This window comes from Nitrospirota bacterium (genome assembly GCA_035873375.1).
Taxonomy (GTDB): domain Bacteria; phylum Nitrospirota; class Thermodesulfovibrionia; order Thermodesulfovibrionales; family JdFR-85; genus BMS3Bbin07.
Genome location: JAYWMQ010000004.1, coordinates 1 through 43,805, shown reverse-complemented (window position 1 = coordinate 43,805; position 43,805 = coordinate 1). Strand labels below are relative to the sequence as shown.

Genomic DNA, 43,805 nt, shown 5'->3' with positions numbered 1-43,805 from the left:
TACATCCCTTACTCCGCTTTTGATAAGGTGCCTGACTGCCAGCTCCGCCATCTCGCCGGCCCCGAGGAGCATGAATCTCTTTTCACTCAGGTCGGTAAATATCTTTTTTGTAAGCTCTACAGCGGCATAACTTATGGATACGGCATTTTCAGCAATCCTTGTTTCCGTCCTTACCCTCTTTGCAACAGTTATGGCCTTCTTCAGAAGCCTGTTCAGGAGGATGCCTGTAGCCCCTTTTGAGAGGGCGAATTCAAAGGCGTGCTTCAGTTGTCCCAATATCTGGGGTTCGCCGACAACCATTGAATCAAGGCTTGAGGCAACCCGGAAGACGTGCCTTATTGCATCCCTGTCAGTGTAAAAGTATAGAGAGTTTTCAAGGGCCCCGGGATCAATGGAATGAAATTCCGAGAGGAAGGCCTTTACGGAATCAACGGCCCTTTCAGGGTTGCTGACGTGGGCATATATCTCAACCCTGTTGCAGGTGGAGAGTATCATTGCCCCTTTCACCTCCGGTAGCTGAAGGAAACTGTTCAGTCCCTCCTCCAGTCCGGGGCCGTCAAAGGCCAGTTTTTCCCGTACCTCTACCGGGGCGGTCTTATGATTAAGTCCGGTTACCAATACCCTCATCTTACAAAGCTGTGAACCCCCTTCAGTAGCAGATTTACTCCAAAGAATGTAAACAGCACTATGGAGAATCCAAGGATTGAAAGTATTGCCGCCTTTTTGCCCCGCCAGCCCGCGGTCAGTCTTACATGCAGGACAAGGGCATAGACGAGCCAGGTAATCAGTGACCAGACCTCTTTGGGGTCCCATCGCCAGTAACTCCCCCAGGCACTCTCTGCCCAGAGGGCGCCGGTAATGATCGCAAGTGTCAGCAGGGGAAACCCGAGTGTTATGAGTTTGTAGCTCACCTCATCAAGTATCTGGAGGCTCGGCAACCTCTGAAACAGGCTTCCCAGACGTTTTGTCTTTACAAAATGTTCCTGAACAAGATACATAACCCCTATGCCTGCGGCCATGGCAAATGCAGCATCTCCTAAAAATGCCAGTGCTGTGTGAATGCCAAGCCAGTAACTCTTGAGCATCGGGCTTACAGGTGTTATCTCCCGGGGCAGTATGGACGATGACAGCATAAGAATAAAGACAACCGGCATTATAAAAGAGCCAAGCAACCCTATTTTGTACCTGTATTCAACATAAAAAAAGAGGAGGACGATACACCATGAAAAGAAAGAGGATGCCTCGTGCATATTTGTAACCGGTATGTGTCCGGACAGGAGGCTCAGGACTATATTGACGGTATGGAGGATAAAGCCAACGGCAGCAAGGACAAGCAGTATCCTGGTCGTTGCCCTGCTTCCCCTGAAAAGCTCTACAACTCCTACAATTGTTGCTGCAAAGTAAAAAGTCAAGGCGAGTTCAAAGAGAATAACCATCAGAAACAACCGAGCTCACAGTCTGTAATCTTTATTCCAAGTTCATCCGCCAACTTGCCGATTTCATGATAGGGAAGACCCGTTTGCTCTGCTATCTTTCTTGCCAGCTTGCAAGGGATTCTCTTGTTTCTTGCATGTCTGAGGAGCTCTTCCCCCGGATTGTTTGAAGTCTTCACCAGAGGGTCTGTCTCAAGGTGAGGCCTTTCTTCCCTGCTCACATTTTCAGTCAGATTTGCTGAACTCTCTGTCGTATCCGTTTTCCCTGTCTTATTCATGATGATAGCTTTGAGTTTGTGAAAGCAAGCCCTTTCCTTTATGCCAAGATGGATAATCTCATCCCTGCATGGTTCAAACTGCTCACGGTTCGAGGGGTCTGAGCTGGGAATTTCATCCTGATAGATTACTATATCGCTTTTTTTGAGAATCCTCAAAGCAGAGGGCTTTAACCTTCCGGTGTCCTTTCCAAATACAAATATTACTATATCAGGAGATAAAAACTCAATTGGAGCGTTACCTTCAACCACTATCCCCTCACAATGTGCGAGCATGTTAACGGCCATCTCAATCGTCTCTTCAAGACCGGCTTCAGGTGACTGAACCCAGAGCACATCCCCGGCCCCTGAGAGACGGAGGCGGGAAGTATCCTTATCCTCCGGGGCTTCCGGATTTCGGGATACAGAGGTGTAAAAAGCGGTCTTTGTATGCTTGATTGCACCCCATGAACCGCCGAGCAACCTCAGTAGGTTTTCGGCCACAGTGGTTTTCCCGCATCCACTATGTGCACCGCCAATAGATATAATGGTCTGACTATTCACTTAGAATATTTTAACCCATTCATCATATTTAAATCAGACCTAAAGTTTTAGTAAATTAAGCCGATAAATAATAAGAGACTATGTTTGTAATAATTGGAATATTGGTCGTCATGGGGGCCGTTGTTGGTGGCTACCTGATGGAGCACGGCAACCTCAGTGTCCTGTTTCAGCCGGCAGAGTTGGTCATCATATTTGGTGCTTCTATCGGCTCTCTCATCATAGCTGCCCCCCCAAAGGTCCTCGCAATGATACTGAAGAGTTTGGGAAAACTCTTCTCCTCGGGGGGAATGGGCAAGTCAGGGTACATTGAACTCCTCGGTCTTCTCTATAATATATTTTTCAAGATCAGGAAGGAGGGGCTTATATCCATAGAGGCGGATATTGAAAATCCCGAGAAGAGTCCCCTGTTTTTAAAATACAAGGCTGTAATGTCCAACCATCATGCAGTAAGTTTCCTCTGCGATAACCTCAAGGTGATAATCTCTACAAATGTGCCGCCCTATGAGCTGGACAACCTGATGGAGCTCGAAACAGACACCCACCACCATGAGGCACTCATACCTGCTCATAACATAGCAATGGTCGCAGATGCATTGCCCGGACTCGGTATAGTAGCCGCTGTTCTCGGAGTGGTGCTTACAATGGGCAAGATTAACGAGCCACCGGAGGTCCTTGGTCAGAGCATAGGTGCAGCGCTGGTTGGGACGTTTCTCGGGGTACTGATGTGTTACGGCTTTGTCGGTCCTATAGCTACCAATCTCGAGGCAAAGGTGAAGGAGGATGGAGTCAGTTTTCAGATTATAAGGATAGCACTGGTCTCTTTTGTGGGTGGTGCAGCCCCGCAGATGGCTGTAGAGTTTGGCAGAAGGGCAATCCCTACATCTGACAGGCCCTCATTCAATGAACTTGAAGAGACGGTAAGAAAGAAATGAAAGATGATAAAAGAGAGAGAATCAGATGAAAGACTCAAAGATAATAATCAAGAAGGTAAAAAAGACCGCTGAAGGCGGACGTCATGGGGGAAGCTGGAAGGTAGCATATGCAGACTTTGTAACTGCGATGATGGCCTTTTTTCTCCTCCTCTGGTTGGTAACGATGGTTTCTCCGGAGAAACGGGCAAGGGTTGCTACATACTTCAAGGAATTCAGTATCTTCGAGAAGGGAGGCACATCCTTTATGGACAAGTCCAGCGAGATGTTCAATGAGCCGGGAGCAACCTCTGATAAGGTCTTCTCGGACTATTACGGGACCTTCGGAGACAAGAGTATAACACCTGAGACCCTTCAGGAAGCCATAAAAGAGGCAGTTGAAACCATGCTGGGCGATATAAAGGATCAGATACTCGTGAGGATTGTGAAAGAAGGGGTAAAAATAGAGATTATTGATAAAAACGGCAGTTCCATGTTTCCGTCCGGCAGTGCTGAACTTACCCCCAAGGCTGAAGAGATACTGAGGGTGCTTGGAGATAATATTAACAATATAAGTAACAAGCTCTTTATAGAGGGACATACCGACTCTTATTCTTATTCATCAAACAGTAATTACACCAACTGGGAACTCTCTGCCGACAGGGCAAATGCTGCAAGGCGGGATCTGGAAAGACTCGGGATATCTCCGGCAAGGATAGTCCGTGTCGTTGGTTATGCAGACAAGGATCCGCTTTTTACGGATAGCCCGCGTGACCCGAAAAACAGGAGAATAAGTATCGTTATACTCTTTCCTGACAAAAAGAAAGAAGGAAAGAAATAAACGGCTCCGGTTTCAGGAATCTTTAACGAGGGATAGAGTTATTACAGGCATATATGCCTGTTCCTGCCGACTCTGACAAGAAAAAGATAAGAAAAGGGCTAACCCGGTTATTGTTTGTTTTATGCCGTTTTTGGTTTCTGTCCCGTTACAAAAAACATTGCAAAAAAATTTTTGGATATAGTATAATGCCCACTGAGAATATTGGATTATGATATATGCTGGATGTCGGGCTTCAATTGTGAAATAGGAAGAAAGAGTAAAATATGGAAGTATTTAAATAACGATATTCAGGAATAAATGCAGACTTTAAAAAAAATTTACTTGAAAGGAGAAGATATTTGAAGGTGTTAATACAACAGAAGAAATTATATGTAATATTCATAGCCATTATTATGCTACTGACCTCTGTGCTGTTATCAATGAATGCTGTGGCCGAAGATCAGGATGGTATCCCGGAATTTTTCGTGCCGCCGCCGCCTTTCTCGGAGGGTATTTTCCCCTGCTCACAATGTCATGCAGACATGGAAGTAAATAAAAAACGCAGAAAACTGTTCTATCATACAAATATAAAGTTTACACATGCCGCAAAGCAGAGGTGGTGTCTTGACTGTCACAATCCCGATAACAGGGATGTGTTGAGACTTGCAAGTGGAAAGCTTGTTTCCTTTGAGGAGTCATACTACCTGTGCGGCCAGTGTCACGGGACAATTTTTCGTGACTGGAAGGCAGGAGTGCATGGCAAGAGAACAGGCATGTGGAACGGCAAGAAGGAGTATCGTCTCTGTGTTCAGTGTCACAATCCTCATCAGCCACGATTTAAACCTCTAAAGCCTCTTCCGCCACCGATAAAGCCCGCGGATATTAAATACAGCAAGCCAACGGATGAAATACCTGAAAATCCATTGAACACGGTTTTTCCATTAAAAACGATCTCGAGGAGTAAAAATGCCAAATAAAATTAAAGGAAACAGCATATCCAAATCAATCAGCCGCAGGGGTTTTTTAAAGGGTGCGGCTCTTGGTCTTGCATCCACTGCAATTCCTTTTGGTACCGCGGACGCCTCTATTTGGGACGCTTTTCTGCAAAAACATTTCAGGGAAATGAACGAAGATGAAATCAGGACCGTTATAAAACGGCTGGAAAAGGAATATGATAAAAAGTTTGATACCAAGTTTAACATCAAGACGACAAAGGCCATGCCCGGCACGCTTTTTGGTTATGGACTGGACCTCTCAAGGTGTATCGGCTGCAGAAGGTGTGTCTATGCCTGTGTAAGAGAAAACAATCAGTCCAGGGATCCCCAGATACACTGGATAACGGTTTTGCGCTTTAAGAAGGGGGAGAAATGGATCGACCTTGAGGAATCCGAAAAGTACTATTATCCTGGAAAAGTCCCTGAAGAGGGATATTTTTATATGCCTGTCCAATGCCAGCAATGCGAGAACCCACCCTGTGTCAAGGTATGTCCGACGCAGGCAACATGGAAAGAGCCGGATGGAATTGTAGTAATTGATTATAACTGGTGTATCGGCTGCCGTTATTGTATGGCTGCCTGTCCGTATGGTGCAAGGCACTTTAACCTGGCAAAACCAAGGATACGCAAGGAGGAACTTAATCCTGAAACGCATTATCTTGGCAACAGACCCCGTTATGCCGGAGTGGTGGAAAAATGCACCTTCTGCGTTCAGAGGACAAGGGCCGGGAGATACCCTGCATGTGTTGAGATATGTCCGGTTGGTGCCAGGAAGTTTGGCAATTTGCTTGACCCAAAAAGTGAAATAAGATATTGTATTGAGAACAAAAGGGTATTCCGGCTTAAGGAAGATCTGAATACATACCCGAAATTTTACTATTTCTTTGCGACATAATCTATCTGAGGAGGAAGGGTTACAATGTATGCATTGCTAAAAAACTTTTTTACAGTTTTAAAACATATGGCAAAAGGTGACAAGTGGTACTATAGCTGGCTCGCTTTCCTGTCGTTTTTCATCATCGTGGGAGTTGCATCCTATATAAGACAGCTTAACACCGGGCTGATCCTGACTGCCATGAGGGATCAGGTCTCCTGGGGGTTCTATATATCAAACTTCACATTCCTTGTCGGGGTTGCTGCAGCGGCAGTCCTTCTCGTTGTGCCTGCATATATATATAACTTCAAGCCAATCAAGGAGATTGTCCTCTTTGGAGAACTCCTGGCTGTTACAGCCATTACAATGTGCATACTCTTCATTCTGGTAGACATGGGGAGACCTGAGAGGGTGTGGCATCTTATGCCCATTATCGGTACGATGAACTTTCCATCTTCGCTCCTTGCATGGGATGTGTTGGTGCTGAACGGCTACCTTGCAATAAACTTCCTTATTTCATTTTATGTCTTATATAAAATGTCACACAGCAAGGAATACAGTATCCAGCTAATCAAGCCGTTGATTTTAATTTCGATTCCGTGGGCAATCAGTATCCATACGGTTACCGCCTTTCTTTACAATGGCCTGTCGGCCAGGCCTTTCTGGAATGCATCAATCCTGGCGCCGAGGTTCATTGCCTCAGCCCTGAGTTCCGGCCCTGCACTCATGATAATTATATTCCAGATTGTCAGAAAAGTTTCCAGGATAGAGATAGATAACAAGGCGATATTCAAGATTGCTGAATTGATAGCCTATGCCATAGGCTTGAACCTCTTCCTGTTCGGTGCTGAATTCTTTAAGGAGTTCTATTCCGGGAGCATCCATCTTGCACCTATGGAATACCTCTACTTTGGCCTGCATGGCAAAACAGCCCTCGTTCCCTGGATGTGGAGTGCGCTGATATTTAATATAACGGCCTTTCTCATCTTTCTGAGTCCGACGGCCAGAGAAAATTTCCTTACCCTGAACATTGCATGTGTTTTAATAATTGCAGGCGTTTATATAGAGAAGGGCATGGGCCTTGTAGTGCCGGGTTTTGTTCCTGGGGTATTGGGGGAGATTTATGAGTATTCACCTTCATGGACCGAGAAGAGTATCACCCTGGGCATATGGGCTACCGGAGCGATGCTTTATACACTGCTTCTGAAATTTGCAATGCCTATTTATACCGGAGAACTGCGGTTTTTGTCAAAAACCGGTAAGTAATACAGTCTTGCAGATTGAAAATTTTTATTGACAACCGGGATTGCATTTGTTTATACTGACAACGCGATTTAAAATATACCCGAGCATTTGGGGGTAAGTATGAAGAGACGTAAGTTTTTGAAATCATTACTGGCATTGCTTGGCTCAACAACATTGGTATCGTTTGCTTATCCCTTGGTCAGATTCATTGCCCCACCAAGCAGGAAGGCAGAAGTGAAACGACTGAGCCTTCAGAAAAATGAGATACCGGCAGGAGAAGCAAGGGAGATAGTCCTCAACAATACCCCTGCAATTATCATTAACAGACCAGGTAAGGGGTACATAGCCCTCTCAAGGGTGTGTACTCACCTTGGGTGTCTTGTAGGGTATAATAAAGCGAAAGGCAATCTCATTTGCCCCTGCCACGCTGGAATATTTAATTTAGACGGAAAAGTCCTTTCAGGTCCACCCCCAAAACCACTTACAGAATACCCCCTGCGTGTAGAGGGAGAGACTATCATAATAGGTTAAGGGTACAGATGCTGTACAGGGTACGGCAATGATTAAAAAAAATTCTAAAGCGGAGTCTTTATGTGGCAAAGGATTAAACAGGGTCTCGAAACAAGAATAGGTCTTGAGGACCTTATCAACACTAAATTAAAGAGCTATAGTGTTCCGAGAAATACAAACATATTTTACACCCTTGGGGGTGTTGCTCTTGTTGCATTTATAATTCAGGCTATTTCAGGTTTTTTTCTCCTTATTTACTATGTCCCACATTCAGATCATGCATTCAGAAGCGTTCAGTATATAATGACGACGGCACCTTTTGGATGGCTATTCAGATTAATGCATGTGGTGGGAAGCAATCTGATGGTAGCAGTAATCTTCCTCCATCTGCTTTCAGTATTTTTTATGGGAAGCTATAAAAAACCGAGAGAGCTGACCTGGATAGCCGGTTGGTTGATGTTACTTGTAACTCTCACATTCTGCCTCAGCGGATATCTTCTGCCATGGAGTCAGTTGAGTTACTGGACCACAACCGTAGTCACTGCCATGCCTACTGCTTTTCCATATGTCGGTGATTATATTGCCAATCTGCTAAGGGGTGGTGAATTTGTTTCCGGCATTACATTGAACAGATTCTTTGCACTTCATGTAGCGTTTCTGCCCCCCATTCTCGTAGGACTTATGGTAATCCATGTTTTTCTTATAAGGCGTATAGGTCTCTCTTCACCCCCATTTGATGCATCATCTGAAGAAACAAAGCCCTGGACCGAATACAGGCATGTAAGTTACCCTAACGGGAATTCATTTTATCCGTATTTTGTACTTAAGGAGCTGTACATGGTGGCGTTGTATCTTGTTGTAATGTTTTTCGTAATTACCTTCATGCCGACACTGTTTCTGCCGGAGGCCTCCAATATTCCTGCTAATCCTTTAATGACACCTGCTTATATAAAACCTCAGTGGTATTTTCTGGCACCTTATCAGATGCTGAAGCTTATTCCGAACAAATTCCTTGGAATAAGTATGCAGATAGCCCTGATAGGCACATTCCTCTTATGGCCGTTCTTTGATACAAAAACAGAGAGAAACATACTAAAGAGACCCCTTCTGCTTGCCACTTTTACTGCATCGCTGGTTCTATGGGTCGTTTTAACCATGTGGGGGAGGTCTTCATGAGATATATTCTTTCAATACTGCTGCTTTTAACTCTTTTAACTATTGCTACAACTGCTGATGCAGGATACAGGGATATTTTTGGGAAAGAGTTTCTCACCAAACCATGGGCAGGCGGCCTTGTTGAGGAGAGTGTATGTATTGAATGTCATACCTCGGATATTATAAAGCCCGAGTTTCGTGATATCCCGCAGGAGTGGAAAAAGAGCTGGCATTACCATAACGATGTTTCATGTGAAAACTGTCATGGCGGTGATCCGGAAGATGCGGAGATGGCTATGTCGCCAGAAAGGGGTTTTGTCGGTACTCCAAAATACAGCGAAGTTCCTGAAGTGTGTGGTAAATGCCATATAGGCATACTGAAGAACTATCTTGAGAGCGGACACGGAAAGGCCCTTAAGGCTTCAAAAACAGGGCCAAACTGTGTAACCTGTCACGGCTCTCACAATATTCAGAAGGCGAGTATAAAAATTATAAATGAGTCGCGGTGTTCAAAATGCCATTCCTATGAAAGGGCCAAGATTATGAAACAGGCGCTTTTCCTTACAGAAAAAAAGATAAGAGATATAGATAATGACCTGAAGAAATTAAAGAGTGAGGGAGTTTTTACCGATGAGGAGGATAAGAGTCTCTTCCGTACCCATGTAGAATATCGCACCCTGTTTCATACCGTTAATGTGGACCTCGTTAAGCAGAGCACAGACAAGTTTGTAAAGAAATTGGGTCTCATTGAGGAAAAGATAGATAAAACCTTTAAAGAACTTGAATTCAGAAAGAACTTTTCTGTCTTCCTCATGATGGTATTTGCCGGATTGGGAATTGTCATATTTCTACTTTCAAGGACATATAAGGATTGATAAAGTCGTAAAAAGTCTGAAGAAATGCCCTTTTTGTCATTGCGGCAGAACGAAGCAATCTATGTCCGTCTGATTTTTAAAACAGATTGCTTCGTCGCTTTGCTCCTCGCATTGACAATTACAGCCTAATCGTGAAGCCATTTGCTCTTCAACTCCTGAACTCCCATCCCGTTGATCCCCTCAAACTTTTCCCACCGATAAATATAATCAGCAATGGCACTGCACCTTCCAAAAGATAACCCTGATGATAATATGTTAATATGTATAGCTCTCAGGAGCATAAAATGACCATAGGCTAAACTTGAAAGGAGTGATACGGTAATGTTCAGGTTGCGTTTTCTTACAGCAGGAGAGTCTCACGGAAAGGGGCTGACAGGCATTATCGAGGGTATTCCTGCAAATCTGCAGATAACACCTGATTATATAAACCGGCAACTTGGCAGGAGACAGACCGGTTTTGGCCGTGGCGGCAGGATGAAGATAGAGTCAGACAGTGTTGAGTTTATTTCCGGAATCAGATGGGGGGTTACAATTGGATCACCGGTCGCCCTTTTTATTGAAAACCGTGACTGGGAAAACTGGCAGGAGGGGATGTCGCCTCTTGCGGAAGAGAAGGACTCTGTGCAGCCTGTTACAAGACCAAGACCAGGGCATGCCGATCTGCCTGGTGCAACCAAGTATCATCAGGATGATATAAGGAACATCCTTGAGAGGTCCTCTGCAAGGGAGACAGCCATGAGGGTTGCTGTAGGCGCAATTGCCAGAAGGTTTCTTGAGGAGTTCGGCATAACTGTTGGAGGGTTTGTTACGGCCATAGGCAATGCATCCATGAGCATTGACCCGTCTGTTTTGAAAGTGGAGGATCTGAAGGCGTTATCCCGAAGTGCTGAGTCCTCTGATGTCAGGTGTCCTGAGGATGATACGGCAACCCGGATGAAGGAGGCCATTGAGATGGCAACAGGGGAGGGCTACTCCCTTGGAGGCACATTCCTGGTACATGCCGTGGGTGTGCCGGTCGGCCTTGGCAGCCATATTCAGTGGGACAGGAGACTTGACGGCCGCCTTGCTCATGCCTTCATGGGCATTCAGGCCATAAAAGGTATTGAAATCGGTAGTGGATTTGAGCTTGCAGAGAGACCGGGTGCTGAAGTGATGGATGAGATATATCCCTCTCCTGACGCTGAGTCCCCCAGGTCTGTCCTCAGAAAAACGAATCATGCCGGCGGCATAGAAGGTGGAATTACAAACGGTATGCCTGTAGTAGTCAGGGCAGTCATGAAGCCGATCCCAACCCAGCGCAAACCCCTCAGGTCTGTTGATATTGTTACAGGTGAACCCTTTGAGGCTGCATACGAGAGGTCTGATGTCTGTGCAGTGCCGGCAGCCTCGGTAATTGGTGAGGCAGTTATGTCACTGGTAATTGCAGATGCCCTTCTGGAGAAGTTCGGTGGTGACAGCATGGAGGAGACAAAGAGAAATTATGAGAATTATCTGAAGAATATGTAGACGGATTTTTTCAGAAATCCGGTATAATCTTGCACACTTCAAAAGGGGAGATTTTTGAGGGGATTTGAAAACGCAAAGAGCATAGCGAAAGGCGTTTAAAGATAAGACGCATAGCACGTAGGACATGGGACTCCTTATAAGCTTTGTCTTTACGCTTTGCTCTATGAGCTCTGCTCCATGCGCTTTTCATCTTTAAAAGGGTAATCGTGAGGCTGAAAAAATCTTTGGGGAAAGAATGAAAAATATTGTGCTTACCGGATTTATGGGGAGCGGTAAAACTGCTGTGGGCAGGGAGCTTGCCAACCGGCTTGGAATGAAGCTTGTCGAGCTTGATGAAGAGATAGAGAAGGCCGAGGGCTTGACGATCAATGAGATATTCAGCCGTTTTGGTGAGCGCTACTTCCGTGACAGGGAGACAGAGATCGTAAGAAAGTTTGCAGGGCAGGACAATGTAGTGATTTCCACTGGCGGAGGGGTTGTCCTGAGAGAGGAAAACATGAAGGCCCTCAGGGAAAAGGGCGTGATAGTCTGTCTTAAAGCAACCCCTGAGACCATCCTGAAACGCACAAGCACTTCCGGAGAACGGCCCCTCCTGAATGTGGACGATCCCCTGAAAAAGATAAGAGACCTTCTTGACTACAGAGAGCCATTCTATGAAAAGGCGGATATCCTAATTGAGACGGATTCCCTTTCCACAGCAGAGATTGCAGATGAGATTATACGGAGAGTGAAGGAGTTATCCGAATAGATGAAGAGGGAGCAGTGGAATAGCCAGTTTGGTTTTCTGCTTGCCGCAGTGGGCTCGGCAATAGGGCTCGGCAATATCTGGCGATTCAGCTATATGGCATATAACTATGGTGGTGGAGCCTTTCTTATACCCTACTTTACCGCCCTCCTGACAGCGGGAATCCCCCTGCTGATACTGGAATTTGCCGTTGGACATGAGCGTATCGGATCAGCTCCTCTTGCCTATGCAAAGATAAGGAAGAATTGGGAATGGCTTGGCTGGTGGGCCGTAACGTTTGTGATGTTCGGCATAGTGCTTTATTATATGGTAATAGTTGCCTGGTGCCTTAATTTCTTTTTCCTCTCCTTTAACCTTGGCTGGGGTAATGATCCTAACACATTTTTCTTCAAGGATTTCCTCTCCGTAAGCAATTCACCGTCAGAGATAGGACAGATAAGGACACCGATATTTTTTGCACTCCTCGTTATCTGGTTTATAAACTGGTTTATAGTCCACAGGGGCGTGCAGCGGGGGATTGAGCTTGCAAACAGGATATTCATGCCCCTGCTCTTTGTGCTGACTGCTGTGCTCGTCTTCTGGTCTCTCACACTTGAGGGGGCGATGTCCGGAGTTCGGGCATACCTGACCCCCGATTTTTCGAGGCTCTCGGACCCAAGGGTATGGATCGATGCCTACAGCCAGATATTTTTTACCCTAAGCCTTGGTTTCGGGATCATGATAGCATATGCGAGTTATCTTCCTGAAAAGGCAAATATTACCAGGTATGCATTGCTGACAGCGTTTATCAATAGTGGGTATTCACTCTTTGCAGGGGTTGCGGTATTCTCTGTCCTTGGTTTTATGGCCACAACACAGGGTGAACCCCTCTCCGGAGTTGTCTCACAGAGTATAGGCCTTGCCTTTGTTGCATACCCAAAAGCGGTCAGCCTTATGCCGGGAGGGAATATCTTCGGTGCGATCTTTTTCCTCTGCCTTGTGGTGGCCGGCCTCTCCTCTTCCATCTCTATAATTGAGGCATTCACATCAGCAATGGTTGATAAATTCGGGATCAGGCGAAAACGTCTTATAACTATTGTCTCCATTCTGGGTTTCTGCGGATCTGTCATCTTTACCACGCAGGCAGGGCTGCTGTGGCTCGACATAGTAGACCATTTCCTTACTCACTACGGACTGATTGTTGTGGGTATATTTGAATGCATACTCGTGGGCTGGTTCTTCAGGATAAAGGTCCTGAGGCAGCATATCAACAGGATATCCACCATCAAGCTCGGTTTCTGGTGGGATATACTTATCAAATACTTTGTGCCCCTTGTGCTTGGAATAATACTCGTTGGAGACCTCTACACTGAACTCAGAAAGCCATATGGAGGATATAGCTGGGCCTCGCTCATACTGATTGGCAGGGACTGGATATTATTGACCCTTGTTGCCGCTTTTGTGATAGCATCAAGACCCTGGAAGACCGAACATAACAAGGCGGGGGGAAGAAGTAAGCATTGAACCGGGGCAAGTTTGCAAAGACCGGAATAAAGAGTTCAATTGGCCGCAGATTTTCGCAGATAAACGCGGATACTAAATAAAACTGAATTATAATTTTTTTTTAAACCCCTGACTTTCTTTTGAACAAATTCATGTCTTGTTTTTTTCTCTGAGCTCTCTGTGCCCTCTGTGGTTAATATCCTCTGTTTTGTTCAAGCTGTATCATATGATTAAAATTCTGTGTATCAATATAGAGAGCATTACGCAGAAAATCATCCCAATGCCTCCTGCAGCCTTTATAATCCTGTCTGCCATAGCACCATCCTCAACTTCAAGCTCCCGCTTACCTTCCCCGATGAATGGTTTTTCACTGACAACCCCCCTATAAGAAGAAGGCCCTCCAAGCCGAATCCCAAGGGCTCCTGCCATCGCCGCCTCCGGCAGACCTGCATTGGGGCTTGAGTGCTTCCTTCCATCTCTCAGCATCACCCTTACTGCCCTTGAAGGGCTCAACTTATCTGACGACAGCACAGCAGCAGAGAATATTATGGCCCAGGCCGTGAGCCTTGCCGGGATGTAATTGGCAATATCGTCAAGCCTTGCAGCCACATATCCAAAATTTATGTATCTCTCATTCCTGTAACCGAGCATGGAGTCCAATGTGTTTATTGCCTTGTATGCCATAGCAAGAGGAAGGCCGCCGATTGCAAAGTAAAACATTGGTGCAATCACCCCGTCTGAGACATTTTCAGAGAGGGTCTCAATGGTTGCCCTCAAAATTCCCTCCTCATTCAGTCCCTCCGTATCCCTGCCGACGATATGTCCAAGCTGCCCCCTTGCAGAATCAAGATCAGACCGTTTGAGTTCAGAGAGCACGTTTCCCGCAGATTCCCGCAGCCCCCTGAGTGCAATAGTCAGGGAACCGGCCAATGCAATGACTATATCATTTAAAGAGATAATATTTAATATCGAGACATCCCGGAATACGGAGGATACTGTTTCAGTAAAGAGATAAGTTGCAAAATAGGTTGTACCAACCACGACTGCAACAATCACTCCACCCGAGACCTTTTCAGTCACAGGGCTGTGGCAAAACCTTCTTGCCCGTCCTTCAAGCCAGGATATGAACTCTCCAATACACCTTATGGGGTGCGGAAACCATCGGGGATCACCAATAAGCGAATCCACTAAAAAGGCCAATACAAGCTGTGCAGGCACTCCACTAAAGATCATCTTCTATCTCAACCCCGTGTAATCTGTAATATGAATTTTATCCTTGTATTGTAGCCCAATACAGATGATTCTTTCCCATTCCCCCAAACCCTGTAGTTGTAAGGGTATTTTTACCATCCATATATTGTCCGGCTTCAGTATAATATTTCAAGATACCCGGATAGTTGTCGGTCAACTTTCGAGTTGAGTCTGTTGAAGAAGCGCTGGAAGTGTGTTTATAGTGCAGCCATAATGGTAATACAGATAACGTTCAGGATATAAAGGGGCAAGATACAAGGAATACGGATTATTCCAAAGCCCGCAGAGGGGGGGTGAAAGTCTCAAATGAAAGGAGGTGAGTAACGGTAACAGGTAGGTTTTCTAATCTGTCTTTAGCAGGTCTAACAAAAAATACTAAACAAAAGGAGAATCAATCATGGCTCATACAATCGGTAGTTACAGTGTTCTGTTTTACGGAAGTCCTTCCGGTTATCAAACCAACCGTGCCCAAATCCAGCTGAAGGACACAAACGGAAAGGTCGTTGCATGGATCAGATTCAATGATCCGGGGCAGTTCTTTGAGGACGATTATGTAAGTAATGGAATCATCCGGATGCATTTGCCTTCCGCTATGTTCGAAAACGTAATTGATGTACTAAGAAACGAGAAGCCGGTCTATATCTACTTTGCGGCAGGCCGTGCGTTCTTGGGAACCAGTTCCGAGCCAATCGGTGAAGGCGAATCATAGCTAAACCTTTCAGCCAGCCGCAAAACCCGTTGCTTGGCTTTGGGTTTTGCGGCGCTGATGGCAACCGTTGAGTCTGTAGCAAAAGTTCTGGCTAAGCAGAGGGGGGTACAAAGTCTTCAAAACCTGAAACCAGGGGGGGTTACAATGAGTGAATTTCAGGACAACGTAGAAACAATGAAAAACAAGGTAGAATTGGGTGATGGTGCACAGTTTTGGGCCTATATATCGCCGGAACATGAGACTTCAAAATATATTACCAGATGGGAGGTCAGGATTGAACAGGCTGATAGTAGTTGGTCGGGAATTATAAACTCTGATAATCCTGAGGAGATTCTGCAGACACCTAACCTGTCAGGGATATTCAAAGTAACGGTCAGGGCTTCAGGACGAAAATTTGAAGAAAAGACTCTTCCTCCGAAACCTGGCAGCAAACCGGATATCGGTTGCAAATCAAACTGCACTGCTATTGTAGGTATTGTTGCTACGGAAGGAGGGAAGGGGGCTAACTATTGGACAACGTGGGATGCTATATGTTGCTGAATCTCTCTGATATGTTAAGTATTTATAGGGGAACAAAGTTTTTGCCAAAGATGTTTTTTAGGAAAATTTGATGACAAATAACTATTTAAAAGACCTCCTGACAGGGGGAGAACCGGAGTCAAGAGACGGCTGGATTTATCTGAGGATTGCAGGAGAACCCTACCAGCGCGGCTTTCAGCATGGTTACTACCTTGCCTCTCAAATAAAAGAGGCCATAAGGGTAAACAGGTTTCTGGCCAAATGGGATACAGGGATGGAGTGGGATTTTTTTATTGAGAAGGCCAATGAGCTTTTCCCTCGGCATATTGATGATGAATTCACCCAGGAACTGCAGGGTATTGCCGATGGTGCCTGTGCCAATCGTTTTCTGACCAGTTTTGAGGAGATCCTGACCTGGAACAGCTACCAGGACCTGCTGGGTTACTGGTGGCCGATGTACAATGATTCACAACCGCACTGGTTTAAAAATGCACACCGCTGCAGTGCATTTATTACAACCGGGAATGCCACCAAAGACGGCAATATTGTCATGGCTCACAACTGCTGGGACAGGTATGCTGCGTCGGATCACTACAACATAATTCTGGATATCCATCCGGCCAACGGCTACCGCTTGCTTTTTCAAGCCCCTCCGGGCTATATTGCCAGTACCATAGACTGGTGGATAACCGGAGCAAAACTGGTTGTGGCAGAAACCACCATCTCCGGTTTTTCGGGGTTTGACAATAATAAGGAGCCGGAATTTTACCGGTCCCGCAAGGCGTGTCAATATGCCCAAAGCATTGAAGACTGGAAAAACAGGATGTGGAAAAATAACAATGGTGGTTATGCCGGTAGTTGGCTGTTAGGGGATATTAAAACAAAAGAGATTGCAAGAGTTGAGATAGGATTAAAATATCTTGGTTTCGAGAAAAAGGATGACGGTTTTTACAGCGGTTATAATGTGGCTGCTGACCTGAGGATACGCAACCAGGAGTGCAGTGGTAATAGTTATTCCGATATCCGCTACAACGGTGCCCGCCGCTTGCGGTTTATGGAGCTGCTGGACAAAGAGGGCATTGATGTGGATATTGATAAAGCCAAAGAGATCATATCAGACCATGGGGATGTTTATCTTCAAGAACAGGATAATCCCTCTTCCCGGACAATATGCGGACATCTGGAACTTGACGATGCAAAGTATGGCAGTCATGCCGGTCAGGGGCCTTACTATCCATGGGGAGCAGGCGATGGGAAGGTCGTTGATTCTGCCATGGTGGAAAATATGAGTTTTCAGGCCCGGTGGGGGCATGCCTGTGGCATGCCTTTTGACGTAAAAGCCTTTTTACAAAAACACCCTCAATATAACTGGTTGAGGGGGTATATGAGAGACCGTCCCGGCTGCAGCTGGCAAACTTTTGGAGGGTTGTGAAACATGGCTTGAGCTGTTTAGACCTTGAGCTTTCATATTTAATGATTTGACAGTTTGCTCATTTTGGATGAAAACGTAACAATACAAGGGGAGGGTGTAATATGAAGAGCTATCGTAAGGAACTATGGTTTGAGGTGCCCACCCGGCGGGCCTTTATAAACATTACCCCTGAGGTTGAAGCGTGTCTTGGGGAGAGCGGTATCAAGGAGGGGCTTGTGCTTGTAAATGCCATGCATATAACGGCATCTGTCTTTATTAACGATGACGACCCCGGACTTCATCACGACTATGATGTCTGGCTGGAGAAACTTGCTCCCCATGAACCGGTCTCCCAGTATCAGCACAATGTTGGAGAGGATAACGCTGATGCCCATTTGAAGCGGCAGATTATGGGCAGGGAGGTTGTGGTTGCCGTGACTGATGGAAGGCTCGATTTTGGTCCGTGGGAGCAGATATTTTACGGGGAGTTTGATGGCAGACGAAAGAAAAGGGCTTTGGTCAAGATCATCGGGGAATGATTATAGTCTGGAGGCGGCGGCCGGATTCGAACCGGCGCATAAAGGTTTTGCAGACCTCCCCCTTAGCCACTTGGGTACGCCGCCGTGAAAGCATTGTGAAGCAAAAAAACTTCGTCTTCAGCCTCTCGATAACCTTTTTAAAGATGAAAAGCGCATAGTGCAGAGCGCATGGAGTAAAGCGTAAAAACAAAGTTTAACGAAACGCGCTATGTGTCTTATCTTTGAACGCTATGCGCTATGCTCTTTGCGTCTTCAACTCCTGAACGCCATCACTATTTTCATTTGTCTCTTAATTATGGAGCGGGCGACGGGATTCGAACCCGCGACCCCAACCTTGGCAAGGTTGTGCTCTACCACTGAGCTACGCCCGCTTGAAGTTGTTGAATTTCCCCGAGAGCTTTTAATAACAGGAAAAACTTTTCTTTACTTGATATACGCTTGCGTACTGCAAGTATATATCTTCAGTTGGTTCTTTTTTCTGATTCGAGGGAGTCAAGAATCTTTAAGAGATGCTGTGTTTCCCTTCTGTATTCTTCCAGCTCACTAACACGTCTCTCAAGTTCATGAGATTTATACTGGAGTATCAGGCTCATTTCCTGGAGCTTCTCGTCATAAAAAGTCTTCACATGCTCAAGCTCGGTCTTGAGGTACCTGCACCGGGTCTTGTAACGAAACAAATTCCTGGTTTCCCTTATACGCTTTGCTAATAGTGTGAGCGCCTTCATGCATATAAAAATATCATAAACCCCTTGATTGTGTCAATTGCTAAAAAGAGCTTTATATGTTTAAAATAACCTGATGTATCCGGATTACAAGACATTTTTGAGTTTAACGGGCCGTGGTAACCTTATCCCTGTGTACAGGGAGATACTTGCAGATATGGAGACACCGGTCTCTGCGTATCTAAAACTCTTTACGTCACCATCTTTCCTGTTTGAGAGCGTTGAGGGGGGAGAAAAGTGGGGAAGGTATTCCTTCCTCGGCATATCTGCGAGAAAGATAATCCGGGCCAGAGGAAACAATGTCGAGGTTATTCAGGATGGCGAGTCAGTAAAAAAGTCAGTATATGCCGACCCCCTGGATGCCCTGGAAGAAGAGCTGGCCATTTATAAACCTGTTGTGGTTGAAGGACTGCCCGGCTTTTACGGCGGACTTGTGGGTTATATAGGCTATGAGATGGTCAGGTTTTTCGAGAGGGTTCCGGACAGGGACAAACCGTCTCTCGGGCTTTCGGATATGTATTTCATGATGCCGGATATTGTCCTGATATTTGATAACCTCAAACAGAGCCTGAAGATAGTCTGTCCTGTGCATGTTGAGGGTTCTCCGGAGCTGGCTTACAGTGAGGCTGAGAAGAAAATAGATGCAATAATTGAGAAATTAAAGACGGTTCCCCGGGTTTCAGAGACCTCCGTGAGCCCTGCCTCTGAAAGGAAGTTTGTCTCTTCCTTTGGCCCTGAGGAGGTTTTTGAGGAAGCGGTCAGGAAGGCAAAGGAGTACGTGTGGGCAGGCGATGTTGTCCAGGTGGTTGTCTCTCAGAGGTTTGAGCGGGAGTGTGCAGTAGACCCCTTTAATATATACCGTGCCCTGAGGGTGATAAACCCTTCGCCATATATGTATTTCATGGATACGGGAGAGGCCCGGATTGTGGGCTCTTCTCCCGAGATACTGGTGAGGCTTGAAGGAAGACATATAAACCTGCGGCCTATTGCCGGAACAAGAAAGCGCGGGCTTAGCGGGGATGAAGACCGGGCGCTTGAAAAAGAACTGCGTGAAGACCCAAAGGAGATTGCCGAGCACATAATGCTTGTAGACCTTGGCAGGAATGATGTGGGAAGGGTTGCCGAGACAGGCAGTGTGAAGGTCACGGAATTGATGTCGGTTGAGAGATACAGTCATGTAATGCATCTCGTCTCAAATGTGGAAGGCACCCTGAAGGACGGTCTCGATGCCTTTGATTTGTTCCGTTCCTGCTTTCCTGCCGGCACTGTTACAGGAGCTCCAAAGGTGAGGGCCATGGAGATTATCGATGAGCTTGAGCCTGTCAAGAGGGGGCCGTATGCAGGAGCAGTCGGTTATTTTGGGTATTCGGGAAACACGGATACCTGTATTACGATAAGAACTATTGTGATTAAAGGTAGGAAACTGTATGTGCAGGCAGGTGCGGGTATTGTGGCTGATTCCGTTCCTGAAAACGAATATAAAGAGACCATTAACAAGGCCCTCGGCATGATGAAGGCCGTTGATATGGCAGAGGAAGGACTTTGAATTTATGTTGCTGATGATTGATAATTATGATTCCTTTACCTATAACCTTGTTCAGTATTTCGGTGAGCTTGGTGAGGAGGTAAGGGTATATCGTAATGACAGGATAACGGTTAAGGAGATAGAGGAGCTTGATCCGGACAGGATTGTTATCTCCCCTGGTCCGTGTACTCCAAGGGAAGCCGGTATCTCCATAGATGTTATCCGTTACTTTGCCGGCAGGAAGCCGGTGCTCGGGGTCTGTCTTGGTCATCAATCCATTGGTGCAGCCTTTGGTGGAGAGATTATTAATGCACCGAAACTGATGCATGGAAAGACATCTCTCATATACCATGACGGCAAGACCATATTTGAAGGACTGCCTAATCCCTTTGAGGCTACCCGCTATCACTCCCTTATTATTAAAAGGGAGACACTGCCGGAGTCCCTTGAGGTGACTGCATGGACAGATGAGGGTGAGATAATGGGGGTGAGGCACAGGGAGTATGTGATTGAAGGAGTGCAGTTTCACCCCGAGTCAATACTGACAACGGTTGGCAAGGATCTGCTGAGGAATTTCCTTAAACTGGGTAACAGGTGACAGGTGGTTACATTAACCCCATGACCTGTAAACCTGCTTAACAGGAGGATGGATGAAATGATCAGAGAGGCAATCAATCTGCTTGTTCAGGGTATCAACCTTTCGGAGACCGAGATGGCTGAGTGCATGCGGGAGATAATGGAGGGTAAGGCAACCGATGCCCAGATAGGCGCCTTTCTTGTTGCCTTGAGGATAAAGGGAGAGACTGTTGAGGAGATAACAGGGGCAGCAAAGGTTATGAGGGAGAAGGCTGCAAGGATTAATGCCCCTGAAGGTGTTGTGGATACCTGCGGCACTGGCGGTGACATGGCCCATACCTTTAACATATCAACGACTGCAGCTATTGTGGTGAGTGCGTGCGGGGTTCCTGTTGCCAAGCATGGAAACAGATCCGTCTCAAGCAGGTCGGGAAGTGCAGATGTGCTCGAGGCCCTGGGGGTCAGGATAGACCTTCCCCCTGAAAAGGTACAGGAGTGTCTCTTTGAAACAGGTTTCGGCTTCCTCTTTGCCCCCCTGTTTCATCCTGCCATGAAGTATGCTGTGGGGCCAAGAAGGGAGCTGGGCATAAGGACGATATTCAATATACTCGGACCCATTACCAACCCTGCAGGTGCAAAGAGGCAGACCGTCGGTGTATTTACGGACAGGCTTACAGAGCCCCTTGCCCGAGTCCTCGGTAATCTTGGGGCTGAGGATGTGATGGTTTTTCATGGCGAGGATGGGCTTGACGAGATCACGATCACCGATGGCTCGAAGGTGAGTCGTTTCAGGAACGGAATTATAGAAAATTTGATTATTGCCCCTGAGGACTTTGGTTTTAACAGGGCGCCTGTTGAGTCTATTGCAGGTGGAGATGCCCGGGAGAATGCTGAGGCCACGATGATTGTTCTTAAGGGGGAAACAGGGCCCAAAAGGGATATAGTTGTAATGAATGCATCTGTTACGTTGATGGTTTCGGGCAGGACTGATGACCTTAAGGATGCATCCCTGATCGCCCAGGAGGTCATTGATTCGGGGAAGGCATTGAGAAAGCTGGAAGAGATTGTAAAGACGACTCAAAGACTTGCATCATAAAGAGCATAAATACAGAAAAAAACAGGGATGGGTTTAAGGAAGAGGTAGATGGGTATACGGGTAGCGGTAATAGGTACAGGATATCTTGGCAGGCACCATGCGAGGGTTTTTTCAGAAATCGAGGAGACGGAGCTTGTTGGTGTGGTGGACATTGATAGGGAGCGGGCAGGGGAGATTGCAGAGCAATACCACTGTCAGGCTTTCGTGAATTACAGGGACGTCCTCCCGCTTGTGGATGCCCTCAGCATTGTGACCCCCACGACCACGCATCATGAAATAGCCATGAGCTCTCTGCAGGCAGGGAAAGACCTCCTTGTTGAAAAACCCTTTACCAGGACGATAGAGGAAGCAGAGGCTCTCATTGCTGAAGCGGAAAGCCCCGGGAGGATTATCCAGGTGGGACATCTCGAGAGGTTCAACCCGGCAGTTCTGTATATTGAGGAGAAGTTAGAGGCACCGAGGTTTTTTGAGGCAGAGAGGCTTTCTCCTTTTCTGGGCAGGGGAACGGATGTGGATATAACCCTTGACCTTATGATACATGATATTGATATTATACTCTCCCTCTGCCGCAGCCCCATTATAGATATCAAGGCTGTTGGCGCAAAGGTGCTTACTGATAAACTTGATGTTGCCAAGGCCTGGCTGGAGATGGAGGATGGCACTAAGGCCCTTGTTACTGCAAGCAGGCTTTCTCCTGAAAAGAAAAGGATTCTGAAGGTTTTTCAGGACTCGGAATATATAATGCTTGATTACCAGAACCTTGAGATATTCAGACACAGCAGGGATTCCTCCGGGATTATTCAGAGAGAGGAGATCAAACTGGACTACAGTGAGCCCCTGAAAGAAGAGCTCAGGGATTTTGCACGGTGTGTGATGAACAGAAGACAACCCAGGGTAACTGCCCGTGACGGGCTGGAGGCACTGAGGGTGGCGCTTGAGATAAACAGAAAGATAGAGGAGACGATATGATTCCAATGGTTGACCTGAAGGTTCAGTATGAGGCCCTGAGGGAAGAGATACTTGAACAGATTACCGATGTGCTTGAAAGCTGCAGGTATATCCTTGGCCCAAAGGTGGAAGAACTCGAAAAGAGCATTGCCGCCTACCACGGTGTTAAGGAGGCAGTAGGTGTGGCCTCAGGGACTGATGCCCTTAACCTGAGTCTCAAGACACTTGGTATTGGTAAGGATGATGAGGTGATAACCACACCCTTTACCTTCTTTGCCACGGTTGAGTCTATCATATACCAGGGGGCAAAACCGGTATTTGTTGATATAGACCCCGGGACATTAAACATTGACCCTGAAAAGATAGAGGAGAGGATAACCGACAGGACAAGGGCGATAATGCCGGTGCATATGTTTGGTATGCCGGCGGATATGGAGAGGATAGGGGAGATTGCCTCAAGGTATAATCTCTTTATTATAGAGGACTGTGCCCAGTCCTTCGGTGCACACATAAAAGGCAGAAAGACCGGAAGCTTTGGTGATGCAGGGTGTTTCAGTTTCTATCCGAGCAAGAATCTCGGGGCTTATGGTGACGGAGGTCTCATCACCACGGACAATGAGACGATCGCCGGGAAAATGAGGGTGCTCAGGAATCACGGCTCAGAGAAGGGGTATATCCACCATGCTATCGGGCTTAACAGCAGGCTTGACGAGATTCAGGCAGCCGTTCTTCTGGTAAAGTTCAAGAGGATTGACCGGTATCTGTCGCTGAGAAGAGAGAAGGCACGTTTTTATACAGAACATCTTGGTTCAGTAGTCCAATGCCCTCAGGAGCAGGAGGGTTTCTATCATGTCTACCATCAGTACACGATAAAAAGCCCTTTCAGGGACAGGATCAAGTCTTACCTTTACGAACAGGGCATCTCCTCCGTTGTATACTATCCCATTCCCCTGCACCTCCAGGAGGCCCTTAAAGGGTCGGGATACAGCAGGGGTGATTTCCCTGTAGCAGAGAGGGCTTCCCTTGAGGTGCTTTCACTGCCGATATATCCCGAGATCAGTGAGTCTGCCCTGGAAAAGGTCTGCGAAGCAGTCAGAAAGGCAGCAGCATGAAGGTGCCGGTAGTCAAGAGCAGCCAGCCTGATATCTTGCCGGCTTGCCAGCCATGACCGACGTGTTTATCATCACAGGTGAGTCTTCCGGAGAGCTTTATGGAGCGCTCCTGGCCAGGGCATTGAGGTCTTTAAAGGATGATATCCGCATCTGTGGCGTTGGCGGCGAGCGGATGATGGCCGAAGGTGTAGAGCTTATAGCAGGCATTACAGGTGCCTTTGGTCTTATTGAGGCTGTTTCATCCATAAAAACCCTTCGGGCTGTATTTTCAAAAATAACGGAGAGGCTGGAACAGGAGAGGCCGGCCGTTGTAGTCCTTATAGATTTTCCTGATTTTAACCTCAAGGTTGCCCAAAAGGCCAAGTCTCTCGGGATCAGGGTGCTCTACTATGTGAGCCCCCAGGTATGGGCCTGGAGGAGAAAGAGGATCAGGAAGATCAAGGCACTCTCCGACAGGATAGCAGTGGTCCTTCCTTTTGAGGAGAAGCTTTACAGGGAGGCAGGCGCGAACTGTGAGTTTGTGGGGCATCCGATAATGGAGGAGATAGAGAATACAAAGGGTAGCAAGGCTTTTATAAAGGAGAGCCTGGGCTTAAGGCCTGACAGGGAGGTCCTTGCCCTCCTGCCCGGAAGCAGAAGACATGAGTTAAAGAGACTTATGCCCCTGTTTATAAGTGTTATTCAGTGGTTTAAAAGAGAATATCCCAATTTTCAGTATATCCTTCCCATGGCACCAAACCTCTCTGCCGTTGATTTTCAGGAATGGTCCGGCGTACTTGAGGGGCTTGGAGTGAAGGTTGTAAGAGGGATGGCTACCGAGGTGCTTTCCGCCTCTGATCTGGCCCTTATAGCCTCGGGTACTTCAACGCTTCAGGCAGCACTTTGCAATGTTCCGATGGTGGTTGTTTACAAGGTCTCTCCCTTTACATATTTTATAGGAAGGATGCTCGTCAATGTAAAACATATAAGCCTTGTTAATCTTCTGATGGACAGGGAGGTTGTTAAGGAACTGATTCAATACAGGGCGACTGCAGAGAACGTTGTCGGGGAGCTGGAACGGATAATAAATGATGACCAGGTCCGGAAGTATATGATGGAGTCATTCAGGGAGATCAGGGCTTTTTATGAGGGCAGGCGGGCATCTCAGAGGGTTGCAGAGATGGTAGGAGAGATGTCGGGGTGGATAAAAGCGGATAATGACATTTAACCTTATGCGCATGGTATACAATCTTTTTTATACTTTCAGTCTGACCCTGCTTCTGCCGGTACACTTATTGAAGAGACCCCCCCATCTTAGGGGGAGATGGTTAAAGGAGAGGTTTGGCTTTGTCCCTTTAAGGTTAACCCGTAAAGGCGGCAGGAAGAGGCCTGCAGTCTGGATCCATGCCGTCTCCGTGGGCGAGGCAATGGCTGCCAGGCCCCTGATTGAAAGATTGAGGGCAGTGGCCGATATTATCGTCTCCACGGTTACAGATACAGGGCAGAAGGTTGTGCAGGATTTTATTACCGATGATGAGGCCTGTATTTATGTGCCTTTTGATAATCCGTCTGCAATCAAAAAGACAGCAGCCCGCATCAGGCCTGACATGCTTGTGATAATGGAGACAGAGCTGTGGCCGAACCTGCTTGAAACCATAAAGTCAGAGGGTATCCCGATAGTGATTGTCAACGGCAGGATATCCGATGGTTCTTTTTCCGGTTACAGGAAGATAGGATTTTTTATGAAGGGTATGCTCGGGATGGTGGATTTTTTCTGTATGCAGACCGCCAGGGACGCTGAAAAGATTATGGTCCTTGGAGCACCTGAAGAGAAGGTGCTGGTTACGGGAAATCTCAAGTTTGATATCACCCCGCCTGCTGAAATCCCGGCCTGGTGTAAAGACCTCGGCAGGCCGGTGATTGTAGCTGGAAGCACCCATGAAGGAGAGGAGGAGATTATCCTTGATGCCTTCAATGCAGTAAAGGAGAGTTTCTCTGGTGCGACTCTCGTTATTGCCCCAAGACACCCTGAAAGGTTTGCAGAGGTTGAGAGACTTTTAGGGGAGAGGAGAGCCGATTTTGCCAAAAAATCCGACGCCTCTCTCAGGGGTAAGGAGGTAGTCCTCCTTGATACGATAGGTGAGCTCTCATCCGTTTACGGCTGTGCCGATGTCTGTATTATCGGCGGGAGCCTGATACCAAGGGGTGGACATAACCTTTTTGAACCGGCTTACTGGGCAAAGCCGGTTGTATGTGGCCCTCATATGGAAAACTTTCCCCTTGCACGGGAGTTTTTTAAAGAAGGTGCTGCTGTTGAGGCAGGAGCAAATGATATTGACAGGGTATTGCAGTCCATACTTTCAGATGCTGTCCGTGCAAAAGATATGGGCAGGAGGGCGAAAGACCTGTATATCAAAAACTCGGGGGCTGTTCTAAAGACCCTGGAAGTTATAGACAGACTTCTTGTAAATACCCAGCCGGGTATTGCCTGACAATCTGCTATCCTTTTTTCAAAGCCTTTAGAAGTGTTCTTGAGAAATTATCCACTAAAAAGGGATTGAATTCGGATCCGGCATTTTCCTTCATCAGAGCGATAATCTCTTTTATCTGCCAGTCTCTTTTGTATGGTCTCCGGCTTCTCAGGGCGTCAAAGAAGTCAGAGGTGGCAATGATCTGGCTGCAGAAATGCTGTTCTGTTCCGCCTGCATTAAGTTGCGGATATCCCTTGCAGTCGTATCTCAGGTGGTGTTCGAGTGCTGCAATAGGCGCAAGTTGTGTCAGTCCATCGATTTTTGCAAGGTATCTGGCCCCGTAAAGTGAGTGCATCTTTATTTCTTCCCACTCCTTTTTGTCAAGCTTGCCCGTCTTCTCCAATATTTCCTTTGAAATAAAGAGTTTGCCCACATCGTGCAGTAAGGCTGCTATCCCGATGTCGTGCAGCAGATCGTCCCTGGCCCCAAGTGACTCAGCCTGAAACATGGAGAGGATCGCCACGTTGGTAGCGTGTGTGTAGGTGTATTCACTGTAAGCCTTGACAGGGCTTATCAGTTTAAGGATGTTTGCCTCCCGCTTGAAAGTGACGATAAAATTGACCACAATCTCCTCGAGTCCAGAGATGTTGAGTTCCTTGTGAGGTGCGATGTTGTGGTATAGCTCCTTTACCCTTTCGACCTGCTCTGCTGAAATGTTTTCAAGGCTGCTCGCTAACGTATATCCACCTATCCTGACGTCGACAATTCCGGTCTTTATATGCGGGTATGTCCTCAGCTTTTTTTCGGGGTCACTCAGGTCGGCAATGAACTGTTTGAGCTCTGAGTAGGAAATGCCTTTTAGAAAATCAATGCGGGAGATCCCCTTTCTCTTTAGTCTCTTGATTAAATTACTCCCATGGTGTCCAGCATTTCTTGCAGGGGTCTTGTTTACAACAAGGTTGTCTTCCACTACCATTATCTCGAGGCTGTCCTTGTCTGTCAGGAGTTCGTCCAGGATAGCGATGGACTTTTTGGTCAGGTTGTCCACGGATATATGATCTTTTGAGTAGAGTGAACAATTTGATATAGCAGACATTAATGTCGAGATAAATGCCTTTGCAAATGCCATTCAGCCGCTCCTTGCCTTTTTGATTTTCATGGATTCGTGTCTTATGCGTTCGTTTTTGGACTTCAGGCCCTTCTCTATAAGGTCTTCAATCTCATCGACCGGGTAATGCTTAAGTGAGCTGTATACTGCCTCCCTTAGCCGCTCAACAGCGCCTTTAAAGAGGATGCTTCTGATTGAAAGGGTATCCCTGATGGTGTCCAGGGTGCCGGGGTCTCCTATCTGGGCAAGGGCTTTCACTATGGGAATCTTATCGTAGATGTCCTTGCCGGATATGCCTTTTCTCCTGAGCATCCGCGTCAGATCAGGAATTACCTCCCTTACCTTAAAGATTCCGGAGAGGGCTATGGCCTGTTCAACCGCCTCTTTGTTTTCCGATTTAAGGTATCCCCTGAGTGCATTAATCCCATAGCTGTCCCCTTCCTTCAGCAGACACTTTATTGCTTCAAAACTGACCTTGGGATTCTCATGATGACAATAAGGCCTGACGTGCGGAAGCACTTCCTTTGTTCCACACTCGCTCAGGATGAGCAGCATGTTTCTCTTGACAAACCACCTGCTGTCACTTATGTGTTTTATGGCAACGGGAATTACCCTCGCTCCAAAGTGTGTTATCAGGCTTATGAGAAAATGCCTGATTGTTTGTGACTCCTCGTCAACGAGTGCATCCATCAGCGGGGATATAATCCGATTTCCATAATAATCGCACAATTGCAGGGCATCTTCTCTTGCCTGTCTGCCTATAATCCTGAGGGAGTCAATGAACTGTGATATGAATTCAGGGGACTTGTAATTCTTAAGGGCTTCTGAACTTATATCCAGGAATCTCTCTTTTGACAGATTTGATTCCAGCACCCGGAATATCTTCAGTACCTGACCATACCGGCCGGTCTCTATAAACTGACCCGCCTCTTCTTTTATCATATTGACAAGATATTCATATTCTTCTTCAGAGATTATATCGGATGAAATAAGCTCCAGCATTGTCTGATTGAAATATCTCTCAACATACTCATCACTGCATGCCTTCGTGAGCTCTGCCAATTCCATTGCTGCGACTTCCGAGACATCAAATCTCAGAACTTGCTCTATCTCTTTCTGGTATACGTCTGTCACATAGGATTCAAAGTCACCTGTGCCCAGGAGGTTTACAACGTCTGGGGAGAGGAATATATCATCTGCAATTATGCTGTCCCCAAAGGTAGTGTCTTCAGAGTCAACCTGATAAAACTTCGAAAATTTATCAAGAAGATTTTTAAGGGCCGCGGGTATGGTTACTTGCTGTTCGTCAATAGCGCTGAGCAGTTCTATAATCTTGTCTACTGATATCTCTTTGATTGCCCGCGTAGTAGCCCCTATATCCGTGGAGACATTTTTGACTGCAGAGGAGAGGAACTGTTTCTTTAATTCAGGCCGGAGTCTGCTGATAAAATCTATGAGCCTTGTCAGCTCCCTGCTGGAGAAAGCCGATTCCGAAGACGTATTCATGTAAGTGGTAATCACCCTCTCACAGCTCTCTTCCTTGATCTCCCCGGGATCGGTTGTATTTAACATTTCTGCGAGGGTTTCAGGGGGGATTTCCTGTATTACGTCTGAGGCACCTTCTGTTTGCAGGGTGCCGTCAATCAGGCCGCGTACATAACGTTCCCACAGGCCTGTTCCGGAACCTTCCTTTTCCGTCCTGCCTTCACCAAAAGAGAACGCACCATAGTCTATGAAGCCCGTCTTGATATGAATCAGCTTGTACTCTTTTACCGCCTCCTGAAGGGCTTCCGGAGTCAAGTCAGTAGCATCAATTGACAGAAAACGGAGAAATTCATAAAACTCGTCTTTAGTCAGGCCGGAAGTGAATGTTACAAAGGCGATATTCATCCCGCTCAGATGCAGGGCAAATTCCCTGTAAGCAGCGTTTTTTTTGTCAAGGACACTGTTATCGATAACAATGGTGTCCTTTGCAATAGCAAAGGTTATCTCGGGCCTCAGTTTAAAGAGTTTTTCCAAACAGTCGAATGCCCTGTTTAATGACCTCTCTACCGAGGGGTGACCGGCAGGATAGATATTTACATTGCGACGTGAGACATTTAACTCAAAGATGGCCTCACTGAGTAATTGAGCATCAAGGGGGAGTTTTTCCCTGTCGTCAGCCATGCCCTAATTTTAACATAAAAACATGTAGTGTACAAAGTAATATTTGAAGCCCTCTGTTTACATTGCAAACCTTTTGTTCATTCGGGGGTTGCTCCTCGTTTGCTGAAATTCCCGTCATGCGGTCTTAATCAGTCTCTCTGCAATCTGTACGGCATTCAGGGCTGCGCCTTTTCTGAGGTTATCTGCCACTATCCACATGTTGATGCCATTTTCAATGGATTCATCCTCCCTTACCCTGCCGATATAAACGTCGTCTTTTCCGGCCGTATCAACAGGGAGTGGATAAATGTTCTTCTCGGGGGCATCAAATACTACAATCCCGGGGAAGGCCGCAAGCAGTGCCCGGACGTCATCGGCTGCAAGCTTTTTTTCGGTTTCAACATTTACACTCTCGGCATGACACCTGAAGACTGGGACCCTTACGGTTGTAGCAGTTACCCTGATTGAGTCATCCCCCAGTATCTTTCTAGTCTCATTGACCATCTTCATCTCTTCTTTCGTATAACCGTTATCAAGGAAACCGTCAATGTGCGGCAGGACATTAAATGCGATCTGGTGCGGATAGACCTTACACTCAACAGAGTTGAAACCAAGCATGTCCGTGGTCTGTTTGAGAAGCTCGTCCATCGCCTTTTTTCCTGTGCCGGAGACGGACTGAAAAGTTGTAACAACCACCCTCTTTATCCCTGCAGCATCATGTATCGGTTTGAGTGCCATCACCATCTGAATGGTTGAACAGTTCGGATTTGCAATTATGCCCTTGTGCCTGCTGATGTCCCCGGGGTTGACCTCCGGTACCACGAGTGGCACGTCAGGGTCCATGCGCCATGCAGAGGAGTTGTCGATTACCACACATCCTGAACGGGCGGCCACAGGTGCCCATGTTTTTGACCTTTCTCCGCCTGCTGAAAACAGGGCGATATCAACTCCCTTAAAAGAGTCCTCCTCCAGCAGGCTGACCACCGTCTCTTTTCCCCTGAACTCTATTCTTGTACCCGCTGACCTTTCGGATGCAAAGGGGAGCAGCTCTTCCACAGGAAAGTGTCTTTCCTCAAGAACGGATATCATCTCCTCACCAACAGCGCCTGTTGCGCCAACAACGGCAACTCTATATTGTTCCTTTTTCTCAAGCATTATTTACGGCTCCTTTATGCATTTAAAGTTTTCAGAATCCATCATATCCCTTCCAACAACCATGCTATACTTTAAAGCTTCCCGACATAGTCTGCAACAAGGTCGCCCACCTCAGTGGTGCTATAGCCCATCCTGCCGGCAGCGAGGCTCTCAAGGTGTTTGCCGGTCACTTCCATTACGGCCTTCTCTATCGTCTCTGCTGCTGCGTCCTCGCCAAGGTGCTCAAGCATCATTCCGCCGGCACTGATGGCTGCAAGGGGGTTTATTATATTCTTTCCCGTATATTTGGGTGCCGACCCCCCTATGGGCTCAAACATGCTGACGCCTTCGGGGTTGATGTTTCCGCCTGCAGCTATGCCCATTCCGCCCTGTATCATGGCGCCGAGGTCGGTTATGATGTCACCGAACATATTGTCTGTGACTATTACATCAAACCACTCAGGGTTTTTCACAAACCACATTGTTATTGCGTCCACATGTGCATAGTCAGTCTCTATGTCGGGATATTCTTTTGCCACCTCATTAAATGTCCTCTGCCAGAGGTCCCAGGCATAGGTGAGGACATTGGTCTTTCCGCAGAGTGTCAGTTTCTTTCTCTTGTCCCGTTTCCGGCAGTATTGCATTGCATACCTTATGCACCTTTCTGCACCGAGCCTTGTATTGACCGACTCCTGTATGGCAACCTCATTTGCTGTTCCCTTTCTCAGGAAGGCCCCGCCGCCCACATAAAGTCCTTCGGTATTTTCCCTGACCACCACAAAGTCTATGTGCTCGGGGCCCTTGTCTTTAAGTGGACACTCAACGCCCGGGTATAGCTTTATGGGTCTCAGATTTATGTACTGGTCAAGCTCAAAGCGGAGTCTCAGCAAAATCCCCTGCTCCAGAACTCCGGGTTTTACATCAGGGTGTCCTATGGCCCCCAGTAGTATGGCATCGTGTTTCCTGAGGTCTTCAATAACGCCGTCCGGAAGGGTCTCACCTGTTCTGAGATACCGCTCTCCCCCCAGGTCGTAGTGAGTGAAGTTGAGCTTGAACCCGAACCTCTCCGATGCCGACTCCAGTACCTTCATCCCTTCCCTGACTACTTCAGGGCCTGTCCCGTCACCGGGAATAACGGCAATACTGTAAGAATTTGACATAGTTTAAAACTCCCTTCTCCGTAGTTCGTGGCTGAATGATTAAAAACTAATGTATAATATCATAAATTAATCCAAACTTTGAAGGGAGGACAGGATGGAGTTTGAGAGTGCGGAGGAGTGCTGGAAGGCCATTCAGAAAAGTTTAAACACGGATCTTTTGCCGGAGATAGAGCGTTTTGCACGGGAAAATAATACCCCATCCCGGATTGTATTTGGCACATCCGGATGGAGGGGAGAGATAGGGACTGATTTTACCTTTCATAATATCAGGGTGGTTACGCAGGCAATCATCAATACCCTCGGGATGGAGAAATCCGAGATAAGAGAGGCTCTTGGCACATCGGACTTTGATGATGTCAGGCGCAGGGGGATAATCGTAGGGCACGACAATCGCTTTCTGGGGCCCGAGTTTGCAAAAGAGGTTATGGGGATGCTTGCCTCTGAGGGGATAAGGCTCTATTATGCCGGTGAGACCACCACCCCTGAGTTGTCGGCCTCCATAGTGATGCGCAATGCCGCATGTTCAGTAAATATCACGCCTTCACATAATCCTTCCAATTATTCAGGTCTCAAGTTTAACCCCTCGGACGGAGGTCCGGCCGGCTCTGAAATAACGGATGTGATTCAGGCAGAGGCAAACGCCCTGATGCAGAAAGGCGGTGTGCAGGACGGAAGGGGCAGTGCAGAGGGGATAGATTATGAGGAGATAGATACTACCGGACTCTACATCACATTTCTCAGAAGCCGTGGGACAGTGAACCTGGAGAAGGTCAGGAAATTCGTGGCAGACACGGACTGCCTGATCGTGGTTGATCACGTCCATGGTGCAACGAGGAAGAGGCCGGAAAGATTGCTGGGAGTTTCAGGAAGACCGGGCGAAAAACTTGTCTTGCTGAGGACGGAAGACGATTTTCTCTTCGGGGGAGTGGCTCCGGAGCCGTCGGCACGTAATATGGAGGGTGTTGAGCGCGTTTTGAATGCAAGCACTGCGGGATGCAGGCTCGGAGTAATCATGGACCCTGACGGTGACAGGATAAGGTTTGCCGACCATACGATGCAGATACCGATGAATTATTTTGGTGCAATGGCCCTGCATTTCCTTCATGTCCATAAGGGAATAAAGGGTATTGCGGTAAAATCCGTTGGAACGAGTAATTTTGTCAATGCAATTGCAGAGAGACATGGAATTACAGTAAGGGAGACGAAGGTGGGATTTAAAAACTTCCGCCCCTATCTGCTGCCGGATGCCCCTGAACGGGCGATAGTCGCGTTTGAGGAGTCTGACGGCATCTCCGGCTATAACCATACCCTTGAAAAGGATGCCCTCTTTGCGCTCCTCCTTGCAATAGAGATGGTTGCAACTACGGGAATGAACCTGAGCGACTATCTCAAGGAGCTTATGGATGAATATGGTCATTATTATCCTGACCGCTCAGGTATCGAGGTGGACCGTTCCCTTATTGGTGAGCCATTGAAGAAAAAACTCTCCATAATCAGGGATAGATATCCTGCGGGGAGTACAATACAGATTGGTGACAGGTCATTGAAGGTGAAGGACCTGATAACCGTTGACGGAACCAAGATCGTGCTTGAGGACGGCTCCTGGCTGATGATCAGGCCGTCGGGAACCGAGCCAAAGGTGAGGTTTTATATTGAGGCAAGGACGATTGAGGAGAAAGAGGCGATATTTAAGACTGCAGCCAGGCTGACTGAAGAGGCGATCAGGGCCTGATGCCAGCCAGCCTGTTAGCCTGCCAGCTTGTTTCCCTCTTTAAAATCAGGACGCTGAGGGGGGGCAGAGTAATCTCCAATGAGTAGGGGCGTCCGTGCACAGAGTCATCCACTGTCTCAACGCCTCCGAGGTTGCCCATGTCAGAGCCGCCGTATATTGCTGAATCGCTGTTGAGTACCTCTTTATAGAACCCTGGTTCAGGTACTCCGACCATGTATTTGTATCGCGGTACAGGGGTGAAGTTGCATATAAAAACAAGGAAGTCTTCGGTGTTTTCTGCTCTCCGGATAAAGGAGAGTACACTCTGGTCGGCATCAGAGAAGTCAATCCACTCAAACCCCTCCTGTTTGAAGTCCACCTCGTAAAGGGGGGGCTCTGTGATGTAGAGGTTGTTGAGGTCTGTGACGAACCGCCTGATACCCCCGTGATATTTCCCTTCCTTAAGCAGATGCCACTGTAATTCAGAATCCTGATTCCATTCCCACCACTGTCCGAACTCCCCTCCCATGAAGAGGAGCTTTTTGCCGGGGTGTCCGTACATGAATCCATAGAGTGTGCGGAGGTTGGCAAATTTTTGCCATGCATCTCCCGGCATCTTGTCCAGCAGCGACTTCTTGCCGTGAACCACCTCGTCGTGTGAGAGCGGGAGGACGAAGTTTTCAGTGAATGCGTAAATGAGTCCGAACGTGAGGTTGCTGTGGTGGTATTTTCTGAATACCGGGTCTTTTGTGAAATACTCAAGTGTGTCGTGCATCCACCCCATATTCCATTTCATTGTAAATCCGAGTCCGCCAAGATATGTGGGCCTGGAGACCCCGGGCCAGGCCGTGGATTCCTCTGCAACGGTTATAACCCCTGGAAAGTGCAGGTGTACAACCTCGTTAAACTTCTTCAGAAAATCTATGGCCTCGAGGTTTTCGTTGCCGCCGTAAATGTTTGGAATCCACTCGCCGTCCTGTCTTGAATAGTCGAGATAGAGCATTGAGGCTACGGCATCGACCCTGAGTCCGTCAAGATGGTACCTGTCAAGCCAGAAGAAGGCGGATGCCTTGAGGAAATTTGCTACCTCGTTTCTGCCGTAGTTGAATATCAGCGTGCCCCATTCCTTATGCTCCCCCTTTCGCGGGTCTTCATATTCATAGAGGCAGGTCCCGTCGAAAAACCTTAACGCATGATCATCCTTCGGGAAGTGTCCGGGAACCCAGTCGAGGATAACACCTACCCCGGCCTGATGACACCTGTCGACAAAGAACATAAAGTCCTCAGGTGTGCCGAACCTGCTTGTCGGTGCAAAATAACCCGTGCTCTGGTATCCCCAGGAAGCATCAAGGGGATGCTCGGTGATGGGAAGGAGCTCTATATGGGTATAGCCGAGTTCCTTGACATAAGGTATCAGCTCCACGGCAAATTCACGATATGTAAGAAAGCCGCCGTCGGGTTTCCTCTTCCATGAACCAAGGTGCACCTCATATATGTTGAGGGGTTTTTGGAGATAGTCGGTACTGTTTCTTTCGTCAATCCATTGCCGGTCATTCCATTGATACCGGTCTATGTCGTAAACAATGCTGGCGGTCTTTGGCCTTACCTCTGAGTAGAAGGCATAGGGGTCGCTCTTTATCCTTATAACCCCGTTTATCCTTGATTTGATGTGGAACTTGTATAACTCACCCACCCCAATATCCGGAATAAAGAGTGTCCATACCCCGGAAGGGCCGGGTGTTTTCAACTTGTGAGCAGAGGGGTTCCAGTTGTTGAATGACCCGATAACGCTTACCTTTTTGGCGTTTGGAGCCCAGAGAGCAAAATGCACACCCTTTCTGCCGTCAACCTCGATTACATGGGCCCCGAGTTTCTCGTAGATCCTGAGGTGGTTTCCTTCACCAAAGAGGTAGAGGTCGTAATCGGTCAGAAAGGGACGACCTGTTGTTACGCTGCCTTTATCTTTCTGCGTGTCCACTCTACCAGACCTCCTGCCTTGATAAGCTCCTGCATAAATGAGGGGATGGGTTTTGCCTGATACTGCTCGTTCCTTGTCAGGTTTCTGATAAGTCCTGAGTCGGCATCTATCTCTATCTCATCCCCTTCCCGTATCTTCTCTGATGCCTCGGAAGACTCAAAGATGGGAAGACCTATATTAAAGGCATTACGATAAAATATCCTTGCAAAACTCTTTGCCACTACCGCCTGTATACCGGCAGCCTTGATTGCAATCGGTGCATGCTCCCGCGATGACCCGCAGCCGAAGTTCTTGTCTGCAACTATAATATCCCCGGCTTTCACCTTCTCCGGAAACCCCGGATCTGCGTCTTCCATAACGTGCCTTGCAAGCTCCTCAGGGTCTGATGTGTTGAGATACCGTGCAGGTATGATGGCATCAGTATCAATATCCGCCCCAAACCTCCACGTCCTGCCTTTAATCAACATAATATATGGACCTCCTTTCATGAATATGAAATTTATTTTACATTAATCCCTTTACTCTTTGCTCTGAACTCCCCATCTCCATTAACTACCTGCTCTATCCTCTTGCAGATGCCGCGGACCATCCCTCCCTCCCATGGTGTGAGCCCGGAGCGGCCGAGCACGTGCCTCAGGTTGCGCATTATCCTATCTTCCATGTCCCTGTCTCCCCTGGGGATATACTCAAGGAGTTTTAATGTCTTCCTGATATGCTCAAAGAGCTGCTGCATCTCTTCATGCGGGATAAGAGCGGGGCTTTCAGCCGCCGGTGTCCGGCAGGCAAGCTCATATGCCACAAGAAGGACTGCCTGGGCAAGGTTGAGTGACGGGGCATCTGCAGCAGTGGGTATATGCATGAGGAAACCGCACTTGTCCACCTCTTCATTTGTAAGCCCCCTGTCCTCCCTGCCAAAGAGTATGGCCACCCTGTTCTTTCCAGCCGCCTTCACCATCTCTTTTACCCCTTCCTTGAGCGGAAAGAGCAGACCCCTTTTCCTGCCCGCCCTCCTTGATGTGCCGACTATCAGGGCCTTGTCCTTCAGGGCCTTATCCATGGAGTCATAAACTGCCGCATCCCTGAGTGTGTCTGTGGCGTGACAGGCAAGCCAGAAATCATGGCCTTCGGTATGATTTTCAGGCGGGTTAATCAGCTCAAGGTTTGAAAACCCCGTGTTCCTGATGGCCCTTGCAGCAGCCCCTATATTGCCGGGCTCAGAGGGGTTTACGAGTGTAAAGTATATGTTGTCTTTCCAGTTTGGCATTTTTAGAGAAAAATAAGCATTCTGAAGTCTGTGGAGATATTTTAACATGATGGGAGGCAAAATAGAGGGGGTTTGATGTATAATTAGAAACCAAATCGGGCGATTCCATGTAATAATTAAATCGCTCAATTTGGGTAATTGCTGATCAGCCGGGGTAGCTCAGTCTGGTAGAGCAGCTGATTCGTAATCAGCAGGTCAGGGGTTCGAATCCCCTCCTCGGCTCCACCTTTTAAAACACCTACTTGAAATGAAGAGAAAAATTATTACAGTCAAGGAGGATATATGGGACAGTTAGGGATGGATTTAAACAGGTTTATTCTTGAGGAGGAACGGAGGTATTCACATGCCACGGGCTCATTATCTCTGGCCCTCACGGCAATGGAAACAGCCACAAAGATTATAGCCTCTCATGTCAGGATGGCAGGTCTTGCCGATATACTGGGAAAGGCCGGAAGGGTCAATGTCCAGGGAGAAGAGGTTCAGAAACTTGATGAAATGTCAAATAAAATGATGGTCAGGCATCTTTCAGACAGTGGGCAGTTTTATGCGCTTGCCTCGGAAGAGCTTGACGAGGCCATTTTCCCGGAAAAGGGGAAGGATGGCAAATATATTATAGCCTTTGACCCCCTGGATGGTTCGTCAAATATTGATGTGAACGTAAATATCGGAACAATCTTTTCGATTCATAAAAAGGTCAGTGGAACTGTTGAGGATTTTTTTCAGGAGGGGTATAAACAGGTTGCAGCAGGTTATGTGGTTTACGGTTCTTCAACAATGATGGTTTACTCCACCGGCAACGGAGTGACCGGATTTACTCTTGATCCGGCAGTCGGGTTATTCCTGTTGTCTCACCCTGATATGAGACTTCCTGAAAGGGGAAAGACATATTCCATAAATGAGTCGAATTATCCGGGATGGGACGATGGATTGAGGAAGTATATTGACTCTTTAAAGCAGAAAGGGTACACTGCAAGATATATAGGCTCCATGGTTGCTGATGTACACAGGACCCTGATAAAGGGTGGTGTTTTTGCCTATCCGGCGGACAGTAAGAGCAAAAGCGGCAAGCTCAGGCTCCTTTACGAGGCATCGCCAATGGCTTTTCTCATAGAACATGCAGGGGGAAAGGCAACAACAGGAAAGGAAGATATACTGAAGGTCAAACCGGAGTCACTGCATCAGAGGGTTCCCCTCTTCCTGGGCAGCAGGGCGGAGATAGAAGAGTTGCTGGATTATGTCTGATAACACCAAAAATTTAGCAGGATATGCAGAAGAGGCATGTCTGGACAGGATATTTAAAGGAATGAGAGATGATAGATAAAGAAAGCGTCCTTAAATTTTTCAGCACCTGCAGCCATCCCCTGAGCTTTAAGGAGGCCATCTCACAGATGGGCCTTGACCGCAAGGAGGCGAGACACCTGAGGAATATCCTCCAGGGGCTTGTCAAGAGCGGTGAACTTATCATGACCCGGCAGGGCAGGTATGGCACTCCTGAAGAGATGAGCCTTGTGAAGGGTTATTTTGAGGCACACAGGGATGGTTATGGCTTTGTTATTCCTGAGGACCCCGGGCAGAGGGATGTATTTGTGCCTTCAAAGGCAACCCTTGGTGCAATGGAGGGTGACAGGGTGATCGTGAGGATTGAAAATCCCAAGAAGCGGGATGGAAGGATCCTCAGGATACTTGAGCGTGCCCAGACAAGGCTGGTTGGGACCCTTGAGATAACAAAGGGTGTATCTTTTCTGCGGCCAAAAAGGAGGGACATCCCCTTTGATATATATATTGCACCCAAAGACAGGAAGAATGCGAAGAACGGGGATATGGTGGTTGCAGAGATCCTGACTTATCCCACGGACAAGAGGCCTCCTTCGGGAAAGGTTATAAAGATGTTGAAGAAACCGGAGATTCCTGCCGAGGAGGTAGAGTCCATAATTGATGAATTCAATCTCCCGAGGAAGTTCCCTGCTGATGTTACAAAGGAGGCAAAATCGCTTTCTGCAGAGATTCCCGATGATATGCCGGGCAGGAGAAAAGACCTGCAGAAACTGCCCACCGTCACCATTGACGGCGAAAGGGCAAAGGATTTTGACGATGCCATATCAATAAAGCTCAGGAAGTTCGGCTATACCCTTTACGTCCATATAGCTGATGTGGGGTATTACGTGCCCTGGGAGAGTGTTATTGACAGGGAGGCGAAAAAGAGGGGGACAAGCGTCTATCTTCCGGACAGGGTAGTGCCCATGCTTCCAAAAAAACTCTCTGAGGATATATGCAGCTTAAAGCCGAAAGTTCCAAGGTTTGCCTTTACAGTGGAGATGGACTTTTCCCGCGATGGAGTGAGGATTAATCAGAGGTTTTATCCGAGTATTATCCGGAGCGACGAGAGGATGACTTATACGCAGGTGAAGGAAATACTCGTTGACGAAGACAGGAAACTGAGGAAGCGGTATGATTATCTCCTGAAAGAGTTTGAGCTCATGGAAGAGTTATGCGGTGTTATGAGAGAGAGGCGGCTCAAGAGGGGAAGCCTTGACTTTGATCTTCCGGAGCCGGAGGTGTTGCTTGACATAAGGGGCAATCCCGAGGCCATTGTTGTAGCAGAGAGGAACTTTGCCCATATGATTATAGAGGAGTTCATGATTGCTGCCAATGAGACCGTAGCAGAGAATCTCTCGGCAATGGGTGTGCCGTCTATTTACAGGATACATGAGCCTCCTGATCAGAGCAAGATGGATGATATCCTGAAGGTGGTAAAGGCCGTAACCAACATCAGGAAAAAGCATTTGAATGTAAAGGACCTGCCTTACATCCTGGAGAAGGTCAGGGGCAGGCCTGAAGAGGATGTCGTCAACTATATAGTCCTCCGTTCACTGAAGCAGGCCCGCTACTCTATCCAGAATGTCGGCCACTTTGGCCTTGCATCAGAGTGCTATACCCATTTCACTTCACCCATAAGGCGTTATTCAGACCTTGTTGTCCACAGGATACTCAGGGAGGTGCTGGGGAGAAAAAAGATGAAGGATGAGAGGATGAAAGAGCTTGAAGAGGCCCTCCCAAGTACTGCCTTTCATTGCTCCAGGAGGGAAAGGATTGCTGACGATGCAGAGAGGGCAGTAGTGGCTGCCATGCGTGCATGGTTTATGAAGGGTAAGGTCGGCGAGGAGCTTGTTGCAAGGATAGTCGGTGTTACCCCGCAGGGCATAAAGGTGAGGCTCAAGGATTTCTATGTTGATGGTTTCCTGCATGTATCCTACCTGACTGATGACTACTATATTTATAATGAGAGAAACCTCCAGCTTGTCGGAAGGCGGAAGAAGAGAAGATTTTCCATCGGGGATGAGATTACCGTAAGGGTTGACAAGGTGGATCTGGATCAACGGGAGATCATCTTTGGGTTACCCCGGACTTAAAGAAATCCTTGATAATTTATATAGCACCTATGATTTCAGTGAAAGGCTCCTTCATGACCCCGTTAAATTTCCCCACCAATACAAAGAGAAAAGAGATATAGAAGTTGCCGCCTTTATTGCCTCAGCCTTTGCCTACGGAAGGGTAACCCTCTTCACCCCAGTGATTGACAGGATATTGGCCCTCATGGGGAAAAACCCTGCCGGCTTTATTGCCAACTTTGACCCCAAAAAAGATGCCCGCCGGTTTGATGGTATAAAATACAGGTTCAATAATACCGAGGACATAGTCTGTCTGATTTATGTGCTCTCAGCCATACTCGGAAGATATGGTTCTGTTGAGGGAGCTTTTCTTGAGGCATATGACGGCAGGGCGGTTTCAACTTCAATCTCAGGTATGGTCAGGTATGTCCTGTCTCTGGATAAAACCCCTGTATACGGTCAGGATATGAACCCGGTGGGGTTTAAACAGTTTTTTCCCTCCCCTGAAAGAGGGAGTTCCTGCAAGAGGATGAACCTCTTTCTGCGGTGGATGGTCAGAAGCGGGGATATTGATTTCGGCATTTGGAAGGGGATTTCCAGAAACCGGCTCGTTATCCCCCTTGATACACATATTGCAAGGATCAGCCAATGTCTCGGTCTCACCGGCAGGAAGAGCCGGGACTGGAAGATGGCCGAGGAGATTACAGAAAGCCTCAGGAGGCTTGACCCCGAAGACCCGTTAAAATATGATTTCGCCCTCTGTCATCAGGGGATTATGGGGTTGTGCCGAGATGGGGCCTGCACGGGTGATCGTTCAGCCTGTCCTGTTGTAAATTTGTGAATATGATCTCGGAGTTCTGATAAATATTTCCCTCCCCCTTGACGGGTGAGGGCGAGGGGGAGGGGGATTAAGGTGCAGTTTTCACCTTTTTTGATAACGTTTTAGAAATAAGGTTGTTCAGTTAAGGAATTGATTCAAAATAAAGCTTGTCAAATGCCATTTAATCTGGTATATTTACAGAAAGCATCTAATAACTTGTTATAACTAAATATTAGGATTGGGTATGTTTGAGTATTTTTATTGCTTCCGGATCAAGGAGTAACGGACACGTTATTTTAAAGTTAAACAACGTTTCCTGGACGGCTGGGAAGGAGGTGATCGAGGAGGGAATATAATTAATGTAGCGTTGGCTTTGGTGCTTAGGAACTAATCAAACTATGAGGGGGTTTATCATGGCACAATTCAAGATTGATGGGTATGCTGTCCGTTTATGGTCAAGTAGAGCAACGACTGATCTAAGTCCCGGGACTGCTGTTGCGGGGATATACCTTTATGAGGGGAATACTTACAGAGGATATGTGTACTTCTTCCCCGATGGCACACCATTGGCTCCTGCGGTTTTCCATTCGGCTTCCGGACGGATATTTCTTCACTTCAACTTATCTCAATTCCATGCTACATTGGAGATACTTCGGACTGAAAAGCCAATTTATCTCTATTACCTCAGTCCTACGAATGCCGCTCTCAGAAGTGGAAAGGAACCAGTTGGTGAGGAAGAGTAAACACTAACACGCTTATAAGAATGGTATTCTTGAAGGGAAGGAAATAATTGCCTAACGTTCCGCATGGAGCTGTCACTGCATGACAGTACAGCTCATGCGGGACGTTTTGTTTTTCAATATAACCAGAGAAAAAGTGAAAGACCTCCGGGGTCTGCCACCTTTTGTAGAAACACAACAGGATGCTTGTCGATTACCATTTCAGTCTGGTACACTTCGTGAGAGTGCAGAAAACTATATAAAATAGTAACTGGTTATGCTTATTTATTATAGCGAACATAGGAGAAAGTAATGGTTAAGCAACCCAAGGAATCGAGGGTAGCAATAATAAGTGAAGTAAAAACACCGTTAGGGCTCTTGGTGCTTATTGTGCTTGTGACTGAAGTTATTTTAGGTCTGCTTGCGTCTAAAGCTAAAGGCCAGGATTTCACTATCCTAATCATAGGAATGTTGCTTGTACTTGCAGGGATACTGTTCATTGTTTTTAAAAAACAACAAAGCTTATCTTCAGGGCCATCGCTATCCAGCAATGAAATATCAATTAAACATGATTTATTCATCGCATCGCCTATGGCAAGTTTTGATTCAGATGACGAGTATAAAAAAGACAGGCAAGGAATTCTAAATCTAATAGATACCTTTAGAAAAGAATGCAAGTTTAAGTCTATTATTTATGCAGGCAGAGACATAAGATCAATGTCTGATTTTGATGCTCCGGATTTATCTGTACAGGATGATTTTTTAGCATTAAAAGAAAGTCGATATTTTATTATGGTACTTCCTGAAAAGTTTGCGTCCAGCGTGTTGGTTGAAGCTGGAGCTGCTCTGGCCCTGGAAAAGCCATCAATATATTTTGTTAAGGATCGACATGATCTCCCGTTTTTATTGGCTCAGGCAGAGATGGCATTTAGCTCAGTAAAGATATACGAGTATTCAAAGATTGGTTCCTCGCTGATTTGAGTGGGTAGCCCTTGCTTAGTAGCCATACAAAATGGTAAGTTCATACGCATTATGACAGATACTGAACTTATACAAAAGGCCCTTGGTTTGACACCGCCGTGGCGGGTGACATCTTCAGATTTTGATCCGCAGCAGAAGCGTTTAGAAATAAAGATTGATTTTCCTCGCGGAAGCACTTTTAGCTGTCCAGAGTGTGGACAGGATGACGTAAAAGCATATGACACTGAAGAGAAGACTTGGCGACACTTGAATTTTTTCCAGCACGAGACATACCTGATTGCGAGAGTGCCTCGAGTCCAGTGTAAGAGGTGTGGGATTCGATTAATTGAAGCACCCTGGGCTCGTTCAGGAAGTGGTTTCACGTTATTATTTGAAGCTATGATCATGACGTTAGCCAAAGCCATGCCGGTAAAGACGATAGCCGCCTTTGTTAATGAACACGATACGCGGCTGTGGCGAGTACTGCACCACTATGTAGATGAGGCGCGGAATAATGCCGATTATACTGAGGTCAGACAAGTCGGTGTTGATGAGACCTCAAGCAAGCGTGGTCATAACTATGTGAGTCTGTTTGTAGATTTTAAAGGCCCAAGAGTTCTCTTTGCCACAGAAGGCAAAGATGCTTCCACTGTAGAGCGTTTCAAGGAGGATTTGACCAATCACAATGGCAATCCTGAAAAGATTGAAGAAGTATGTTGTGACATGTCTCCGGCATTCATCAGCGGTGTTGAAAAAGAGTTTTCCAACGCCCAGTTAACTTTTGATAAGTTTCACATCATGAAAATCATCAATGAGGCTGTGGATGAAGTGCGCCGTCAGGAGCAAGAAGATCGACCCGAGTTGGCTCGAACACGTTACCTATGGCTGAAAAACCCGGAAAACCTCAAGCTGTCTCAGATAGGAACCCTTGAACAGCTGACAGTTAAAAAGCTCAACCTGAAGACCAGTCGTGCCTATCACATTCGTCTCAACTTTCAGGAGCTGTTCAATCAACCTCCATTGATGGCAGAAGCCTATCTTAAGAAGTGGTATTTCTGGGCTACACATAGCCGATTGAAGCCAATCAAGCAAGCTGCTTATACAATTAAACGACACTGGAACGGTGTCCTTCGATGGTTTCAGTCCAACATTAACAATGGCATTTTAGAAGGTATTAACAGCCTGATCCAGGC

At 47.0% G+C, this 43,805-nt stretch carries 41 protein-coding genes and 3 tRNA genes; 30 read left to right on the top strand and 14 right to left on the bottom strand.

The features are described 5' to 3' along the window. From hemA to VST71_00955, 3 genes are all read right to left on the bottom strand, one after another. The coding region (hemA, locus tag VST71_00965) for a glutamyl-tRNA reductase (protein ID MEC4684290.1) at nt 1-627 on the bottom strand (627 nt) is incomplete at its 3' end. After that, nucleotides 624-1,436, bottom strand: coding sequence for a c-type cytochrome biogenesis protein CcsB (gene ccsB / locus VST71_00960; GenBank protein ID MEC4684289.1), 813 nt, complete (start codon nt 1,434-1,436; stop codon nt 624-626). The genes ccsB and hemA, both read right to left, overlap by 4 nt. After that, the gene (locus VST71_00955; GenBank protein MEC4684288.1) at nt 1,436-2,191 is read right to left on the bottom strand and encodes a hypothetical protein; all 756 of its coding nucleotides are present in this window, start codon (nt 2,189-2,191) and stop codon (nt 1,436-1,438) included. The genes ccsB and VST71_00955 overlap by 1 nt, the downstream gene beginning before the upstream one ends. A 140-nt stretch (nt 2,192-2,331) precedes the next feature. On the opposite strand from VST71_00955, the gene motA reads away from it, so the two are divergent. The 11 genes from motA (at nt 2,332) to VST71_00900 (ending at nt 13,387) form a co-directional block, all read left to right on the top strand. Continuing rightward, nucleotides 2,332-3,183: a flagellar motor stator protein MotA gene (gene motA / locus VST71_00950; GenBank protein MEC4684287.1), complete on the top strand. Its 852-nt coding sequence runs from the start codon at nt 2,332-2,334 to the stop codon at nt 3,181-3,183. A gap of 25 nt (nt 3,184-3,208) precedes the next feature. Then, nucleotides 3,209-4,000: a flagellar motor protein MotB gene (locus VST71_00945; GenBank protein MEC4684286.1), complete on the top strand. Its 792-nt coding sequence runs from the start codon at nt 3,209-3,211 to the stop codon at nt 3,998-4,000. 344 nt (nt 4,001-4,344) lie between these two features. Continuing rightward, the gene (locus VST71_00940) at nt 4,345-4,956 is read left to right on the top strand and encodes a hypothetical protein (protein ID MEC4684285.1); all 612 of its coding nucleotides are present in this window, start codon (nt 4,345-4,347) and stop codon (nt 4,954-4,956) included. Beyond that, nucleotides 4,946-5,869, top strand: a complete 924-nt coding sequence (locus VST71_00935; protein ID MEC4684284.1) for a 4Fe-4S dicluster domain-containing protein — start codon at nt 4,946-4,948, stop codon at nt 5,867-5,869. The genes VST71_00940 and VST71_00935 overlap by 11 nt, the downstream gene beginning before the upstream one ends. Nucleotides 5,870-5,893: 24 nt before the next feature. Then, complete coding sequence (nrfD, locus tag VST71_00930; GenBank protein MEC4684283.1) at nt 5,894-7,114, top strand: NrfD/PsrC family molybdoenzyme membrane anchor subunit; 1,221 nt, start codon at nt 5,894-5,896, stop codon at nt 7,112-7,114. Between the two features lie 99 nt (nt 7,115-7,213). Then, the gene (locus VST71_00925; GenBank protein MEC4684282.1) at nt 7,214-7,624 is read left to right on the top strand and encodes a ubiquinol-cytochrome c reductase iron-sulfur subunit; all 411 of its coding nucleotides are present in this window, start codon (nt 7,214-7,216) and stop codon (nt 7,622-7,624) included. Nucleotides 7,625-7,684: 60 nt separating this feature from the next. Further along, nucleotides 7,685-8,779, top strand: a complete 1,095-nt coding sequence (locus VST71_00920) for a cytochrome bc complex cytochrome b subunit (GenBank protein MEC4684281.1) — start codon at nt 7,685-7,687, stop codon at nt 8,777-8,779. After that, complete coding sequence (locus VST71_00915) at nt 8,776-9,633, top strand: multiheme c-type cytochrome (protein ID MEC4684280.1); 858 nt, start codon at nt 8,776-8,778, stop codon at nt 9,631-9,633. The genes VST71_00920 and VST71_00915 overlap by 4 nt, the downstream gene beginning before the upstream one ends. A 321-nt stretch (nt 9,634-9,954) precedes the next feature. Beyond that, nucleotides 9,955-11,139 (top strand): chorismate synthase, encoded by a 1,185-nt coding sequence (aroC, locus tag VST71_00910; protein MEC4684279.1) that lies wholly within the window; start codon nt 9,955-9,957, stop codon nt 11,137-11,139. Nucleotides 11,140-11,374: 235 nt separating this feature from the next. Beyond that, entirely contained in the window at nt 11,375-11,887 is a 513-nt protein-coding gene (locus VST71_00905) for a shikimate kinase (GenBank protein MEC4684278.1), read from the top strand. Then, nucleotides 11,888-13,387 (top strand): sodium-dependent transporter, encoded by a 1,500-nt coding sequence (locus tag VST71_00900; GenBank protein ID MEC4684277.1) that lies wholly within the window; start codon nt 11,888-11,890, stop codon nt 13,385-13,387. 201 nt (nt 13,388-13,588) lie between these two features. On the opposite strand, the gene cbiB is transcribed toward VST71_00900, so the two are convergent. Then, entirely contained in the window at nt 13,589-14,599 is a 1,011-nt protein-coding gene (cbiB, locus tag VST71_00895) for an adenosylcobinamide-phosphate synthase CbiB (GenBank protein ID MEC4684276.1), read from the bottom strand. A 415-nt stretch (nt 14,600-15,014) separates the two neighbouring features. Here cbiB and VST71_00890 point away from each other — a divergent pair, with 415 nt between their 5' ends. From VST71_00890 to VST71_00875, 4 genes are all read left to right on the top strand, one after another. After that, a complete protein-coding gene (locus VST71_00890; protein ID MEC4684275.1) occupies nt 15,015-15,326 on the top strand; it encodes a hypothetical protein in 312 nt (103 codons plus the stop codon). Between the two features lie 144 nt (nt 15,327-15,470). Next, nucleotides 15,471-15,866: a hypothetical protein gene (locus VST71_00885; protein MEC4684274.1), complete on the top strand. Its 396-nt coding sequence runs from the start codon at nt 15,471-15,473 to the stop codon at nt 15,864-15,866. Between the two features lie 70 nt (nt 15,867-15,936). Further along, the gene (locus VST71_00880; GenBank protein MEC4684273.1) at nt 15,937-17,277 is read left to right on the top strand and encodes a C45 family autoproteolytic acyltransferase/hydrolase; all 1,341 of its coding nucleotides are present in this window, start codon (nt 15,937-15,939) and stop codon (nt 17,275-17,277) included. A gap of 101 nt (nt 17,278-17,378) precedes the next feature. Continuing rightward, the gene (locus VST71_00875) at nt 17,379-17,795 is read left to right on the top strand and encodes a secondary thiamine-phosphate synthase enzyme YjbQ (GenBank protein ID MEC4684272.1); all 417 of its coding nucleotides are present in this window, start codon (nt 17,379-17,381) and stop codon (nt 17,793-17,795) included. Between the two features lie 8 nt (nt 17,796-17,803). On the opposite strand, the gene VST71_00870 is transcribed toward VST71_00875, so the two are convergent. From VST71_00870 to VST71_00860, 3 genes are all read right to left on the bottom strand, one after another. Beyond that, a tRNA-Cys gene (locus VST71_00870) sits at nt 17,804-17,879 on the bottom strand. A 212-nt stretch (nt 17,880-18,091) separates the two neighbouring features. After that, nucleotides 18,092-18,166, bottom strand: a tRNA-Gly gene (locus VST71_00865). A gap of 90 nt (nt 18,167-18,256) precedes the next feature. Further along, nucleotides 18,257-18,520: a hypothetical protein gene (locus VST71_00860; GenBank protein ID MEC4684271.1), complete on the bottom strand. Its 264-nt coding sequence runs from the start codon at nt 18,518-18,520 to the stop codon at nt 18,257-18,259. A gap of 70 nt (nt 18,521-18,590) precedes the next feature. Between VST71_00860 and trpE the strand changes: the two genes are divergently transcribed. The 7 genes from trpE to VST71_00825 are packed head-to-tail and all read left to right on the top strand — an operon-like array spanning nt 18,591 to nt 26,245. Further along, on the top strand, nt 18,591-20,063 hold the full coding sequence (gene trpE / locus VST71_00855) for an anthranilate synthase component I (protein ID MEC4684270.1): 1,473 nt from the start codon (nt 18,591-18,593) through the stop codon (nt 20,061-20,063). A 4-nt stretch (nt 20,064-20,067) separates the two neighbouring features. Next, nucleotides 20,068-20,640, top strand: coding sequence for an aminodeoxychorismate/anthranilate synthase component II (locus VST71_00850; GenBank protein ID MEC4684269.1), 573 nt, complete (start codon nt 20,068-20,070; stop codon nt 20,638-20,640). A 57-nt stretch (nt 20,641-20,697) separates the two neighbouring features. Further along, the gene (gene trpD / locus VST71_00845; protein ID MEC4684268.1) at nt 20,698-21,714 is read left to right on the top strand and encodes an anthranilate phosphoribosyltransferase; all 1,017 of its coding nucleotides are present in this window, start codon (nt 20,698-20,700) and stop codon (nt 21,712-21,714) included. A 48-nt stretch (nt 21,715-21,762) separates the two neighbouring features. Continuing rightward, entirely contained in the window at nt 21,763-22,683 is a 921-nt protein-coding gene (locus tag VST71_00840; protein MEC4684267.1) for a Gfo/Idh/MocA family oxidoreductase, read from the top strand. After that, complete coding sequence (locus VST71_00835) at nt 22,680-23,774, top strand: DegT/DnrJ/EryC1/StrS family aminotransferase (GenBank protein ID MEC4684266.1); 1,095 nt, start codon at nt 22,680-22,682, stop codon at nt 23,772-23,774. Before VST71_00840 ends, VST71_00835 begins: the two co-directional genes overlap by 4 nt. Nucleotides 23,775-23,826: 52 nt before the next feature. Continuing rightward, nucleotides 23,827-24,981, top strand: a complete 1,155-nt coding sequence (gene lpxB, locus VST71_00830) for a lipid-A-disaccharide synthase (GenBank protein MEC4684265.1) — start codon at nt 23,827-23,829, stop codon at nt 24,979-24,981. Continuing rightward, complete coding sequence (locus VST71_00825; protein ID MEC4684264.1) at nt 24,971-26,245, top strand: 3-deoxy-D-manno-octulosonic acid transferase; 1,275 nt, start codon at nt 24,971-24,973, stop codon at nt 26,243-26,245. The genes lpxB and VST71_00825 overlap by 11 nt, the downstream gene beginning before the upstream one ends. Before the next feature lie 7 nt (nt 26,246-26,252). On the opposite strand, the gene VST71_00820 is transcribed toward VST71_00825, so the two are convergent. The 4 genes from VST71_00820 to VST71_00805 form a co-directional block, all read right to left on the bottom strand. Continuing rightward, complete coding sequence (locus VST71_00820; GenBank protein MEC4684263.1) at nt 26,253-27,353, bottom strand: HD domain-containing phosphohydrolase; 1,101 nt, start codon at nt 27,351-27,353, stop codon at nt 26,253-26,255. Next, a complete protein-coding gene (locus tag VST71_00815) occupies nt 27,354-29,498 on the bottom strand; it encodes a HEAT repeat domain-containing protein (GenBank protein ID MEC4684262.1) in 2,145 nt (714 codons plus the stop codon). Nucleotides 29,499-29,612: 114 nt separating this feature from the next. Further along, a complete protein-coding gene (locus tag VST71_00810; protein ID MEC4684261.1) occupies nt 29,613-30,632 on the bottom strand; it encodes an aspartate-semialdehyde dehydrogenase in 1,020 nt (339 codons plus the stop codon). A 71-nt stretch (nt 30,633-30,703) separates the two neighbouring features. Beyond that, nucleotides 30,704-31,771, bottom strand: a complete 1,068-nt coding sequence (locus VST71_00805) for a 3-isopropylmalate dehydrogenase (protein MEC4684260.1) — start codon at nt 31,769-31,771, stop codon at nt 30,704-30,706. A 94-nt stretch (nt 31,772-31,865) separates the two neighbouring features. On the opposite strand from VST71_00805, the gene VST71_00800 reads away from it, so the two are divergent. Further along, nucleotides 31,866-33,503: a phosphomannomutase gene (locus tag VST71_00800; protein ID MEC4684259.1), complete on the top strand. Its 1,638-nt coding sequence runs from the start codon at nt 31,866-31,868 to the stop codon at nt 33,501-33,503. On the opposite strand, the gene glgB is transcribed toward VST71_00800, so the two are convergent. Genes glgB through VST71_00785 form a run of 3 tightly spaced genes read right to left on the bottom strand, consistent with a single transcriptional unit; the run spans nt 33,493 to nt 36,724 of the window. Continuing rightward, nucleotides 33,493-35,460, bottom strand: coding sequence for a 1,4-alpha-glucan branching protein GlgB (gene glgB, locus VST71_00795; protein MEC4684258.1), 1,968 nt, complete (start codon nt 35,458-35,460; stop codon nt 33,493-33,495). The genes VST71_00800 and glgB overlap by 11 nt on opposite strands. Continuing rightward, on the bottom strand, nt 35,430-35,927 hold the full coding sequence (gene leuD / locus VST71_00790; protein MEC4684257.1) for a 3-isopropylmalate dehydratase small subunit: 498 nt from the start codon (nt 35,925-35,927) through the stop codon (nt 35,430-35,432). The genes glgB and leuD overlap by 31 nt, the downstream gene beginning before the upstream one ends. Before the next feature lie 32 nt (nt 35,928-35,959). Next, complete coding sequence (locus VST71_00785; GenBank protein MEC4684256.1) at nt 35,960-36,724, bottom strand: RNA methyltransferase; 765 nt, start codon at nt 36,722-36,724, stop codon at nt 35,960-35,962. A gap of 148 nt (nt 36,725-36,872) precedes the next feature. On the opposite strand from VST71_00785, the gene VST71_00780 reads away from it, so the two are divergent. From VST71_00780 to VST71_00750, 7 genes are all read left to right on the top strand, one after another. Next, nucleotides 36,873-36,949 (top strand) — tRNA-Thr (locus VST71_00780). 57 nt (nt 36,950-37,006) lie between these two features. After that, nucleotides 37,007-37,966 carry a class 1 fructose-bisphosphatase gene (fbp, locus tag VST71_00775; protein MEC4684255.1) on the top strand — a complete coding sequence of 320 codons (960 nt, stop codon included), beginning with the start codon at nt 37,007-37,009 and terminating at the stop codon, nt 37,964-37,966. Nucleotides 37,967-38,034: 68 nt separating this feature from the next. Continuing rightward, the gene (gene rnr, locus VST71_00770; GenBank protein ID MEC4684254.1) at nt 38,035-40,134 is read left to right on the top strand and encodes a ribonuclease R; all 2,100 of its coding nucleotides are present in this window, start codon (nt 38,035-38,037) and stop codon (nt 40,132-40,134) included. Then, nucleotides 40,115-40,954 (top strand): TIGR02757 family protein, encoded by an 840-nt coding sequence (locus VST71_00765; GenBank protein MEC4684253.1) that lies wholly within the window; start codon nt 40,115-40,117, stop codon nt 40,952-40,954. The genes rnr and VST71_00765 overlap by 20 nt, the downstream gene beginning before the upstream one ends. 392 nt (nt 40,955-41,346) lie before the next feature. Beyond that, nucleotides 41,347-41,676, top strand: a complete 330-nt coding sequence (locus tag VST71_00760) for a hypothetical protein (protein ID MEC4684252.1) — start codon at nt 41,347-41,349, stop codon at nt 41,674-41,676. A gap of 288 nt (nt 41,677-41,964) precedes the next feature. Then, on the top strand, nt 41,965-42,633 hold the full coding sequence (locus VST71_00755) for a hypothetical protein (GenBank protein MEC4684251.1): 669 nt from the start codon (nt 41,965-41,967) through the stop codon (nt 42,631-42,633). A gap of 51 nt (nt 42,634-42,684) precedes the next feature. Then, nucleotides 42,685-43,805: ISL3 family transposase (locus VST71_00750; GenBank protein ID MEC4684250.1), on the top strand; the 1,121-nt coding region annotated here is incomplete at its 3' end.

Bases quoted from the DNA above. Each gene is read 5' to 3' on its own strand.
- ccsB (MEC4684289.1), bottom strand. From the start codon at position 1,436: ATGGTTATTCTCTTTGAACTCGCCTTGACTTTTTACTTTGCAGCAACA.
- motA (MEC4684287.1), top strand. From the start codon at position 2,332: ATGTTTGTAATAATTGGAATATTGGTCGTCATGGGGGCCGTTGTTGGT.
- VST71_00945 (MEC4684286.1), top strand. From the start codon at position 3,209: ATGAAAGACTCAAAGATAATAATCAAGAAGGTAAAAAAGACCGCTGAA.
- VST71_00935 (MEC4684284.1), top strand. From the start codon at position 4,946: ATGCCAAATAAAATTAAAGGAAACAGCATATCCAAATCAATCAGCCGC.
- nrfD (MEC4684283.1), top strand. From the start codon at position 5,894: ATGTATGCATTGCTAAAAAACTTTTTTACAGTTTTAAAACATATGGCA.
- VST71_00925 (MEC4684282.1), top strand. From the start codon at position 7,214: ATGAAGAGACGTAAGTTTTTGAAATCATTACTGGCATTGCTTGGCTCA.
- VST71_00920 (MEC4684281.1), top strand. From the start codon at position 7,685: ATGTGGCAAAGGATTAAACAGGGTCTCGAAACAAGAATAGGTCTTGAG.
- VST71_00915 (MEC4684280.1), top strand. From the start codon at position 8,776: ATGAGATATATTCTTTCAATACTGCTGCTTTTAACTCTTTTAACTATT.
- aroC (MEC4684279.1), top strand. From the start codon at position 9,955: ATGTTCAGGTTGCGTTTTCTTACAGCAGGAGAGTCTCACGGAAAGGGG.
- VST71_00905 (MEC4684278.1), top strand. From the start codon at position 11,375: ATGAAAAATATTGTGCTTACCGGATTTATGGGGAGCGGTAAAACTGCT.
- VST71_00900 (MEC4684277.1), top strand. From the start codon at position 11,888: ATGAAGAGGGAGCAGTGGAATAGCCAGTTTGGTTTTCTGCTTGCCGCA.
- cbiB (MEC4684276.1), bottom strand. From the start codon at position 14,599: ATGATCTTTAGTGGAGTGCCTGCACAGCTTGTATTGGCCTTTTTAGTG.
- VST71_00890 (MEC4684275.1), top strand. From the start codon at position 15,015: ATGGCTCATACAATCGGTAGTTACAGTGTTCTGTTTTACGGAAGTCCT.
- VST71_00885 (MEC4684274.1), top strand. From the start codon at position 15,471: ATGAGTGAATTTCAGGACAACGTAGAAACAATGAAAAACAAGGTAGAA.
- VST71_00880 (MEC4684273.1), top strand. From the start codon at position 15,937: ATGACAAATAACTATTTAAAAGACCTCCTGACAGGGGGAGAACCGGAG.
- VST71_00875 (MEC4684272.1), top strand. From the start codon at position 17,379: ATGAAGAGCTATCGTAAGGAACTATGGTTTGAGGTGCCCACCCGGCGG.
- VST71_00860 (MEC4684271.1), bottom strand. From the start codon at position 18,520: ATGAAGGCGCTCACACTATTAGCAAAGCGTATAAGGGAAACCAGGAAT.
- VST71_00850 (MEC4684269.1), top strand. From the start codon at position 20,068: ATGTTGCTGATGATTGATAATTATGATTCCTTTACCTATAACCTTGTT.
- trpD (MEC4684268.1), top strand. From the start codon at position 20,698: ATGATCAGAGAGGCAATCAATCTGCTTGTTCAGGGTATCAACCTTTCG.
- VST71_00840 (MEC4684267.1), top strand. From the start codon at position 21,763: ATGGGTATACGGGTAGCGGTAATAGGTACAGGATATCTTGGCAGGCAC.
- VST71_00835 (MEC4684266.1), top strand. From the start codon at position 22,680: ATGATTCCAATGGTTGACCTGAAGGTTCAGTATGAGGCCCTGAGGGAA.
- lpxB (MEC4684265.1), top strand. From the start codon at position 23,827: ATGACCGACGTGTTTATCATCACAGGTGAGTCTTCCGGAGAGCTTTAT.
- VST71_00825 (MEC4684264.1), top strand. From the start codon at position 24,971: ATGACATTTAACCTTATGCGCATGGTATACAATCTTTTTTATACTTTC.
- VST71_00820 (MEC4684263.1), bottom strand. From the start codon at position 27,353: ATGGCATTTGCAAAGGCATTTATCTCGACATTAATGTCTGCTATATCA.
- VST71_00815 (MEC4684262.1), bottom strand. From the start codon at position 29,498: ATGGCTGACGACAGGGAAAAACTCCCCCTTGATGCTCAATTACTCAGT.
- VST71_00810 (MEC4684261.1), bottom strand. From the start codon at position 30,632: ATGCTTGAGAAAAAGGAACAATATAGAGTTGCCGTTGTTGGCGCAACA.
- VST71_00805 (MEC4684260.1), bottom strand. From the start codon at position 31,771: ATGTCAAATTCTTACAGTATTGCCGTTATTCCCGGTGACGGGACAGGC.
- VST71_00800 (MEC4684259.1), top strand. From the start codon at position 31,866: ATGGAGTTTGAGAGTGCGGAGGAGTGCTGGAAGGCCATTCAGAAAAGT.
- leuD (MEC4684257.1), bottom strand. From the start codon at position 35,927: ATGTTGATTAAAGGCAGGACGTGGAGGTTTGGGGCGGATATTGATACT.
- VST71_00785 (MEC4684256.1), bottom strand. From the start codon at position 36,724: ATGCCAAACTGGAAAGACAACATATACTTTACACTCGTAAACCCCTCT.
- fbp (MEC4684255.1), top strand. From the start codon at position 37,007: ATGGGACAGTTAGGGATGGATTTAAACAGGTTTATTCTTGAGGAGGAA.
- rnr (MEC4684254.1), top strand. From the start codon at position 38,035: ATGATAGATAAAGAAAGCGTCCTTAAATTTTTCAGCACCTGCAGCCAT.
- VST71_00760 (MEC4684252.1), top strand. From the start codon at position 41,347: ATGGCACAATTCAAGATTGATGGGTATGCTGTCCGTTTATGGTCAAGT.
- VST71_00755 (MEC4684251.1), top strand. From the start codon at position 41,965: ATGGTTAAGCAACCCAAGGAATCGAGGGTAGCAATAATAAGTGAAGTA.